This window comes from Microvirga sp. Mcv34 (assembly GCF_024519725.1).
GTDB lineage: Bacteria > Pseudomonadota > Alphaproteobacteria > Rhizobiales > Beijerinckiaceae > Microvirga.
Map to the genome: position 1 here is coordinate 1 of NZ_JALJRK010000028.1, position 55,914 is coordinate 55,914.

At 64.7% G+C, this 55,914-nt stretch carries 53 protein-coding genes and 1 tRNA gene (1 of these 54 only partly in view); 24 read left to right on the forward strand and 30 right to left on the reverse strand.

The annotated features are described in order from the left end of the window. Window positions 1-177: 177 nt before the first annotated feature. From OC446_RS15780 to OC446_RS15790, 3 genes are read right to left on the reverse strand one after another with little or no spacing between them, the layout of a single operon-like run. Window positions 178-1,173 carry an Hsp33 family molecular chaperone gene (locus tag OC446_RS15780; RefSeq protein WP_262029971.1) on the reverse strand — a complete coding sequence of 332 codons (996 nt, stop codon included), beginning with the start codon at window positions 1,171-1,173 and terminating at the stop codon, window positions 178-180. Further along, entirely contained in the window at window positions 1,170-2,096 is a 927-nt protein-coding gene (gene argF / locus OC446_RS15785) for an ornithine carbamoyltransferase (protein WP_262029972.1), read from the reverse strand. The genes OC446_RS15780 and argF overlap by 4 nt, the downstream gene beginning before the upstream one ends. Beyond that, a complete protein-coding gene (locus OC446_RS15790; RefSeq protein ID WP_262029973.1) occupies window positions 2,093-3,301 on the reverse strand; it encodes an aspartate aminotransferase family protein in 1,209 nt (402 codons plus the stop codon). The genes argF and OC446_RS15790 overlap by 4 nt, the downstream gene beginning before the upstream one ends. A 371-nt stretch (window positions 3,302-3,672) precedes the next feature. Here OC446_RS15790 and OC446_RS15795 point away from each other — a divergent pair, with 371 nt between their 5' ends. Continuing rightward, window positions 3,673-4,209, forward strand: coding sequence for a GcrA family cell cycle regulator (locus tag OC446_RS15795; protein WP_262029974.1), 537 nt, complete (start codon window positions 3,673-3,675; stop codon window positions 4,207-4,209). A gap of 242 nt (window positions 4,210-4,451) precedes the next feature. Here the strand turns inward: OC446_RS15795 and phoB are convergent, their stop codons facing one another. From phoB to OC446_RS15835, 8 genes are all read right to left on the reverse strand, one after another. Continuing rightward, window positions 4,452-5,168, reverse strand: a complete 717-nt coding sequence (gene phoB / locus OC446_RS15800; protein ID WP_262029975.1) for a phosphate regulon transcriptional regulator PhoB — start codon at window positions 5,166-5,168, stop codon at window positions 4,452-4,454. Between the two features lie 3 nt (window positions 5,169-5,171). Next, window positions 5,172-5,885 (reverse strand): phosphate signaling complex protein PhoU, encoded by a 714-nt coding sequence (gene phoU / locus OC446_RS15805; RefSeq protein ID WP_262029976.1) that lies wholly within the window; start codon window positions 5,883-5,885, stop codon window positions 5,172-5,174. A 28-nt stretch (window positions 5,886-5,913) separates the two neighbouring features. Further along, entirely contained in the window at window positions 5,914-6,732 is an 819-nt protein-coding gene (gene pstB, locus OC446_RS15810; RefSeq protein WP_262029977.1) for a phosphate ABC transporter ATP-binding protein PstB, read from the reverse strand. Further along, window positions 6,729-7,625 (reverse strand): phosphate ABC transporter permease PstA, encoded by an 897-nt coding sequence (gene pstA / locus OC446_RS15815; protein WP_262029978.1) that lies wholly within the window; start codon window positions 7,623-7,625, stop codon window positions 6,729-6,731. The genes pstB and pstA overlap by 4 nt, the downstream gene beginning before the upstream one ends. Before the next feature lie 8 nt (window positions 7,626-7,633). Then, the gene (pstC, locus tag OC446_RS15820; protein ID WP_262030031.1) at window positions 7,634-8,569 is read right to left on the reverse strand and encodes a phosphate ABC transporter permease subunit PstC; all 936 of its coding nucleotides are present in this window, start codon (window positions 8,567-8,569) and stop codon (window positions 7,634-7,636) included. Between the two features lie 72 nt (window positions 8,570-8,641). Next, window positions 8,642-9,685, reverse strand: a complete 1,044-nt coding sequence (pstS, locus tag OC446_RS15825) for a phosphate ABC transporter substrate-binding protein PstS (protein ID WP_262029979.1) — start codon at window positions 9,683-9,685, stop codon at window positions 8,642-8,644. A gap of 269 nt (window positions 9,686-9,954) precedes the next feature. Next, a complete protein-coding gene (locus OC446_RS15830; protein ID WP_262029980.1) occupies window positions 9,955-11,253 on the reverse strand; it encodes an ATP-binding protein in 1,299 nt (432 codons plus the stop codon). Window positions 11,254-11,306: 53 nt separating this feature from the next. After that, window positions 11,307-12,332 (reverse strand): lysylphosphatidylglycerol synthase domain-containing protein, encoded by a 1,026-nt coding sequence (locus OC446_RS15835; protein ID WP_262029981.1) that lies wholly within the window; start codon window positions 12,330-12,332, stop codon window positions 11,307-11,309. A gap of 289 nt (window positions 12,333-12,621) precedes the next feature. Here OC446_RS15835 and OC446_RS15840 point away from each other — a divergent pair, with 289 nt between their 5' ends. Further along, window positions 12,622-14,013, forward strand: coding sequence for a sensor histidine kinase (locus OC446_RS15840; protein ID WP_262029982.1), 1,392 nt, complete (start codon window positions 12,622-12,624; stop codon window positions 14,011-14,013). A 6-nt stretch (window positions 14,014-14,019) separates the two neighbouring features. Then, on the forward strand, window positions 14,020-14,565 hold the full coding sequence (gene cobU / locus OC446_RS15845; protein WP_262029983.1) for a bifunctional adenosylcobinamide kinase/adenosylcobinamide-phosphate guanylyltransferase: 546 nt from the start codon (window positions 14,020-14,022) through the stop codon (window positions 14,563-14,565). Between the two features lie 9 nt (window positions 14,566-14,574). Here the strand turns inward: cobU and OC446_RS15850 are convergent, their stop codons facing one another. After that, window positions 14,575-15,384, reverse strand: a complete 810-nt coding sequence (locus OC446_RS15850) for an ABC transporter substrate-binding protein (protein ID WP_262029984.1) — start codon at window positions 15,382-15,384, stop codon at window positions 14,575-14,577. Window positions 15,385-15,919: 535 nt separating this feature from the next. On the opposite strand from OC446_RS15850, the gene OC446_RS15855 reads away from it, so the two are divergent. Then, complete coding sequence (locus tag OC446_RS15855; RefSeq protein ID WP_262029985.1) at window positions 15,920-17,080, forward strand: lytic transglycosylase domain-containing protein; 1,161 nt, start codon at window positions 15,920-15,922, stop codon at window positions 17,078-17,080. Here OC446_RS15855 and OC446_RS15860 read toward each other — a convergent pair. Both OC446_RS15860 and OC446_RS15865 read right to left on the reverse strand, forming a co-directional pair. After that, on the reverse strand, window positions 17,032-18,342 hold the full coding sequence (locus OC446_RS15860; RefSeq protein ID WP_262029986.1) for an MFS transporter: 1,311 nt from the start codon (window positions 18,340-18,342) through the stop codon (window positions 17,032-17,034). The genes OC446_RS15855 and OC446_RS15860 overlap by 49 nt on opposite strands. Before the next feature lie 156 nt (window positions 18,343-18,498). Continuing rightward, window positions 18,499-18,729, reverse strand: coding sequence for a hypothetical protein (locus OC446_RS15865; RefSeq protein WP_262029987.1), 231 nt, complete (start codon window positions 18,727-18,729; stop codon window positions 18,499-18,501). Window positions 18,730-18,918: 189 nt separating this feature from the next. Here OC446_RS15865 and ggt point away from each other — a divergent pair, with 189 nt between their 5' ends. The 3 genes from ggt to OC446_RS15880 all read left to right on the forward strand — a co-directional run bounded on the left by ggt (window position 18,919) and on the right by OC446_RS15880 (window position 22,919). Then, entirely contained in the window at window positions 18,919-20,676 is a 1,758-nt protein-coding gene (gene ggt / locus OC446_RS15870; protein ID WP_262029988.1) for a gamma-glutamyltransferase, read from the forward strand. A 64-nt stretch (window positions 20,677-20,740) separates the two neighbouring features. Further along, the gene (rfbD, locus tag OC446_RS15875; RefSeq protein ID WP_262029989.1) at window positions 20,741-21,646 is read left to right on the forward strand and encodes a dTDP-4-dehydrorhamnose reductase; all 906 of its coding nucleotides are present in this window, start codon (window positions 20,741-20,743) and stop codon (window positions 21,644-21,646) included. 82 nt (window positions 21,647-21,728) lie between these two features. Then, complete coding sequence (locus tag OC446_RS15880) at window positions 21,729-22,919, forward strand: O-succinylhomoserine sulfhydrylase (protein ID WP_262029990.1); 1,191 nt, start codon at window positions 21,729-21,731, stop codon at window positions 22,917-22,919. On the opposite strand, the gene OC446_RS15885 is transcribed toward OC446_RS15880, so the two are convergent. Together OC446_RS15885 and OC446_RS15890 are read right to left on the reverse strand one after the other, a co-directional pair. Continuing rightward, window positions 22,894-23,424 (reverse strand): DUF2243 domain-containing protein, encoded by a 531-nt coding sequence (locus tag OC446_RS15885; protein ID WP_262029991.1) that lies wholly within the window; start codon window positions 23,422-23,424, stop codon window positions 22,894-22,896. The genes OC446_RS15880 and OC446_RS15885 overlap by 26 nt on opposite strands. Window positions 23,425-23,448: 24 nt before the next feature. Continuing rightward, entirely contained in the window at window positions 23,449-23,823 is a 375-nt protein-coding gene (locus OC446_RS15890) for a hypothetical protein (RefSeq protein WP_262029992.1), read from the reverse strand. Window positions 23,824-24,327: 504 nt separating this feature from the next. On the opposite strand from OC446_RS15890, the gene OC446_RS15895 reads away from it, so the two are divergent. Both OC446_RS15895 and OC446_RS15900 read left to right on the forward strand, forming a co-directional pair. Continuing rightward, window positions 24,328-24,519, forward strand: coding sequence for a hypothetical protein (locus tag OC446_RS15895; protein WP_262029993.1), 192 nt, complete (start codon window positions 24,328-24,330; stop codon window positions 24,517-24,519). A 356-nt stretch (window positions 24,520-24,875) separates the two neighbouring features. Continuing rightward, window positions 24,876-25,286: a hypothetical protein gene (locus tag OC446_RS15900; protein WP_262029994.1), complete on the forward strand. Its 411-nt coding sequence runs from the start codon at window positions 24,876-24,878 to the stop codon at window positions 25,284-25,286. A 78-nt stretch (window positions 25,287-25,364) separates the two neighbouring features. On the opposite strand, the gene OC446_RS15905 is transcribed toward OC446_RS15900, so the two are convergent. From OC446_RS15905 to argH, 4 genes are all read right to left on the reverse strand, one after another. Next, window positions 25,365-26,411: an AraC family transcriptional regulator gene (locus tag OC446_RS15905; protein WP_262029995.1), complete on the reverse strand. Its 1,047-nt coding sequence runs from the start codon at window positions 26,409-26,411 to the stop codon at window positions 25,365-25,367. Window positions 26,412-26,894: 483 nt separating this feature from the next. Further along, a complete protein-coding gene (locus tag OC446_RS15910) occupies window positions 26,895-27,161 on the reverse strand; it encodes a DUF1150 domain-containing protein (protein WP_262029996.1) in 267 nt (88 codons plus the stop codon). A 25-nt stretch (window positions 27,162-27,186) separates the two neighbouring features. Continuing rightward, a complete protein-coding gene (locus tag OC446_RS15915) occupies window positions 27,187-27,621 on the reverse strand; it encodes an Hsp20 family protein (RefSeq protein ID WP_262029997.1) in 435 nt (144 codons plus the stop codon). A 169-nt stretch (window positions 27,622-27,790) separates the two neighbouring features. Beyond that, window positions 27,791-29,155, reverse strand: coding sequence for an argininosuccinate lyase (gene argH / locus OC446_RS15920; protein WP_262030032.1), 1,365 nt, complete (start codon window positions 29,153-29,155; stop codon window positions 27,791-27,793). A 230-nt stretch (window positions 29,156-29,385) separates the two neighbouring features. Between argH and OC446_RS15925 the strand changes: the two genes are divergently transcribed. The 6 genes from OC446_RS15925 to OC446_RS15950 are packed head-to-tail and all read left to right on the forward strand — an operon-like array spanning window position 29,386 to window position 35,735. Further along, window positions 29,386-30,981, forward strand: a complete 1,596-nt coding sequence (locus OC446_RS15925) for an ABC transporter substrate-binding protein (RefSeq protein WP_262029998.1) — start codon at window positions 29,386-29,388, stop codon at window positions 30,979-30,981. 7 nt (window positions 30,982-30,988) lie between these two features. Then, on the forward strand, window positions 30,989-32,047 hold the full coding sequence (locus tag OC446_RS15930; protein WP_410055082.1) for an ABC transporter permease: 1,059 nt from the start codon (window positions 30,989-30,991) through the stop codon (window positions 32,045-32,047). After that, window positions 32,047-32,982 (forward strand): ABC transporter permease, encoded by a 936-nt coding sequence (locus OC446_RS15935; RefSeq protein ID WP_262029999.1) that lies wholly within the window; start codon window positions 32,047-32,049, stop codon window positions 32,980-32,982. The genes OC446_RS15930 and OC446_RS15935 overlap by 1 nt, the downstream gene beginning before the upstream one ends. After that, the gene (locus OC446_RS15940; RefSeq protein ID WP_262030000.1) at window positions 32,979-33,815 is read left to right on the forward strand and encodes an ABC transporter ATP-binding protein; all 837 of its coding nucleotides are present in this window, start codon (window positions 32,979-32,981) and stop codon (window positions 33,813-33,815) included. Before OC446_RS15935 ends, OC446_RS15940 begins: the two co-directional genes overlap by 4 nt. 29 nt (window positions 33,816-33,844) lie before the next feature. Next, window positions 33,845-34,624 (forward strand): ABC transporter ATP-binding protein, encoded by a 780-nt coding sequence (locus tag OC446_RS15945; protein ID WP_262030001.1) that lies wholly within the window; start codon window positions 33,845-33,847, stop codon window positions 34,622-34,624. Between the two features lie 37 nt (window positions 34,625-34,661). Continuing rightward, entirely contained in the window at window positions 34,662-35,735 is a 1,074-nt protein-coding gene (locus OC446_RS15950; protein ID WP_262030002.1) for a dipeptidase, read from the forward strand. A 365-nt stretch (window positions 35,736-36,100) separates the two neighbouring features. On the opposite strand, the gene OC446_RS15955 is transcribed toward OC446_RS15950, so the two are convergent. The 4 genes from OC446_RS15955 to OC446_RS15970 all read right to left on the reverse strand — a co-directional run bounded on the left by OC446_RS15955 (window position 36,101) and on the right by OC446_RS15970 (window position 40,233). Beyond that, window positions 36,101-36,940, reverse strand: coding sequence for an ABC transporter permease (locus OC446_RS15955; protein ID WP_262030003.1), 840 nt, complete (start codon window positions 36,938-36,940; stop codon window positions 36,101-36,103). A 5-nt stretch (window positions 36,941-36,945) separates the two neighbouring features. Beyond that, window positions 36,946-37,815, reverse strand: coding sequence for an ABC transporter permease (locus OC446_RS15960; RefSeq protein ID WP_262030004.1), 870 nt, complete (start codon window positions 37,813-37,815; stop codon window positions 36,946-36,948). Further along, window positions 37,812-38,897, reverse strand: a complete 1,086-nt coding sequence (locus tag OC446_RS15965) for an ABC transporter ATP-binding protein (RefSeq protein WP_262030005.1) — start codon at window positions 38,895-38,897, stop codon at window positions 37,812-37,814. The genes OC446_RS15960 and OC446_RS15965 overlap by 4 nt, the downstream gene beginning before the upstream one ends. Window positions 38,898-39,159: 262 nt before the next feature. After that, complete coding sequence (locus OC446_RS15970; protein WP_262030006.1) at window positions 39,160-40,233, reverse strand: extracellular solute-binding protein; 1,074 nt, start codon at window positions 40,231-40,233, stop codon at window positions 39,160-39,162. 171 nt (window positions 40,234-40,404) lie between these two features. Here OC446_RS15970 and pip point away from each other — a divergent pair, with 171 nt between their 5' ends. Further along, window positions 40,405-41,346, forward strand: a complete 942-nt coding sequence (gene pip, locus OC446_RS15975) for a prolyl aminopeptidase (RefSeq protein WP_262030007.1) — start codon at window positions 40,405-40,407, stop codon at window positions 41,344-41,346. A gap of 170 nt (window positions 41,347-41,516) precedes the next feature. On the opposite strand, the gene OC446_RS15980 is transcribed toward pip, so the two are convergent. After that, window positions 41,517-42,302, reverse strand: a complete 786-nt coding sequence (locus tag OC446_RS15980; protein WP_262030008.1) for a 3-hydroxybutyrate dehydrogenase — start codon at window positions 42,300-42,302, stop codon at window positions 41,517-41,519. 179 nt (window positions 42,303-42,481) lie between these two features. Here OC446_RS15980 and pxpB point away from each other — a divergent pair, with 179 nt between their 5' ends. After that, the gene (gene pxpB, locus OC446_RS15985) at window positions 42,482-43,249 is read left to right on the forward strand and encodes a 5-oxoprolinase subunit PxpB (RefSeq protein ID WP_262030009.1); all 768 of its coding nucleotides are present in this window, start codon (window positions 42,482-42,484) and stop codon (window positions 43,247-43,249) included. Beyond that, window positions 43,246-44,280 carry a biotin-dependent carboxyltransferase family protein gene (locus OC446_RS15990; RefSeq protein ID WP_262030010.1) on the forward strand — a complete coding sequence of 345 codons (1,035 nt, stop codon included), beginning with the start codon at window positions 43,246-43,248 and terminating at the stop codon, window positions 44,278-44,280. Before pxpB ends, OC446_RS15990 begins: the two co-directional genes overlap by 4 nt. Before the next feature lie 38 nt (window positions 44,281-44,318). Here OC446_RS15990 and OC446_RS15995 read toward each other — a convergent pair whose 3' ends face one another. From OC446_RS15995 to OC446_RS16005, 3 genes are all read right to left on the reverse strand, one after another. Further along, on the reverse strand, window positions 44,319-46,535 hold the full coding sequence (locus OC446_RS15995; protein WP_262030011.1) for a malate synthase G: 2,217 nt from the start codon (window positions 46,533-46,535) through the stop codon (window positions 44,319-44,321). Window positions 46,536-46,728: 193 nt separating this feature from the next. After that, window positions 46,729-46,804: transfer RNA gene (locus OC446_RS16000), tRNA-Ala, on the reverse strand. An 80-nt stretch (window positions 46,805-46,884) separates the two neighbouring features. Next, a complete protein-coding gene (locus tag OC446_RS16005) occupies window positions 46,885-47,271 on the reverse strand; it encodes a TIGR02300 family protein (protein ID WP_262030012.1) in 387 nt (128 codons plus the stop codon). Between the two features lie 174 nt (window positions 47,272-47,445). On the opposite strand from OC446_RS16005, the gene aroA reads away from it, so the two are divergent. From aroA to OC446_RS16030, 5 genes are all read left to right on the forward strand, one after another. Further along, window positions 47,446-48,795 (forward strand): 3-phosphoshikimate 1-carboxyvinyltransferase, encoded by a 1,350-nt coding sequence (aroA, locus tag OC446_RS16010; protein ID WP_262030013.1) that lies wholly within the window; start codon window positions 47,446-47,448, stop codon window positions 48,793-48,795. 7 nt (window positions 48,796-48,802) lie between these two features. Then, window positions 48,803-49,444 carry a (d)CMP kinase gene (cmk, locus tag OC446_RS16015; RefSeq protein WP_262030014.1) on the forward strand — a complete coding sequence of 214 codons (642 nt, stop codon included), beginning with the start codon at window positions 48,803-48,805 and terminating at the stop codon, window positions 49,442-49,444. A gap of 160 nt (window positions 49,445-49,604) precedes the next feature. Further along, entirely contained in the window at window positions 49,605-50,408 is an 804-nt protein-coding gene (locus OC446_RS16020; RefSeq protein WP_262030015.1) for a DUF1194 domain-containing protein, read from the forward strand. Between the two features lie 12 nt (window positions 50,409-50,420). Further along, complete coding sequence (locus OC446_RS16025) at window positions 50,421-50,798, forward strand: methylglyoxal synthase (protein ID WP_262030016.1); 378 nt, start codon at window positions 50,421-50,423, stop codon at window positions 50,796-50,798. Window positions 50,799-51,211: 413 nt separating this feature from the next. Beyond that, on the forward strand, window positions 51,212-51,457 hold the full coding sequence (locus tag OC446_RS16030; RefSeq protein ID WP_262030017.1) for a hypothetical protein: 246 nt from the start codon (window positions 51,212-51,214) through the stop codon (window positions 51,455-51,457). A gap of 45 nt (window positions 51,458-51,502) precedes the next feature. Here OC446_RS16030 and hrpB read toward each other — a convergent pair whose 3' ends face one another. Next, the gene (hrpB, locus tag OC446_RS16035) at window positions 51,503-53,968 is read right to left on the reverse strand and encodes an ATP-dependent helicase HrpB (RefSeq protein WP_262030018.1); all 2,466 of its coding nucleotides are present in this window, start codon (window positions 53,966-53,968) and stop codon (window positions 51,503-51,505) included. Between the two features lie 75 nt (window positions 53,969-54,043). Continuing rightward, on the reverse strand, window positions 54,044-54,655 hold the full coding sequence (locus OC446_RS16040; RefSeq protein WP_262030019.1) for an HAD family hydrolase: 612 nt from the start codon (window positions 54,653-54,655) through the stop codon (window positions 54,044-54,046). Window positions 54,656-54,851: 196 nt separating this feature from the next. Here OC446_RS16040 and OC446_RS16045 point away from each other — a divergent pair, with 196 nt between their 5' ends. After that, window positions 54,852-55,914, forward strand: the 5' portion of a protein-coding gene (locus tag OC446_RS16045; protein ID WP_262030020.1) for a DUF305 domain-containing protein. Its footprint extends 104 nt past the window's final position; only the first 1,063 of its 1,167 coding nucleotides appear in the window; its start codon is at window positions 54,852-54,854; its stop codon lies off the right edge, out of view.

Consider the following 55,914-nt stretch of genomic DNA (forward strand, 5'->3'; position numbering starts at 1 on the left):
CCTACGCGATCAGACCCCGTGGCAAAACGCTTGACGAAAAACACAGTCGCTGAGGAGCAGACGCAGTCTGCGTCTCGAAGGAGCGTCCAGTGCTCGCTGGAACCTCCTTCGAGACGGTCGCTACGCGACCTCCTCAGGATGAGGTGAGAGGGTGTTGGTGGGCCGATTTAAGCGTGGTTAGTCAGATGCTTCGGACTTTGCGATCTCGGCTTCCACATCGGCCGGATCGAGATCGTAGAAGCGCGAGCAGAACTCGCAGGTGATGCCGATGCGACCGTTGTCGCCGCCCATGTCGCGACGGTCTTCCGCCGAGAAGCGGCGCATCATGCCCATGATGCGCTCGTGCGAGCAGGTGCACTCCTCATGCACGTGCTGGCCCTCGAAGACGCGCACGCCGCGCTCGTGGAACAGGCGGTAGAGCAGCGTCTCGCTGGAAACGGTCGGATCGACCAGCTCGTGATCCTCGACCGTGCCGACCAGGGACTTGGCTTCGAGCCAAGCATCGTCCTCGGACGGCGTGGCGAGATCGTGGGAGGGATGTCCCTCCGGGATATCGCCGGGATCGAGATCCGCCTGCCGCAGGCGCTCCGGCGAGGAGGGCAGGAACTGGATCATGAGGCCGCCCGCGCGATAGGTATGGCGGCCGTTCTCGAACTGCTCGGCCACCGCGAGGCGTACCTGCGTGGGGATCTGCTCGGACTGGCGGAAATACTGATGCGCCGCTTCTTCGAACCCCTGGCCTTCGAGGGCGACGACGCCCTGGTAGCGGCTGCGCTCGGAGCCCTGGTCGATGGTCATGGCCAGATAGCCCGTGCCGAGGAGCTCACCCGTGCCGATCGAAGCAGATTCGAGGGCCTCGAGCTTGTCCTTGTCGAACCGGGCGGTGGCGCGCAGGCGGTCCGGCGCGTTGAAATCGACCACCACCATGTCGATGATGCCGTCGGTCTTCGTCTGCAGCTGGAAGCGCCCCTCGAGCTTGAGGGATGCGCCGAGCATGACCGTCAGAGCCGCGGCCTCGCCGATGACGCGGGCCACCTGGTCGGGATAGCCGTGGCGGGCCAGGATCGTGTCGATGGAGGCTCCGAGACGCACCACGCGCCCGCGCACGTCGAGAGGCTCGACCGCGAACGGCAGGACGACGTCGTCGTTTCCTTCAAGCGAAGCTGAACTCATGCGTTTGCCGCTCCCAGGCACCAGGCCAGGATGCCCTTCTGTGCGTGAAGCCGGTTCTCGGCCTCGTCGAAGACTACGGATTGCGGACCGTCCATGACCTCATCCGTCACCTCCTCGCCGCGATGGGCGGGAAGGCAATGCATGAAGATCGCGTCCTTGTCGGCCACGCCCATGAGCCTGCCGTTGACCTGATAGGGCTTGAGCAGGTTCTGGCGGCGGAACTCGTCGTCGTCGCCCATGGACACCCAGCAATCGGTGACGATCGCATGGGCGCCCTCGGCGGCCTCGAAGGCATCGGTGGTCACGCTGATCCTGGCCCCTTCCTGTTTCGCCCAGGACAAAAGCTCCGGGCGCGGGGCAAGTTCCGGCGGGGAAGCGATCTTCAGGGTGAAATCGAGGCGCGCCGCCGCATGGATCCAGGAGGCCAGCACGTTGTTGGCATCGCCCGTCCAGGCGATTGTCCGGCCTTGAATAGAGCCGCGATGCTCCTCGAAGGTCATGATGTCGGCCATGATCTGGCACGGATGCGTGGTCTTGGTCAGGCCGTTGATCACCGGGATCGAGGCATATTCGGCCAGTTCCGTCACCATGGCATGATCGAGGGTGCGGATCATGATGGCGTCCACGTAGCGCGAGAGGACGCGGGCCGTGTCGGCGATGCTCTCACCACGGCCGAGCTGCATTTCCTTGCCGGTGAGCATGAGGGTCTCGCCGCCGAGCTCGCGCATGCCCACGTCGAAAGACACGCGGGTGCGGGTGGACGGCTTGTCGAACACCATCGCCAGGACCTTGCCCTCGAGCGGCCGGTCCTTGGGCTTCTCGCCGCGGCGGCGCTTGGCCTTGAGCTCCAGGCCGATATTCAGGAGGTGCCGGATCTCCGCGCCGGAAAAATCGCTGAGATCGAGGAAATGGCGGGTCTTCATTGAACTGCTCCCGGCTGAGCGGTGGTCTTCTGCTCAGCCTCGATGGCCGCACAGGCGGCGTCCAGACGATTGATGGCTTCTCCGAGATCGGCTTCCGTGATGATCAGCGGCGGCAGAAGTCGGACGACGTTGTCGCCGGCCCCGATCACGATGAGCTTCTGCTCGCGGGCGGCGTTGACGAAATCCGTGTTGGGGACGACGGTGCGCAGGCCCATCATGAGCCCCTGCCCCCTCACCTCGGCGATGACGCTCGGATGGCGGTCTTTCAGCTCGGCGAGGCGCTGCTTGAGCAGCAGGCCCTTGCGCTCGACGCCCTCCAGGAAGCCGGGCTCCAGGATCACGTCGAGCACGGCATTCCCGACCGCCATGGCAAGCGGGTTGCCGCCGAAGGTCGTGCCGTGGGTGCCGAGGGTCAGCCCCTTGCCGGCCTCCGCCGTGGCGAGGCAGGCGCCCAGCGGGAAGCCGCCGCCGATGCCCTTGGCGACCGTCATGATGTCGGGGGTCACCCCGCTCCATTCATAGGCGAAGAGCTTGCCGGTGCGGCCGACGCCGGTCTGGATCTCGTCGAAGATCAGGAGCAGACCATTCTGGTCGCACAGGGCGCGCAGCTCGCGCAGGAAGGCGGGCGAGACGCTGCGGACGCCGCCCTCACCCTGGATCGGCTCGATCATCAGGGCCGCCGTCTGAGGGCCGATGACGGCCTTCAGGGCCTCCAGGTCCTCCACGGGAACCTGGTCGAAGCCCTGCACCTTGGGCCCGAAGCCTTCCAGATACTTGGCCTGGCCGCCGGCCGCGATGGTGCCCAGGGTCCGCCCGTGGAAGGCGCCCTCGAAGGTCACGATGTGGAAGCGCTCGGGGTTGCCGTTCACATGGTGATAGCGGCGCGCCATCTTGATCGCCGCCTCGTTCGCCTCGGCGCCCGAATTGGTGAAGAAGACGAAATCCGCGAAGGTGTTGTCGACCAGCCGCTGGGCGAGACGCTCGCCCTCGGGGATCTGGAACAGGTTGGAGCTGTGCCAGATCTTGGAGGCCTGCTCGGTCAGGGCCTTCACCAGATGCGGGTGGGCGTGGCCGAGGGCGTTCACCGCGATGCCGGCGCCGAAATCCAGGTATCGCTCGCCATCTCGGCCGTAGAGCCAGGGGCCCTCTCCCTTCTCGAAGGAAAGCTCGGCGCGGGCAAAAGTCGGCAGCAATGGCGATGTCACGGGTTGTCTCCGCCTAGAGAGGCCCAAGGTCGCACCCGGGGCCGAAAAAGAAAGCGCCGCCCCATCGAGGGCGGCACGGCGGGGATTCTAACGAGGTGCGAGACCCTGTCAATTCAAGAGAAATGAAGTCACTCATCACAAGGAATTTTTGCCTGGGGCGAGTTCCTTGGGGAAAACGACATGGCCTGTTCGGGGACTCTTGCGCCGGAGTCCACCCATCCTGTAACTTCAGGGCAGTCGAGTACAGCATTCGTGCGGCGGCATTCACCCTCAGGAGCGATCCTCGCAACGCGGTCGGACATCAAACCCTGTCCGCGAGGCATCTGGGATTCTGAGCTTGAAAGCCCGACACGATGGAGGCGAGTTTAAAAATGATGGATGCGGGTGGAACTTGGACGGACGAGCGGGTCGAGCTTCTCAAGAAGCTCTGGACCGATGGTTTGAGCGCGAGCCAGATCGCCGCCGAGCTTGGCAACGTCACCCGCAACGCGGTGATCGGCAAGGTTCACCGCCTCGGCCTGTCGGGCCGAGCCAAGGATGCGAAACCGGCCGCTTCCGTGGCCGCGCGCCCGCGCAAGGCGACCCGCGCCCCGAGCGCCCCGGCCCCGATCACGCCCCAGCCCCACGCCAACAACGTGGTGCTGGCTCCAATCCCGATGCAGCCTGTGGCCGAGGCGCCCGTGGCCTATGTCGAGGACGACGTCGCCATTCCCATGTCCGAGCGCGTGACCATCATGGACCTGCGCGAGTCCATGTGCCGCTGGCCGATGGGCGACCCGACGAAGCCGGAATTCCGCTTCTGCGGCGCCCGCTCGATCACGGGGCTGCCCTACTGCACCCACCACGCCCGCATCGCCTACCAGCCGGTGGCCGACCGCAAGCGTGAGCGGAAGCTGGCCCGCGCTTAGAATCGAAATTCCCCAAGCAAAAGGCCGCGCTGATGGATCTCAGCGCGGCCTTTTTGTTTTAATTTCTCGGGTCTGGCTCGTCTGTCTGCTTTTCCGAGCCCTCATCCTGAGGGGATTGCGCCAGCAATCCGTCTCGAAGGACGAGGGCGGTTCCAGTGTCCTCGGGATCCTCCTTCGAGACGCCGCTTTCAGCGGCTCCTCAGGATGAGGACAAAGATTGATGAGGCCGACTGCTGAATGCTTCAGGCGTCCAGCGCCTGCTCCTCGCGGGCGAAGGTTTCGTCGAAGGAATAGCCGGCGCCGCGCACGGTCCGGATGGGGTCGGGCCGGCGGGGCAGGTTGATGGCCTTGCGCAGGCGGCCCACATGCACGTCCACGGTGCGCTCGTCGATATAGACGTCGTGGCCCCAGACGGCGTTGAGCAGATGCTCGCGGGAAAAGACGCGGCCGGGGCTCTGCATCAGGAATTCGAGGAGACGGAACTCGGTCGGCCCCAGATGGAGCTCCTGTCCGGCGCGGCGCACGCGGTGGGTCTCACGGTCGAGCTCGATGTCCCCGGCCCTGAGAAGCGTCGCGATATGGGCGGGCTTCGCCCGGCGCAGAAGCGCGCGGACCCGCGCCAGCAGCTCCGGCACCGAGAAAGGCTTGACGATGTAGTCGTCGGCGCCGGTCGAGAGGCCGCGGATCCGGTCGCCCTCCTCACCCCGGGCCGTGAGCATGATCACCGGCAGGCGCTCGGTTTCCGTGCGGGCCCGGATGCGGCGGCAGAGCTCGATCCCGGACAGGCCCGGCAGCATCCAATCGAGCAGCACGATGTCGGGAACCTGCTCGCGCAGGCGGATCTCCGCCTCGTCGCCCCGTGAGACGCCGTCCACCTCGTAGCCTTCGGCCTCGAGGTTGTAGCGCAGGAGCAGCATCAGCGGTTCTTCGTCCTCGACGATCAGAACGCGAGGTCCCATGGTTCAGGCTCCGGGTGCGACCGTCGCGTCGATGGAGCGGTCGTTCTTAGGCCGGTCGATGGCCAATGTTTCGCCCGTGACGAGGTAGTGAACGGTCTCGGCAATGTTGGTGGTATGGTCGCCGATGCGCTCGATGTTCTTGGCGCAGAAGAGAAGATGCGTGCAGAACGAGATGTTGCGCGGATCCTCCATCATGTAGGTCAGGAGCTCGCGGAACAGGGAGGTGTAGAGCGCGTCGATGGCGCCGTCCCGCTTCCACACGTCGAGGGCCTTCGCGGTGTCCTTCTGCGCATAGGCGTCGAGCACGTCCTTGAGCTGCCCGAGCACCAGGTCGCCCATGTGCTGGAGCCCGACGACGATCTTCTGCGGCTGGAAGTCGTCGCCGATGGCAAGGGCCCGCTTGCCGATATTCTTCGCCATGTCGCCGATGCGCTCGACGTCGCCGGAGATGCGGATCGCCGAGATGGTCTCGCGCAGGTCGACCGCGAGCGGCTGGCGCCGCGCGATGGTGAGGATCGCATTCTCCTCCACCTCCCGCTGCAGCACGTCGAGGCGCTTGTCGGACGCCACGACCACCTGAGCGAGCGCCCTGTCGTGGCGCACGAGGGCCACGATGGAATCGACCAGCATCTTCTCGGCGATGCCGCCCATCTCGGAGATGCGCTGCCGGAGACCCTGCAGGTCGTTGTCGTAGGAGCTGACGATATGCTCCGCCATGGGATAGGCCTCCCTTGAAGCGCTTCGGTCAGCCGAAGCGGCCCGTGATGTAATCCTGAGTCTGTTTCTTGGTCGGGTTCATGAACATCTTGGTGGTCGGCCCGAACTCAATGAGCTCGCCGAGATACATGAACGCCGTGAACTGCGAGATGCGCGCCGCCTGCTGCATGTTGTGCGTCACGATCACGATGGTGAATTCCGAGCGGAGCTGCTCGATCAGCTCCTCGATCTTGCCCGTCGAGATCGGATCGAGCGCCGAGGTCGGCTCGTCGAGCAGGATCACCTCCGGCCGCTGCGCGATGGTGCGCGCGATGCACAGGCGCTGCTGCTGGCCGCCCGACAGGCCCATGCCCGACTGGCGCAGCTTGTCCTTCGCCTCGTCCCAGAGAGCCGCCTTGCGCAGCGCTTCCTCGACGCGCCCGTCCAGCTCGGATTTCGGCAGCCTCTCATAGAGTTTGATGCCGAAGGCGATGTTGTCGTAGATCGACATGGGGAACGGCGTCGGCTTCTGGAACACCATGCCGACGCGGGCGCGCAGCTCGTTCACGTCGACGTTGGGCGAAAGCACGTTCTGCCCGTCGAGCAGGATCTGTCCGTCGGCGCGCTGCTCGGGATAGAGGCTGTAGATGCGGTTGAAGGTGCGCAGCAGGGTCGACTTCCCGCAGCCGGACGGGCCGATGAGGGCCGTCACCTGGCGGTCGTAGAAATCGATCGAGACGTCCTTCAGGCTGCGGAAATCGCCGTAGTAGAAGTTCAGGTTCTTGACAGCGATGCGCACCGGCGCTCGGGTATCCGCAGCCGCCGCGTTTCCGATGGCGCTGCTCGTGTTGAGGGCAATCGTGCTCATCGGACTCTATCCTTCCTCAGGATCAGGCGTGCCACGACGGACAGCGCCAGGATCGACATGGTGATAATGAGGGCGCCGGCCCAGGCGAGCTCGCGCCAGTTCTCGTAAGGCGCCAGCGCGAACTGGTAGATCGTGACGGGCAGGTTCGAGACGCCGCCCATCAGGGTCGGGCTGAACCAGAAGGTGTTGTTGAGGGCGGTGAAGAGGAGCGGTGCGGTCTCGCCCGCGATACGCGCGGTGGCGAGGATCACGCCCGTCACCATGCCGGCGCGGGCCGCCTTCCAGCTGATCTTCACGATCACCTTGGACATGGGTGCGCCGAGCGCCGCGCCGGCTTCGCGCAGGGATCCCGGCACGAGGCGCAGCATGTCTTCCGTCGAACGGACGATCACTGGGATGGCGATGATCGCCAGGGCGACGCCGCCGGCCCAGCCCGAATAACCGCCCATCGGCTGCACCATGAGAATGTAGACGAAGAGACCGATCAGGATGCTCGGCGCGGCGAGCAGGATGTCGTTCACGAAGCGGATGACCGTGGCGAGAACCGAGCCCTTGCCGTATTCGGCCAGGTAGGTTCCGGCGAGCACGCCGATGGGCGTCGCCACCACGATGCCGAGTGTGGTGAGCACGAGGCTGCCCACGATGGCGTTGGCGATGCCGCCACCCTGCGTTCCGGGCCCCGGAGTCGTCTCCGTGAACACGGCGGGCGAAAGGCCGCCGATGCCCTCATAGAGAAGCATCAGCAGGATCCAGCCGAGAACGAAGGCGCCCAGCAGGGTGAACAGGGTGCAGGCGATCTTGAGCACGCGGTCGGCCAGATAGCGGCTGCGGCGCACACGGCCCCAGGGCGCGGGAGCAGCAGTCGGGGCGTGGTTGTCGATGACGGTATCCATCCTTCACCTCAGGGGGTCTTCACGCGGGCGATCAGAAGGCGCGCGAGAGCAAGAACGATGAAAGTGACCACGAACAGGATGCAGCCGAGGGCCAGCAGGGCGCTCATATGCAAGCCGGACGCCTCGTTGAACTCGTTCGCGATGCGGGAGGCGATGGTCGAGCTCGGATCGAAGAGCGACAGGGACAGGCGGTTCGCGTTTCCGATCACGAAGGTGACCGCCATCGTCTCGCCGAGGGCGCGTCCGAGGCCGAGCATGACGGCGCCGATGATGCTGACGCCCGCCTGGGGGAGCAGGACGTGGCGCACCACTTCCCACGTGGTGCAGCCGATGCCGTAGGCGCTCTCGCGCAGGATGCTGGGGATCTGGTCCAGCATGTCGCGCGTGATCGACGCGATGAAAGGAATGATCATGATCGCCAGGATGATTCCCGCCGTCAGCATGCCGACACCGGACGGCACGCGCGCATAGAGGATCGTTCCGAGGATCGGCATGCCCTCCACGATGTTTGTGAGCGGGACCTGCACGTAGTTGGCGAAGAGCGGGGCGAAGACGAAGAGGCCCCACATGCCGTAGATGATGCTGGGCACCGCGGCCAGCAGCTCGATGACGGTCGAGACCGGGCGCCGGAGCCAGGACGGACAGAGCTGCGTGAGGAAGATCGCGATCCCGATCGAGATCGGCACGCCGATCACGAGGGCGATCAGGGCCGAGGTCAACGTGCCGGCGATGGCGACCCAGGCGCCGAACTGCTCGCCGCCCACGTTCCAGATGCTGGACGTGACGAAGCCGAAGCCGAACTCCTGGAAGGCGGGCCATCCGCCGTAAATCATCGTGCCGATGATTCCGGCCAGGACGGCGAGAACGATCAGGGCAGAGCCGTAGCTGGCCCAGCGGAAGCCCTGATCGAACACGGGTGACGTGCGGCGGCGGACGGGCTGCATGTTGTTCGACACGATGATCTCATCAGACAAAACAGCCATCCGCCTTACTCCATCAACAGGTCGGGGACCAGCTTACATCTTGTAGACGGGCTGGCCGGCGCTGGTCTTGATGTCCTTCGACCAGGTCGAGCGGATCTGCTCCACGACGTTGTCCGGCAGCGGGACATAGTCGAGGTCGGAGGCCAGCTTGTCGCCGTTCTTGAAGGACCATTCGAAGAACTTCAGCACCTCGGCGGTCTGCTCCGGCTTCTCCGCGGTCTTGTAGACCAGGATGAAGGTGGGGTTCGTGATCGGCCAGGCGTCGTCGCCGGCCTGATTGGTCAGCGAGATGCCGAAGCCGGGAGCCGACGACCAGTCGGCGCTGGCGGCGGCGGCCTGGAATGACTTGATCTCAGGCTGCGGGTACTTGCCGGCCTTGTTCTGGAGCAGGATGTAGGGAATGTTGTTCTGCTTGGCGTAGGCGTACTCGACATAGCCGATCGAGTTCGGAACCTGCTTCACCGTCGCGGCGACGCCCTCGTTGCCCTTGCCGCCCTGGCCGATCGGCCAGTTGACTGTGGTGCCGGCGCCGAGCTCGCCCTTCCAGGCATCGGAGACCTGCGACAGGTAGGTGGTGAACACGCTGGTCGTGCCCGAGGCATCGGAGCGGTAGACCGGGGTGATGTTGGCGTTCGGCAGGTTCACGCCGGCGTTCAGCTGGGCGATCTTGGGATCGTTCCACTTGGCGATCTTGCCCTGGAAGATGTCGGCGAGAACCTGGCCCGTCAGCTTGATCTGGCCGGGCTGGACGCCCTGGATGTTCACGACGGGGACGACGGCGCCCATCACGGTCGGGAACTGCAGAAGGCCGTTCTTCTCGAGGTCCGCACCCTTCATCGGGGCATCGGTGGCGCCGAAATCGACGGTCTTGGCCTGAATTTGCTTGATGCCGCCGCCGGAACCGATCGACTGGTAATTCATGCCGTTGCCCGTCTCCTTCTTGTAGGCCTCGGCCCACTTGGAATAGACCGGGAACGGGAAGGTCGCGCCTGCGCCGGTGATGTCAGCAGCAGAGGCCGTGGTCGTAAGGCTAGCGACGGCGAGGCCGGCCGCGAGGGCGTAGGACATAATCTTCACGATAAGTCTCCTGTTCATGCAAGCGCGACAGGCCGCCCAGAGCATCGGACCCAAAAGTGGATTGCACTTTTGGGATCCATCCGATGCTCCAGCTTTACTGGTGCATCGCTGATGCGGAAAACCGGTTTCCACTTTTCCGCACGATGCACCCGAAGCCTCGGCCGCGTCACGCGATGGGACAGCTAGGCCCGACGGATGTCTCCTCTACGACAGTTGGATGACAATTAAATGACACCCCCATTTGATCCCTCGGGAGGTGCGCCACCGCCCTACGGATGAGGCCTCGCCTCTGGCAGCCGGACCGTGAAGCGGGCGCCCTGCCCCGGCTCGCTCGCGATGTCGAGGTGGCCGCGGTGGCGGTTGACGATGTGCTTGACGATGGCGAGCCCGAGGCCCGTTCCGCCCTTGTCCCGGCTCTGCGCGACATCGACCCGGTAGAACCGCTCGGTCAGGCGCGGCAGGTGCTCGGGCGCGATGCCCGGGCCGTAATCCTGCACGGAAAAGGCGACCTGCGGCACCGGCTCACCGGTCCGGACGACCTCCACGTCCACCCGGCCGCCGCTCTCGCCGTATTTGACCGCGTTCTCGATCAGGTTCTCGGCAACGCGCAGGAGCTCGTCCCGGTCGCCGAGAACGAGAACCGGCTTATCCGGCAGGGTCGCCTGGATGACCACCCCCCTCTCCCTGGCCAGGGGCGAGAGGGTTTCCACCATCTGGGACGCGATGGCCGCGAGGTCGACCGTCTGGGTGGGGGACAGGTGGGCACGCATCTCGATGCGCGAGAGGGACAGGAGATCGTCGATCAGGCGCTTCATGCGCTGCGCCTGGCCCTTCATGATATCGAGGAATTTCTCCCTGGCTTTGGCGTCGTCACGGGCAGGCCCCTGAAGGGTTTCGACGAAGCCCAGAAGAGAAGCCAGGGGCGTGCGCAGCTCGTGGCTCGCATTGGCAACGAAATCGGCCCGCATGGCCTCCAGCCGTCGGGCCGAGGTGAGATCGCGGAAGAACAGGACCACGCCCGCACCCACGTCCGCGTCAGCGACATCCGCTTGCAGGGGGCCGATATGGACCTCGAAAGTCCGCTCCGTCGGGATGCGCTCCGAATACTCGACCTTGAGGGCTTGGCCGCTGTCCATCACCTCCTGGATGCCGTCGAGCACGTCCGGGGTGCGCAGGGCGAAGGACAGGGGGTGGCCAGTCTTCAGTCCCGCCAGAAGATCGTAGGCGGCCCGGTTTGCCTGGATCACCACCGCCCGCTGACCCACCAGGATGACCGGATCCGGAATCTGGGCCAGAACCGCCTCGGCCACGCTGGAGCGGGAATTCGCCTTTGGCTGCGACGTGATCTTGGTCCCGAGCCCTAGACCGCGCTTGGGGCCGGCAACGAGGAAGCCCGCCAGGATGGCGATCGCGGCCCAGACCAGGAGCCATAAGTCCCCGTGGCCGCGCGCTAACGAAACGGACACCAGCACGAAGCAGGTCACGACTGTTCCGCGCAAGGCGGCATCACGGATCGGAGAGGCGCTCTGTCGGAGGGGATCCGGCGCGAGGCCGTCGGGTTCGCTCATGGGGAATGTCTCGGAGGCGCGGCCCGCCTTTTTAGGGGAGGCCGGCTCCGGTGTCATCTCCCGCCGAGCTCGACCTCGCCCGTCAACTCGTCCTCGTCGGGCTTGAAGGACAGTCGCGCGGCCCGGATGCGGTTGCGGATCTCGTAGGCCCCGAGGATTGCCAGGGCGATCACGAAGGGAACGAGGTAATAGCAGAGGCGGTAGAGGAGCAGCGCCCCCAGGACCTGCTCCCGGGGATAGTTCGACAGCGCCAGGAGGATGGTGGCCTCGAAGACTCCGAGCCCACCCGGCGCATGGCTCGCCACACCGAGCATGACGGCGAAGATATAGACCGCCAGGAAGGTCTCGAAGCTGAGATGATGACCGCCGGGCAGGAGGACAAAGAGCACGCCGGCCCCGGCGCAGACGTCGCCTGCGCCGATCAGGATCTGAGCCAGGGACAGGCGAAAGCCCGGCAGTTCCAGCTTCCAGCCCTGGATCTTCACGGCGCGGCGCTTGATCGAGACCCAGACCATGTAGCCGATGACGAACACAGCGGCGCCCAAACCCACGAGCTGATTCATCCAGATATGGGTATAGACGAGGCTCGCCAGCTCGTCGGCCTTGCTGATCAGGCTCCAGGCGAGGACCAGCGCCATCCCGAGCCAGAAGGTCACCCCAGCGATCACGGTCAGGCTCGCCACCCGTCCAGGGCTGACCCCCTTGGGGGAGTAGATCCAGTAGCGGACCGTGCCGGCCGTCAGCAGCGGAAAGCCAAGCGTGAAGCTCACCGCGTAGCTTGTGAAGGAGGCGAGCGCGGTCGTTCGGTAGGGAACCTGCAGCTTGAGCTGCCGCAGGGCGATGGCGTCGTAGCAGGTCAGCAGGCTGTAGCTGATGGCGGTGAGAAGGACCGCAAGACCAATCTGGCGCACGCTGGCGGCCGTGAAAGCAGCTTTCAGTTCGTTGACGTCAATTTCCGATACGATGTGCCAGAGAACCACCAACGACGCGCCGAACAGGAGAACGCTCGCCGCCATCCCAATCCAGGCGAACCGGCGGGATCGGCGCTCCTTCGGATGAAGGGCTTCGGCAGAGGACATCTCCGGCTCGGGCACCGGGCGGGGGCTCAAATCATTCATGAAAACGGTCTATCAGCCTCAACGTGGAAACGATCGCATCGGGTATGAGGGCTGTCCTGCATCTATGCTCTGGCCGGAGAAACCGCCAGACGTCGGGGGCCTTTTAATGGTTTCGGCAGGCTGACGCTACTCTTTCGCCGGAGAAATCGCCGCGAACGACCGATGTGGGTTGCCAGCCTGGAAAAAGGCCTACAACAATGATTCTGTTGCATCGGAGACTTGGCTGCAGGGTCGGGCCTGGGAGTTTTGAGTGGATTTCAAGGAAACGGAAACGCAATTTGCTGTTCTGGCGGAATCTCTGCCGCAACTCGTCTGGTCTTCCCGCCCCGATGGATCCGTCGATTACGTGAACCGCCGGTGGCGTGAGTTCACGGGTCTCTCCAGCGAGCAGCTTCTCGGAAACGGCTGGGAAGCGGCCATTCATCCTGACGATCTGCCCGAAGTCCTGGAGCATTGGCGCCGGTCCCTGGATGCCGGACAGGATTATGAATGGGAATACCGGGTCAGAACGGCGGCGGGCGATTACGAATGGTTCCTCAGCCGGGCCATCCCGATCCAGGACCTGACGGGAAAAATCACCCGCTGGTTCGGCACGAGCACCAACATCAATGCCCAGAAGAAGGCCGACGAGACCATCCGCCTGCTCGAGTGCCAGTACCGGCTCGCTCTTGAGGCCGCCGATCTCGGAACCTGGCAGATCGACCTGAACAAGAACCTGATCACCTGGGACGAGGGCTCATGCGCCCTCTACCACATTCCCCATAACGGTTTGTACAGCCTGACCCTGGAAGACGCCTGGGCGATGATCCACCCGGAGGATGTGGAAGGGGTCAAGGAGCGGATCGCAGCGGCCGCTGCTCCCGGATCGGACGGCAAGTACGACAGCGAGTATCGCGCCATCCTGCCGGATGGAAGGCTTCGCTGGTTCCGGTCGCACGGGCAGGCTGTCTATGCGAACGAAGACAATACCCGGCGCGCCATCAGCCTCTACGGCGTCGTCAGCGACATCACCGAGCATCATGCCCTGGAAGAGGCGCAGAAGCTTCTAACCCGGGAACTCAACCATCGCGTGAAGAACCTGTTCGCTATCGCCAACGGCATGGTTTCGATGACCGCCCGCACGGCGAAGGACACGAAGGACATGGCCAATGCCCTGCGCGGGCGCCTGAGCGCCCTGTCGCGGGCTCATGAGCTGGTGCAGCCCGTCTCGGCGGGCGAGCCGGGCAAGGGCACGGACGTGGAACTCGCGCGGCTGATCGAGGCGGTTCTCGAGCCCTATCGGCAGGCCGACCAGAACAGGATCGCCATCGAAGGACCGATTGTCCTCGTCGGATCCAACACGACCACGAGCTTGGCCCTGGTTCTGCACGAACTCGCAACGAATGCGGCCAAATACGGCTGCCTGTCGTGCCCGGAGGGCCAATTGTCCATCCGGTGGAGCGTGCAGGACGAGAATGTCGATCTTCACTGGACCGAGACCTGCGGCCCCCATATCGAGACGCCGCCGACCTTTGAGGGGTTCGGCACCCAGCTGTCGCAGCGGAGCATCACCGGGCAGCTCGGCGGCACGCTCGACCGTGACTGGCGTCCGGAAGGCCTGTGCGTTCACATGATCCTGCCGCTCAACCGCCTGACAGCCTGATCGACGATGCTCTCCTCTCGCCGCGTCCTGGTCCTGGGCGGAGCCCGCTCCGGTAAAAGCCGCACCGCGCTGGAGCTCGCCGAGGGCGCATCGCCAGAGCGGACCTACATCGCCACGGCCCAGGCCTATGATGGGGAAATGCGCGAGCGGATTGCCCAGCATCGTGCCGAGCGCGACGAATCGTGGCGAACGCTGGACGCTCCCCTCGATCTCGTGGAGGCCGTCCGGGCGCAGGCCGGTCCCGGGCAGGCCGTGCTGGTCGATTGCCTGACCCTCTGGCTTTCCAACATCGTCCTCGCGGAGCGTGACCCTGTCCATGAGGCGGATCGGCTGGTTCAGGCCGTTCGGGATGCCGGGGGCCCGCTGATCCTGGTCTCCAACGAGGTCGGCCAGGGCATCGTGCCCGCGACACCCTTGGGACGACGCTTCCGCGACGAGCAGGGTCGCCTCAACCAGCGGATCGCGGAGGCTTGCGACGCCGTTGTGTTCGTGGCGGCAGGCTGCCCGATTCTTCTCAAGCCGGCCCCTCCCCTGCAGCTGAGGCTGGAATAGCCCCGTCTATCACCGGACCTTGGCCCGCACCTCGGCGCTCAAAGCATCAATGGCCGCGGGGGTCGAAGGACCGCCGCAGATCGTCAGGCGGCCGGGAAGCGCCAGGCGCCGCTCCTGCGGCACCGCCTCGGCAAGGGCACGATGCGCGAAAAGCGCCGTGCCGTTGTCGACCGCCCGGCTCGACGCCTCGTCGACGAGCATGAAATCCGGTGGCGCCATCACGATGGCCTCCAGCCTCGCCACGCCGCCCTGTGTCAGCCCCAAAGTCTCCTGATGCGGTCTGAAACCCATCTGGACCAGGATTTCGCCGAGCAGCGACCGGGGCCCAATGACCCAGCCACCTCGCTCGTAAACGAGGATGCTGCGTCGCCCCGGAACGCTTCCCCTCGCCTGCTCAAGGCTCTTGTCGATATGGGCAATCAGGTCCTCTCCGCGTTCCGGGTGCCCGAGCCTGCGGGCCAGGGCGCGGATCTGCTCGCGTCCGTCCTCCAGGCTCGTCCAGGGCCCGAAGGTCAGCACCTCCAGTCCCTGCCGCCTCAGAAGGGCGACCTGCTCCTGCCGGCCATAGGTGCCCGTCAGCACGAGGTCCGGCTTGGCGGAGAGGAGGGCCTCGGCGCCGCCGTCGTTCCGGGATAGTCCGGCGGCCTCGTGGGCTAGAAACGAGAGGGAAGCGTCCGCGGCCAGACGGCTCAGGGACGAGATCTGGCTCCGGTCCGCTAAGGCCAGGAGAAGCTGGTCGGTGCAGAGGTTGAGCGACGCGACCCGCGCGGGCCTCGTCTGGACCTGCGCACCGGCGGCGAAGCTTGCCAGGCACGACATCAGAACCAACGCTGCACGGCAGCTGACAGAGCGGTGGAGCATTGTGAGCGCGCTCGTCCTCCTTGACGCACAGACGGTATCATATGGGGAAGACTAGGGAAAAATGCCCTCCGGTCCGCCAGATCTGCCGCCTGTGCAAAATCCAGTTTCGACCGAGGGCCGGGCTGGGAAGGAACGCCGCCGCCGTACCCCCCTGAGCGCAGGAGATCTCCAGAAGCCAGTATTACCTCCCGCAAGGTTAACTTTATTAGGCTATTATCATCTCAACACATCGTATTATTAACCCTGCGTCATCTCGTCCCCAGTCCTTTGCGGCACAGCTAAAGCTTTTCCGTGAAAAACAAGACTTCAATGAAGATGAACGCTTATTAATAAACTCGTACGAATAGTCGCACCTTGGAACCTAACCGAATTTTTAACGCCAAGCTGACCTATTCTGGACATATCAGGCCATCACATACTTGCCCCGTCAAACGAAGAACGACCGTGCACCCGCCGTGGCGGAGAAACGGTGCATTTGTGGGGACTTATCCATATGCAAATCGCTCTGACAGCGTCTCAGGACGCGTGCCAGCAGACGGCTATTTGCCTTGAAAACGAGAAGAAGACGGGCTTCCAGTCGCTCGTTGATGCCTGCCGTCTCCCCTCGCAGGGAGGCAAAACCCTGCTGGACCTCACCAAATGCTTTGGTCTCAGCGCATGCCTGACGATTGCCATTGGGACGGCGGTCCACACACCACCTGCTTCGGCCGCTGAAGCATGGACGGCTCTGCCGCCGACCCTCGACGCCGGGCCGGACGCCATTCGGTTGCCGCCCGCCCGCAGGAACGCGCCGTTCTCCATGTTCGGAAAGGAAGCGGCGCATGCCGATCCGCTCGAAGCCATCGTTCCGGTCGCGGCCGCAGACACGACAACGGCGGAGCTTCAAAAGCAGATCATCCTGTCCATTCCCCTGACCGATGCACCGGTCTCGGACAGCGTCAGTGACCAGGAGCCGGTTTCCCGCGAGCTCACGGAATTCATGGAATTCGAGGAGATGCGCGTCCCCGTCTGGATCGTCGATACGATCCTGCGAGCGTCCAAGCTCACCGGGGCCGATCCTGTCTACATGATGGCCCTGGCGGACAAGGAATCGAGCTTCCTGCCCGGCAACAAGGCTTCCACGTCTTCCGCCGTCGGCCTGTTCCAGTTCATCACCAGCACCTGGCTCGACGCGGTCCGCTCGTTCGGTCCCCTGCATGGGCTCACGGCCGAAGCGGAGGCGATCTCAGGCACGGGGGCCAAGATCGACGTGGCGGACGCCACGATGCGCCAGCACATTCTTGGCCTGCGCCGGAACCCGTATATCTCGGCCCTCATGGCGGCCGAGATGATGAAGCGCGACAAGTCCAAGATCGAAGCCAAGCTTGGGCGGCAGCTGAGCCGATCGGAGTTTTACCTGTCACACTTCTTCGGCGTCGACAGCGCGAGTCGGTTCATCGCCCTGGTGGACGATACTCCGAAGAAGAGCGCTCCGGACGCCTTCCCGGCGGCCGCCAAGTCCAACAAGTCGCTGTTCTTCACCAAGAGCGGCAAGAAGACCCGCCAGCTCAGCGTGGCCGAGGTCTACGACAAGATCGATGGCATGATCGACAAGCGCCTCAACCGCTACGAGGCCGTATCGGCCCGTGCCACGGCGGATGCTTCGCCGTTCTGATCAGGCTCGTCCGCCACTGAGGGCAGCTCTTCGGCGGGCTGCACATCCGCACGAGTCGTCAGGCTTGCGGCGGCCGAACTGGTGGTCGCGACGACGGCGAAGCCTCCCTTGGCCGGTGAGCGGTCCACCTGGAGAATCCGCACTACGATGAAGGCGACGAGGCCGAGCGAGGCCACGCCCGAGTAGATGAACAGGCCCTGCGGCCCCATCATCTCCATGGCGGCAGCGCCGAACAGGGGGCCGACGGTGACGCCGGCGGCCCAGGAAAACAGCAGTGTCCCGACGGTGGACACGATCTGCCCCGGCTCGACGATGTCGCAGGCATGGGCCACGCAGACCGAGTAGATGCAGAGGGCCAAGCCGCCCCAGGCGGCGAAGGACCAAAGGACCAGCAGATTGGCGCCCTGGGTGCTGGCCCAGAGGATCAGAAGCGACACCAGGCTCGTCCCGGCGGCCAACCCGGCAATCACATAGCGCCTGTCGGCCCGGTCGGAGAGCCATCCGAGCGGCCATTGCATGGCGAGGCTGCCGGCCTGCAGGGCGAAGAGAAGCGCGGCGGCCTGATCCTGGCTCAATCCGATGCTGACGCCGAAGACGGGCGTGATGGCGATGACCGGGCCGTTGACCAAACCGACGACGAAAGCGCCGACCACGGCGGATGGTGCGGTGGCGAACAGCTTTCGGACCTCGATCCGCACACCCTGCGGGGCGGCCGGCTCCGTCGTGGTCGTTGCTGCGATCGGCAGGAGCGAGAGCGTGATCAGGGCGCTCACGGTCATGAACAGGCCGTCCATGCGGATATCGCCGAGTCCAATCCCAAGGGGTGACAGCATCAGGGCGACCTTGGTGCAGATCATGTAGATCGACAGGATTCGCCCGCGATGGCTCGACGTGGCGCGGGCGCTGATCCAGCCGTCCGTCACGGTGAAGATGCAAGCGAGCGTGACCCCGGTCAGGCCGCGCAGAACGATCCAAGCCCAGGTGGAATGCGCCTGGGTCATCGCAAGGATCAGGACGGCCACCACTGCTGCGAGGCTGGCGAAGGCCCGGATGTAGCCCACATGCCGGATGAAGCTCGGAGCCAGGAAGCAGCCCGTCGAGAAGCCGAGCCCGTAGGCGGCCGCCACCACGCCGATGGATGCGACCGAGATCCCCTCGGCCTGCATGCGCAGGGGCATAAGCGCTTGGAGCAGACCATTGCCGGCCTGAAGCAGGGTGGTTGCAGCCGTAATAGTCCAGATGAGGGCGAGGGAGGAGTTCACAATCGAATCGGGGATGAAAGGCGGCGGGCGCGAATGTCAGTCAGATAGAAGACAGGTGCCGCTTAAGATCAAGTTTCGATCGGAATGGACGGGGTGTTCTTTAGTCGGTTCGGCATGCCCGGCGGTCAGCCGGACATGCGAGGGAACGGCCGGACCCTAATGGCCCGGGCGGTCCTTCTGAAAGCTCGCAAAAAGATAGAAACCGTTGAAGCGCACGCCTTCCATGGCGGCCTTCCGGTCAAACCCGAGAGGCGCGTCCTGGCTTTCCATCCGCCCGCCGAATTGCCAATGCGGCTCGACGACGAATGCAGGGACGGAGCGCTCTTCCGGGACGGCGCATACCAGCCCGTCCGGTTTCGTGCTTCGGAACAGATTATATGAGTACATGTCCTGCTCCCTTATTCGCATCACGAATCGCACCCTGCCGGAAAAGAGTGACAGGAGTGTGTTATTGCATCGCAGCAAAGGCGGATTTTCTTCTTTTCATGGGTTCGATGGAAGTGGCGCAAAGGGATGATCGTTTGTTAGGCTGACCTTTCCCATGGGAACCGAAGAACCAGAGAGGAAGCCCGCCGCATGATCACTCACAACGCTCTTCGACGAAATCTTCTGAGCCTCGGCCTTCTCGCGGGCATCGCCCTGCCCGGCCCGGTCTTCGCGCAGGCTCTCGCCCCCTCGCCCGAGGCTCCCACGGGGCGCACGGCCAAATCGGTCGGAACGGCAACGAAGGACATGGTCGCGGCCGCCAATCCCCTGGCCGCGCAGGCGGGCAGGGAAATCCTGGCGGCCGGCGGAAGCGCCGTCGATGCGGCGGTTGCCGTGCAACTCGTGCTCAATCTCGTGGAGCCGCAGAGCTCCGGCATCGGCGGCGGCGCCTTCATGGTCTTCTGGGACGGGAAGACCATGACGACACTCGACGGCCGCGAGATCGCTCCGGCCGCCGCCAAGCCCGAACGCTTTCTCGGTCCCGATGGCAAGCCGATGAAGTTCTACGATGCCGTGGTCGGCGGCCGTTCGGTCGGCGTGCCGGGCACGTTGCGCCTGCTTGAGGCGGCTCACCGGAACTGGGGCAAGCTCTCCTGGCAGCAGGTGATCGAGCCGGCGGCCCGCCTTGCCGAGGAAGGCTTTGCGATCTCGCCACGCCTCAACGGGCTTCTGACCCAGGAGAAATATCTCCAGAACGATCCCGTGGCGCGAGCCTATTTCTACGAGGCGGACGGCACGCCGAAGACGGTGGGGACGATTCTCAAGAATCCGGCCTTCGCCAAGACTCTCAGGACCATCGCCGACAAAGGCGCCGATGCCTTCTACACGGGCGAGATCGCCCAGGACATCGTGACAACCGTGACGGGCCACGCCACGAATCCCGGCGACATGACCCTGGACGATCTCAAGGGCTACAAGGTCCAGGAGCGAGAGGCCCTTTGCGGGAACTACCGGACCTACCGGATCTGCGGCATGGGTCCGCCGAGCTCCGGGCAAATCGCCGTGCAGCAGATCATGGGTATCCTCGAAACGCAGGATATGGCTTCCATGAAGCCTGGGCCGGATGCGGTGCACTGGATCGCCGAGGCGGGCCGCCTGGCCTATGCCGACCGGGCGCTCTTCGTGGCCGATCCCGCCTTCGTGAACGTACCGGTCAAGGGATTGACCGATCCCGGCTATCTCAAGAGCCGCGCCTCACTGATCGATCCCGCCAAGTCCATGGGCAAGGCGAAGCCCGGCGACCCGCCCTTCCAGAAGACCTTCCTGTGGGGCCCGTCCGAGGGCATCGAGTTCGGCACGAGCCACATGTCCATCGTGGACCGCAATGGCAATGCCGTCTCTATGACGACGACCATCGAGGACGGTTTCGGATCGCGGCTGATGACGAAGAGCGGCTTTCTGCTCAACAACGAGCTGACCGACTTCTCCTTCGCCACGATGGAGGACGACAAACCGATCGCCAATCGCGTCGAGCCCGGCAAGCGCCCCCGCTCCTCCATGGCCCCGACCATCGTGCTCGACGGCAGCGGCAAGCTCTACGCGGTCGTGGGATCGCCGGGCGGAAGCCTGATCATCAACTACGTGGCCAAGACGCTGGTGGGCCTTCTCGACTGGAAGCTCGATCCTCAGGTGGCGGCCGATCTTCCCAATATGGGCAGCCGCAATGGCCCGACGGAGCTCGAGGCCGGAACGGAGGCCGAAGGCTGGAAGGCCGCTCTCGAGACGAAAGGCCACGAGGTCAAGCTGATCGACCAGAATTCGGGCATTCATGCTATCGTGGTGACGCCCGAGGGACTGGTCGGCGGCGCCGACAGCCGCCGCGAAGGCGTTGCCATCGGCAATGACTGATCTTGCCTAGGCGGCCCTGTTCGGATAGGGCCGCTTCCATCATCGAAGAGGATTGCGGGTGTCCATGCGTATCATCGTCGTCGGCAAGGAGGGTCAGGTCGCGCGCGCCCTGGCGGAGCGTGCGCGGGCCCATGGCGCGCAGGCCGTGCTCGTCGGCCGCCCCAAGCTCGATCTTGCCGATCCGTCAGGCATCGAAGACGCCCTGATCGAAACCCGTGGCGACGTGATCGTGAACGCCGCCGCCTACACGGCCGTGGACCAGGCTGAATCGGACCGGGAGCTGGCCGAGGCCATCAACGGCATCGGCGCCGGCGTCGCGGCCGGTGCAGCGACGGCCATGAACGTGCCCATCATTCACCTGTCCACGGATTACGTCTTCGACGGCACGGCCGACCGCCCCTACCGCGAGGACGATCCGGTTTCGCCGCTGGGCGTCTACGGGGCCTCGAAGCTCCTGGGCGAGGAAGCCGTGGCGGCCGAGGCGGAGAACCACGTGATCCTCCGCACCGCCTGGGTCTACAGCCCCTTCGGCAAGAATTTCGTGAAGACCATGCTGCGCCTCGCAGCCGACCGTGACGAACTCGGGGTGGTGGGAGACCAGTACGGATCGCCCACGAGCGCCCACGACATTGCCGACGGCATCTTCGCGGTCAGCCGCAATCTCCTCGAAAGGCCGGAAGACCGAAACCTGCGCGGACTGTTTCACATGACGGGAACGGGCTTCGCGAGCTGGGCGGAATTCGCCACGGAGATCTTCGCCCTGTCCGCACGGTTCGGCGGTCCATCGGCCAAGGTCAGGCCGATCGCAACGGCCGATTATCCGACGCCGGCCCAGCGCCCGGCCAATTCCAGGCTCGATTGCGGCAAGCTGAAGGAGGTCCACGGGGTCGCGCTTCCGCCCTGGCGCTCCTCGCTCGAGCCCTGCGTGAAGCGGCTGATCGAAGAGGCGCGCAAGGAAGTCTTGCGCTGACGGCCGAGAGAGAAGGATATTATGAAACTTTCCGCAGAATAAGACGATTGTTCTTTTAAAAGAACAATCGTAGGATCGTTTCATGACCGAGCCGCAGCCACCCGAGTATCGCCTGGAAACCCGCCTCGTCCACGAGGGCCATCAACGCACGCCCTTCGGCGAGACGTCGGAAGCGCTCTTCCTGACCCAGGGCTTCGTCTACGAGAGCGCGGAAAGCGCCGAGCGACGCTTTTTGAACGAGGAGCCCGGCTACAGCTACAGCCGCTATTCCAACCCCACGGTCGATGCCTTCGAGCAGCGCATCGCCTCTCTCGAAGGCGCCGAGACGGCCCGGGCGACCGCGAGCGGCATGGCCGCCGTTACGGCAGCCATGGTTGGGCAGGTCCAAGCCGGTGACCACGTGGTGGCGGCGCGTGCGCTTTTCGGCTCCTGCCGGTGGGTGGTGGAGGATCTCCTGCCCCGCTTCGGCGTCGGCTGCACCCTCGTCGATGGCGGCGATCTCGACCAATGGCGTGCGGCGGTGCGGCCGGAGACGAAGGCTTTTCTGCTGGAAACGCCGACCAATCCGGGCCTGGATATCATCGACATCGCGGCTGTCGCGGCCATTGCGCACGAGGCCGGCGCGACCCTGACCGTCGACAACGTCTTTGCCACACCCCTCTTCCAGAAGCCCCTCGCTCTCGGGGCCGATTGCGTGGTCTATTCCGCGACCAAGCACATCGACGGACAGGGTCGATGTCTGGGCGGTGTAATCCTGGGCTCGACCGAGTTCATCGAGACCAAGGTGCAGCAGTTCCTGCGTATGACAGGACCTTCCATATCGCCTTTCAATGCCTGGGTGCTCCTGAAAGGCTTGGAGACGCTTCCCCTGCGGGTCGAGAAGCAGACGGCGACCGCCGGCTACCTCGCGGATGCGCTCCATGACCACCCCAAGCTCCAGCGGCTGACCTATCCGGGACGCCCGGATCACCCCCAGGCCGAGCTGATCCGACGGCAGATGAGCGGCGCCTCGACGATGATCGCCTTAGACGTAAAGGGCGGAAAAGCCGGGGCCTTCCGCTTTCTGAACGCCCTCAGGCTCATCCGGATTTCGAACAACCTGGGCGACGCGAAGAGCCTCGTCACCCATCCGGCCACAACCACCCACCAGCGGTTCACCCCGGAGCAGCGGGCGCAGATGAGCATTCCGGACGGCCTGGTGCGCCTGTCCGTCGGGCTGGAGCATCGTGATGACCTGTTGGAAGATCTTACCACTGCCCTTGAGAGCGTCTGACTTCCAACCGGGAGCCGGTCTCGCGCCGGCCTGAACGGAGAAGCAGCCAGCCGCCGACCAGCATGGCCGCACCCCAGACCAGGAAGCCGACGTCCCAGATGATCCATTGCTCCCGGGGCACGGTTTCGTTGACGTGGTGGATGCCGAGGAGCTGATGATTGACGAGACCCTCGACCACGTTGAACAGCCCGAAGCCGATCAGCAGGGTGCCGAAGAGAAGCTTGGTCGACCAGCGGATATGGGTACGCCGCGCCGCCCGCCAGAGAAGCCACAGGCCGACGGCAACGAACATGTAGGTGAGCACGTGGAAGAGACCGTCCCAGAACGTGTTGATCTTCAGGTTCTCGAGGCTGTCGGGCGGGTAGCCCGCATTCGTGACCATGTGGTGCCATTGCAGCAGCTGGTGCAGGACGATGCCGTCGAAGAAGCCACCGAGGCCGAGACCGAAGAAGATACCGGCCGAAACCGGAAAGCCTGCGCTTTCACGTGAAGTCTCACTCTCCATGGCGCATCGAGCCCTCGAGCAGGATCACTGAGGCGGCTGAGCGGGCGCCGAGGGGTTTCTCGTTGCCGCTCCTGGCTGGGACTGCATTCGGTCGAACAATCGCAGGGCCGCGTCGACGCAGACTTGCGTGGATTCGCGATTGCCGCAAACGACCCGAAGTTGGGTATCGCCGTTGCGCAGGAAGAAGTGGGAGCCGTGCGCGTCGCGGCTGTTCCGATCCTCCTCGTCGTCGTCGCGCATGATCGCGCCGCGACGGCGATCCCTGTCGCGGTCCCATCCATCGTGTCTGTCACGCCAGACGCCGCGGCCGGAATCGTCCCGATCCCGCGATATTTCCTGACTCATGGCGCCTGTCGTTGCAAAAACGAGACCGACCGCCAGAAGGAAAGCATGGTTCATCGCAACCTCCACGAATGGATGTGAACAGGTCACGGGTCTCTTGGTTCCTGACGCTCTCCCATAAAGGACGCGTCGCACATCCGTCCCTATTCACTGGACCTGCGGCTAACGCCGTTCCATCCGCACGGTTGTCGAAAGTCAATTCCGCTCTTCCCACATATGGCGATGTTCTACTCCTTTCCCGAAGATCGGCCTCTTGCTGCCGCGCCATCTCTAAGGCTGAGTTCGACCGAACGGACGTGCAGGAAGCGTCGCCATGAAGCCGCCTTTCGAGTCGCGGAACCCTGGCATCGCCTTCACGTTGGCCTCCTGTTCATGCTGCAATGGAGGCGATCATGAGATGCCAGTTCTGTCATCAGGACGTCGAGAACCCCTGCCATAACGTTCAAGAGATGCAGCAGCGCGCGCAAAGCCACGTGGAGCGTTGCGAACATGCTCTCCAGGATCAGAAGGGCATGAAAGCCGGCTCGCAGCGCAGCGATGTTCAAAGAAGCGGATGAGCTCATGTCCGACAAGACCGAGGACCGTGATCGGGGCTTGGCAGAGCGGAGCGTAAACACCAGCATCGTGCCGCCGACCGAGGATAATCCCGGCCATAGGATCCGGAACGACCGCTCCGCACCCGATCGACGCCTGGAGGAGAACGGTCAGCGCGAAGGCCTGGAGAGGACTGAGCGCGATCACGAAGTCCGATAACGACACGAAGCCTGGGAGCATCGCAATGGCACGAAAGGCCCGGATGAGACCATCCTGGAAGAAGGCGAAGAGCCAGAAGAAGGCGTCGGGTTCCCGCAAAGAACGGGTGACCCAGCGCAGCTAACCTCCATGAGGTTCGTCCTGACGGCCCGCCTTGGCGGGCCGTTTCTGCATGTCCCGTCTTTCCGGCTTGCGAGGGCTGGCACGCGACGATGTTTACGCGAATGTACGAAATAACGTATATAGGCGACATTCGTGCCGAATCATTGTTGTGATTTTTCACACATCGGACATTCTGCTCTCCGGTGTAGTGGAAACATAAGCAAACCAGCCGGGAATACTTTCAGGAGGACCTCATGACTGCATCGTCGCTCAGCTTCAAACTTGCCGTTCTCTTCGTCATCGCAGGAATGGCGATGGGAATCGGCATGGCCGCATCCCAGGACCACTCGATCATGCCCGCCCACGCACATCTCAATCTGCTCGGGTGGGTGTCGCTGTTCCTCTTCGGCATTTACTATGAGCGCCGTCCCGCCCTCGACAAGAGCCGGCTGGCCATGATCCAGGTTATTATCTGGTCGCTTGGGACCGTCGTGCTGACCGTCGCCGTCGCCGCTCTCCACCTCGGATACGCGGCTTTCGATCCGGTTGCCGCCATCGCATCGCTGATCGTGCTCGTCGCCATGGTCCTGTTCGCGTATTTCGTCTTCAAGCCGGCGCGCGACATCGCTTCGTCGCCGACGCCTCACCTGACGCCGGCCGAGTGATCGGCAGAGTGCCGGGGGGTACCCGCCGCCTCGGCACTCTGACGGCTCAAGCCGTCTGCCTAACATATGCAGTGATGCTCAACGCTTCTTGTTGAGCGTCTGGCTTGGCGTGACGCCGAAGACGCGGCGATAGGCCATACCGAACTCGCCCACATGCCTGAAACCGCAGGCCAACGCGATCTCCGTCACCGTCACCAGGGCCGGATCGGCCACTCGCAGCGCCTCGTGCGCCCGATGCAGCCGCACGGAGCGCAGGAACATCATCGGCGTGATGTGGCGAAAGTTCTGAAACCCCGTCTGCAGGCTGCGCGCGCTCACCCCCGCCTGCGCGGCGATGTCGGCAAGGGACAGGGCCTCGGCAAAGTGGGCCTCGATATAGGCCTCAGCCCGCCTGACATAGAATGGTACGGCCGCTGCCTGCGGGGCCAGAAGAGCCTCGCTGTATTCATGCCGCTGGGAGAGCAGGAAGCCGGTGAGCAGCTGCTGCTCGAACTGGCGCCAGGCCACCGGCGAGTGCCTGACGAAGGAGTACGGATCGGACAGCTCGGCCTCGGCATAGCTGAGCAGCCGCAGCCAGCTGCGGCCCGCGGCCGTGTCGAGATCGGCCGAGATCTCGAAGTCGACAAAGCCGGGAATGTCGTGACCCAGGAGCTTGGCACAGCATTCGGCAACCTTCAGGCGCTCTGTCATGAAGACTTTGACTTCCGTCGACTGGTCGAATCGTACGATCCGCTGCGGGCCGGACGGGAAAATGACGGCTTGGTCCATCGAGTGAGAGAATGTCCTGTCATTCAAGAGGACCTCTCCCGTTCCCGACGCCGCCATGACGAAGGCCATTCTGTCGTCTGCTTCTTCGGGCTCCAGGATGACGTCAAGCTCACGCCCGATACGCAATTGAAATATTCCGGAGACGCCATGCCCCCGGTATGCGAGCATTCCGTTGGCTCGATCGCCGGCCGCCGCGTTCGCAAACTTCTGCGGAGACACTTGCGCGTTGAGCACATTCTCCAGCTCATCGAGCCGCTTCGTGTGGAAGGTCTGGTCGATGATCAGGCTGGTGGTAGACGCCTGGAGCTGCACAGCCAAGCTCTCGCCTGACGGGTCGGCTGGAACGACAGCAGGCATCTCTGTGCTCATGGGCGAACCCGGCAGAGCGAGCCGTCGGAAGCTTGGTTGAGCCTGTGGCGGATCATCATGAAGGGTATGCCGCGCTGAATACTGTCTATCGGGAAAACCTGCTCATGAAGGCGAATACAAGTCGCGAAACGTTGTTTCTCGGAATCAATGAAAATATTCGCGCGTTCAGCTGCGCGAAGTACTGCACAACAACCTATAGTGGTGCCCCTCAAGTCCATTCGAGCTTGCTGCCGAACACGCCAGATCTCGCAATCTTAGAAGATCACCGGATTGTCCACAAGCAACACCTACGGCCAGAACCTTTGTACCGGTCATGCTCAGGATGGGAGGAAAGCCGGACCCGTGCTTTACTGGCGTGCCACTCCGGGGTTCGCACGGTGCGCTTCGGAAACCGGGCAAGGGGCCTGCCCCTTGCCCGGTTTCGGGACATCGAAGGTGCCTCTGGGGTGAGCCTATGCGATCCGGAGCACCTTAGTGAAGGCTGACCGTCGTCAGGTCGTGCGCCCACGCATTGGCGACAGCCGCGTCGTGGTTGTCGGTGAGCAGGATGGGCTCGCCGCTAGCGGACAGCAAAGCGAAAAGGCGCATGCCGGGCTGGAGCTTCGGCGCCTGCGGGAAGAGCCGCGCGACCTCGTCGGACTCGATCGGCTTCACGTAAGCCATCTGCCCCACGCCCAGGGTCGCCAGCTCGGCCACATCGAGGACCGGCTCGGAATGGTTCTTGATATCGAAGTTCATGGACATCTCCTTGATGCGGATGCCGTCACACCTTGTCCGACGCGATGATGTCGATCTTGCGGACGATCCGTTCCGGCTCGGGCCGGACGAGATCGATCGACAACAGACCGTTGGACAAGTCCGCGCCCATGACCTCCATGCCATCGACAAGGAGGAAGGTACGCTGGAACTGACGGGCGGCGATGCCGCGATGAAGGAAGTGCCTTGTCTTGTCGTCCGACTGGCGCCCACGGATGACGAGCTGGTTCTCCTCCAGGGTCACTTCCAGCTGGTCCCGGGTAAATCCGGCGACGGCCAGGGTGATGCGGAGGCGCTCGGGAGCGTGTTCGGTGCGAGCCAGCCGCTCGATATTGTAGGGCGGATAGCCGTCTCCTGCCGCCTTTGCGACACGGTCGAGCGCCTGCTCGATCTCATCGAAGCCTAACAGGAACGGATGCCCAAAGGGCGACTGACGCGACATGTTCGAAGCCCAAGGTTGGAGGCACTTCGGTGGTTTTGAGCCCGCTCATGCGGCACTCAAGTGGCCCCAGAAGGAGCCGCTGTCGGCAATATGGCGATGGCAGCCGGCCCTATCAAGGCCCTGGCTGCAAGGGCTGCCGGGGGCCGCAAGCGAGGGTTAACGGGACGGGTCAGACCCGCTCGCGCCACCAGGCGACCTGCTCGGCCACGCGCACGGGCGAGGTTCCGCCGAAGCTCGTGCGGGAGCGGACGGAGTTCTCTACGCCCAGAACGTCGTAGATGCCCTGGTGGATCTTGGGTTCGACGGCCTGCATCGCCTCCAGGGGAAGCTCCTCCAGGGTGCAGCCGCGCTTCTCCGCCTCCGAGACGATGCGGCCGGTGATATGGTGTGCATCGCGGAACGGGATGTTGAGGCTGCGCACGAGCCAGTCGGCGAGGTCCGTCGCGGTGGAGAAGCCGGCGCCGGCGACCGCCGCCATGCGCTCCGGAACGGGTTCCAGGTCCTGGATCATGCCAGTCATGGCCGCGAGCACGATCTCGATGGTGTCGGCCGCGTCGAAGAGCGGCTCCTTGTCCTCCTGCGTGTCCTTCGCATAGGCGAGTGGCAGACCCTTCATGACGGTGAGCAGCGACACCAGCGAGCCGACGACGCGGCCGCTCTTACCGCGCACCAGCTCGGCGGCATCCGGATTGCGCTTCTGCGGCATCATGCTGGAGCCTGTGGTCCAGCGGTCCGGGAGCTTCACAAAGCCGAAGGGGGCCGACATCCAGATGATGATCTCTTCCGCGAGCCGCGACAGGTGCATGGCGCAGATCGAGGCCGCCGCCATGAACTCGAGGAGGCTGTCCCGGTCGGACACGGTGTCGAGCGAATTGCGGGTCGGCCCATCGAAGCCGAGCGCCCGGGCGGTCATGTGCCGGTCGATGGGGAAGGATGTTCCGGCGAGCGCACCGGCACCCAGGGGGCACTCGTTCAGGCGCTTGCGGGAATCGCGGAAGCGACTGCGGTCGCGGCCGAACATTTCCACATAGGCCATGAGGTGATGGCCGAAGGTCACCGGCTGGGCGCTCTGGAGATGGGTGAAGCCCGGCATCACGGTGGCTGCATGGGCCTCGGCCTTGTCGAGGAGCGCCCGGATCAGGATGGTGAGCTGCTCGTCCGTCCGGTCATGCGCCTCGCGTACCCAAAGGCGGGTGTCGGTGGCGACTTGGTCGTTGCGGCTGCGGGCTGTATGCAGGCGGGCCGCCGGATCGCCGACGATCTCGCGAAGCCTGCTTTCCACGTTCATGTGGATGTCTTCGAGCGCCGTCGAGAAGGTGAAGGAGCCGGATTCGATCTCGCCCAGGACCCGCTGCAGCCCCTGATGGATCGCGTCCCGATCGCTCTCGGCGATGATCCCCTGTTTCGCCAGCATGGCACTGTGGGCGATGGAGCCCTGGATGTCCTGGGAAGCCAGTCGCTTGTCGAAGCCGATGGAGGCGTTGATCGCTTCCATGAGAGCGCTCGGCGAGGACGAGAACCGCCCGCCCCACATGGTATTGGCACCTGACTTTTTGGCTTCTTCAGACACGGTCGTTCATCCGATCAAGAGGGTCCGGGTGCCTTTGCCACAATTTGCCGTCTCAGGCCACCCTGCCCGGCCATTAAGCATCGTGCGCAATGTTTGCCAGTTTAAAACCAGTTGCTAGACTCGACAGCGCTTGTGTGATTTGCATTCATACTGGCGCAACAACAGGCGCTCTGAGCGCCGTAAGGGAATGGCCAATGAAGCGACTTCCGAAATTCCTCCTATCCGCAGCCATGGTTGCCGCGATGGCGACCTCCTTCTCCGCCGTGCAGGCGGCGACTCCGCCGGACACGCTGGTCCAGGCCTGGCAGAGCGACGACATCATCTCCCTCGACCCCGCCGAGGTGTTCGAGTTCAGCTCGTCCGAGATCATCGGCAACACCTATGAGCGCCTGATCGCCTATGACATCAAGGACGTGTCCAAGATCTACGGGCAGGTCGCCGAGTCCTGGACGATCTCCCCGGACGGCAAGACCTTCACGTTCAAGATCAAGCCGAACCGCAAGTTCGCTTCCGGCAACCCGATCACCGCCGAGGATGTGGTCTACTCCCTCCAGCGCGCCGTGGCGCTCGACAAGTCCCCCGCCTTCATCCTGGGCCAGTTCGGCCTGACGAAGGACGACATGAAGGACAAGATCAAGCAGACCGGCCCGCTTGAGATGACCTTCGAGGTCGACAAGCCTTACGCTCCGACCCTCGTGCTCTACTGCCTCGGCAACTCGGTGGCCTCCATCGTCGACAAGAAGCTGCTGACGCAGAACGAGAAGGACGGCGACTGGGGCTACAACTGGCTGAAGACCAAGTATGCCGGCTCGGGCCCCTACATCATGCGCGACTGGAAGGCCAACGAGGTTCTCGTTCTCGAGCGCAACCCGAACTACGAGCAGAAGACCCCGCTTGCCCGCGTGATCTTCCGCCACATCAAGGAGACCGCAAGCCAGCGCCTGCTCCTCGAGAAGGGCGACGTGGACGTGGCCCGTAACCTGAACCCCGAAGAGATCGCCGCGGTTGCCAAGAACCCGGATATCCAGATCCAGAGCGGTCCGAAGGGCACGGTCTATTATCTCGGCCTGAACCAGAAGAACCCGAACCTGGCCAAGCCGGAAGTCCGCCAGGCTCTGAAGTGGCTCGTCGACTATCAGGCGATCGCCGACACGATCATGAAGAGCAAGGGCGACGTTCATCAGAACTTCCTGCCCAAGGGCTTCCTCGGCGCCGAGACCAACAATCCCTACAAGCTCGACGTCGCCAAGGCGAAGGAGCTTCTCGCCAAGGCCGGCCTGAAGGACGGCTTCACCGTCACCATGGACACCCGCTCCACGGCGGATATCACCGGCATCGCCCAGGCCATGCAGGCGACCTTCGCGCAGGCCGGCATCAAGCTGGAAATCCTGCCGATGGATTCCAAGCAGGCCCTGACCAAGTACCGCGCCCGCCAGCACGACATCTATATCGGCAACTGGGGCTCGGATTATCAGGACCCGAACTCCAACGCCGACACCTTCGCGTCCAACGAGGACAACTCGGACAATGCGAAGGCGAAGCCGCTCGCATGGCGCAATGCCTGGGATCCGGGCCCGCTGACCGCCAAGACCCGCGCCGCCGTGATGGAGCGTGATGCCGAGAAGCGCGCGCAGATGTACAAGGAGCTGCAGAAGGCGGTTCTCGACGACGGCCCGTTCGTGATCTTCCTGCAGCAGACGGAAGTCGCGGCCGTGCGCAAGAACGTGCAGAACTTCATCCTCGGCCCGTCGTTCAGCGACAACGACGTGTCACAGACGAAGAAGAACTGACGCTTCGATGGTTTCAGCAGTCATGAGCCGGGGCGGAGGGCACGTCGGTGCCCTCCGCTCCTTCCTTAAGAAAGTCGCCCAGTTCGTCATCGTCCTGGCGACGACTCTCCTCGGCCTCGTCGCCGTCACCTTCTTCATCGGCCGGGTCGTTCCCATCGACCCCGTCATCGCCATCGTGGGCGACCGGGCACCGGCTCACGTCTACGAACGCGTCCGCCAGGAACTCGGCCTCGACCGGCCCCTGATCGAGCAGTTCGTCATCTATGTGAAGAAGGCCGCCACTGGCGATTTCGGCAATTCCGTTCTCACCACGAACCCGGTGATGACCGATATCATCAACGTGTTCCCGGCGACGCTGGAACTCGCGACGCTCGGCACGATCATCGGCGTCATCGTGGGGATCCCGCTCGGCGTTCTGGCGGCGGTCAAACGGGGCAGCCTCCTCGACCAGTTCGTGCGCGTCCTCGGCCTCGTCGGCTATTCGGTGCCGATCTTCTGGCTCGGCCTGATGGGACTGCTGCTGTTCTACGCGAAACTCGGCTGGGTCGCGGGCCCGGGCCGCATCGACGTGACCTATTCCTATCTTTATACCCCCGTCACCGGAATCGTGCTTCTCGACACGGCCATGCAGGGCCAGTGGGATGCGTTCTGGGACGCCGTCTCGCACGTGCTTCTGCCGGCCTGCCTGCTCGGCTATTTCTCGCTCGCCTATATCAGCCGCATGACGCGTTCCTTCATGCTCAACGAGCTGGCGCAGGAGTACGTGATCGCCGCGCGCGTGAAGGGCCTGTCCGAGCTACGCGTGATCTGGCGCCATGCGCTGCGCAACGCGGCCGTTCCCCTCATCACGGTGATCGCCCTGTCCTATGCCAACCTGCTCGAAGGGTCCGTGCTCACCGAGACGGTCTTCGCGTGGCCGGGGCTCGGCCAGTACATCACCAATTCCCTGCAGAACGCGGACATGAACGCGGTGCTCGGCGGAACCCTCGTGATCGGGACCGTTTTCGTGCTGCTCAACCTCGTGTCCGATCTGCTCTACCGCCTGCTCGATCCGAGGACCCGCTGATGGCCGGCTCTCCCGCTCTCTCCCCCTCGTCGACCGGCTGGCGGGCCTGGCTGCTCTCCCCGGAGCCGCATTCCCGCTGGCAGGCCCGCCTCGGCCGCTTCTATCTCGGCTGGCGCGCCTTCTCCCGCAACCCGCTCGCTGTGATCGGCCTCGGCATCGTCCTGCTGTTGATCCTGGTCGCGCTCTTCGCCGACGTCATCGCCCCCTATTCGCCGGTGGCCGGCGGGGACCTCCGCACGCAGCGCCTGCTGCCGCCGAGCGAGACCTTCTGGCTCGGTACGGACGACCAGGCGCGCGACATCTTCTCGCGCATCGTCTACGGCTCCCGCATCACGCTTTTCGTCGTGGTGCTGGTGGCCCTGATCGCCACGCCCATCGGTCTCCTGGTCGGTACCGTCGCGGGCTATCTCGGAGGCTGGGTCGACACGGTGCTGATGCGCATCACCGACATCTTCCTCGCCTTCCCGCGCCTCGTCCTGGCACTCGCCTTCGTGGCGGCGCTCGGCCCCGGCATCGAGAACGCCATCATCGCCATCGCCATCACCTCGTGGCCGCCTTACGCCCGCATCGCCCGAGCCGAGACCCTGATGGTCCGCAACAGCGATTTCATCGCCTCCGTGAAGCTGCAGGGCGCCTCCACGCCGCGCATCATTCTCGGCCATGTGGTGCCGCTCTGCGTCTCCTCGCTCATCGTGCGCGTGACGCTCGACATGGCAGGCATCATCCTGACCGCCGCGGGCCTCGGCTTCCTCGGCCTCGGCGCGCAGCCGCCGATGCCGGAATGGGGCGCGATGGTCGCCACGGGCCGCAACTATCTCATCGACCAATGGTGGGTCGCCGCCATGCCGGGCATCGCCATCTTCGTGGTGAGTCTCGGCTTCAACCTCTTGGGTGACGGCCTGCGTGACGTTCTCGATCCGAAGGCAGCCAAATGACCAAGCCGCTTCTCGACGTCGAAGACCTGCGCGTCCGCTTTCATCTGCGCACCGGCACCGTGGAAGCGGTGCGCGGCGTCACTTTACAGCTCGGCCGCGAGCGCCTCGGGATCGTGGGCGAGTCCGGCTCCGGCAAGTCGCAGACGGGGCGCGCCATCCTTGGGCTCACCCCGCCCCCGGGCGAGGTCACGGCCAAGCGCCTCGCCTTCGACGGCATCGACCTGCTCACCGCCTCGAAGCGGACGCTGCGCACCCTGCGTGGCGGACGCATCAGCATGGTGATGCAGGACCCGAAATACTCGCTGAACCCGGTCATGACCATCGGCGAGCAGATCATCGAAGCCTATCAGGCCCACGCCAAGGCCGGCCGCGGGGAAGCCCGCGACAAGGCGCTCGCCATGCTGGAAGCGGTGAAGATGCGCGATCCGGCCCGGGTGTTCTCGCTCTACCCGCACGAGGTATCGGGCGGCATGGGGCAGCGCGCCATGATCGCCATGATGCTCGTGACCGATCCCGACCTGCTCATCGCCGACGAGCCGACCTCGGCCCTCGACGTGACCGTGTCGATGGAGGTCCTGCGCATCCTCGACGAACTCGTCACCGAACGCGGCATGGGGCTCATCTTCATCTCGCACGACCTCAAGCTCGTCTCCTCCTTCTGCGACCGGGTGCTGGTGATGTATGCCGGCCGGGTGGTCGAGGAGCTGGAGGCGAAGAACCTGCGCGAGGCGAAGCATCCCTATACGCAGGGGCTCATGCGCTGCCTGCCGACCCTCGCGGACGACGTCCGCCCGCTTCCCACCCTGAACCGCGACCCCGCTTGGGCACTGTGACTTGGGCGCTGTGACAGGTGAAAGATCCGATGCTCGATATTCAGAAACTACAAGTCGTCTTCGGCACCGGCCGCCTCAGGGTCGATGCGGTCAAGGACGTGAGCTTCCATGTGGAGCCCGGCGAGGCCTACGGGCTCGTCGGTGAATCCGGCTCCGGCAAGTCGACGGTGCTGAGAGCCATCTGCGGCCTGGCGCCGATCACGAGCGGGCGCGTCCTCGTCGACGGAGCGGAGGTCACCACGCCGCGCTCAAAGGCGTTCTACCGGACGGTGCAGATGGTCTTCCAGGACCCCTACGCCTCGCTCCATCCGCGCCACACGGTCGACCGCACACTCTCTGAGCCGCTCGCCATTCATGGCGAGAAGGACACGGAGACACGCATCCTCCAGGCTCTGCGCGAGGTGGGCCTCGGCCCCTCCTTCCGCTTCCGCTACCCGCACCAGCTCTCGGGCGGCCAGCGCCAGCGTATCGCCATCGCCCGCGCGCTGATCCTGCGCCCGAAGGTCCTGCTCCTCGACGAGCCGACCTCGGCGCTCGACGCGTCCGTCCAGGCTGAAATCCTCAACCTGCTCGACGACCTGCGCCGTAAGATGGGGCTGACCTATATCCTGGTGAGCCATGACCTCGCCGTCGTGGCGCATCTGTGCGAGCGTCTCCTGGTCATGCGCCACGGCGAGGCCGTCGAGGAAACCACCTCCGCGGCTCTGCGCTCGGGCGCGGCCTCGAACGAGTATACCCAGTCCCTGATCCAGGCGAGCCAGGGCTTTACCCGAAACGCGAAACCGCCGCTCCAGTCTCTGGCTGGGTGAAACCGTTTCTTTCAATCCAACTGTTTGGCACGACACCATGTCCAGCTCCTCCCCGATGCCCGTCTTCGATGGCCATAACGACGTCCTCCTCCGCCTGATGCGCGGCAAGCTCCAGCCGGAGAAGGCTTTTCTGGAGGGCGACAATATCGGGCATCTCGATTGGCCCCGCATGAAGCAGGGCGGCCTCCTGGGCGGGTTCTTCGCCGTCTACGTGCCGTCGGAGAGCGACAGCACCGGCGTCGATGTGGACGCGCTCATGACGCAGTCGCGCTACGACGTGCCCCTGCCGTCGCAACTGGCGCTCGCGCCGAGCCAGCAGGTCACCGTGCACATGGCCTCGATCCTCATCCGCATCGAGCGCGCCTCGAAGGGCGAGGTGAAGATCTGCCGCACGGCCGCCGACATCCGCGAGTGCCTCGACAATGGCCGGCTCGCGGCCATCCTCCACATCGAGGGCGCGGAGGGCATCGACCCCGACCTGCACATGCTGGACGTGCTCTATGAGAGCGGGTTGCGCTCCATCGGCCCGGTCTGGAGCCGCCCCAACATCTTCGGTCACGGCGTGCCGTTCCGCTACCCCTCGACGCCGGATACCGGCCCCGGCCTGACGGATCGCGGCCTCGAGCTGGTGCGCGCCTGCAACCGCCTGAAGATCATGATCGACCTCTCGCACCTCAACGAGAAGGGGTTCTGGGACGTGGCGCGCCTTTCAGATGCGCCGCTCGTCGCCACCCACTCCAATGCGTGGGAGATCTGCCAGCACTCGCGCAACCTGACCGACAAGCAGCTCGCCGCCATCCGCGAGAGCCGCGGCATGGTCGGCGTGAACTTCGCCACCTCGTTCATCCGCCCCGACGGCCAGCGCAACGATGACACGCCGCTGGAGGAGATGATCCGCCACATGGATCACCTGATCGAGCATGTGGGCGTCGACGGCGTCGGCCTCGGGTCCGATTTCGACGGCGCCACCATTCCGGCCGCAATCGGCGACGCGCGCGGCCTGCCCCGCCTCGTCGACGCCATGCGCCGCCACGGCTACGACGAAGCGACCCTGCGCAAGCTCTGCCACGAGAACTGGGTGAACGTCCTGGAGCGCACCTGGGGGCGGTGAGGCTGTTGTCGCATGAGTAACGTTACTCCTCTCCTGAGCCACCACTCCCTGGTCGGGCGGTGGCGCTCGGAAGAAGATGATGGACGCTCAGAATACATTATCTCCGCAGCCCCTGGCGGGATCAGCGTAAGAGGCTGCGACTTCGTTGACGGCGAAGAATATATTATCTCCGACGTCCGTTGGACGGAGAACAGCGTCGAGTTCAAAACTCATATGCCCTCGACAGGACGGAAAGGGCACATCGTTCTGATATTCGTCCAATCGCTTCAAACCGTCACGATGACTTACACGTTCACGGATACGTGCGTCGCACACAAGGTTGATGAACGCTGACCACCTGCCTCTAGGGGCGTCTACGTTCTCACTTACCGTTCCGCTTTCGACGTGAGCGCAAACACGCTCGCGATCCCGCCAACGCCCAGCATCAGCAGCAGACTCACCGCATTGATCGCTGGTGTCGCGCCCTCGCGCATCTGGCCGTACATGGTGATCGGCAGCGGTGCGTCGGAGCCGACCAGCATCAGGGTCGTGTTGAAGTTCTCGAACGACATGAGCAGAGCCACGAGCCCAGCGCCGATGAGCGCGGGGCTCAAGAACGGCAGCGTGACGGTGCGCAGCACGCGAGTGCGGCTGGCGCCGAGGTCGAAGGCCGCCTCTTCCAGCGAACGGTCGAACTTGCGCAGGCGTGCCGCGATGATGAGGGTCGAGATCGTCAGGATGAACGACAGCTGCCCCAGGATCACGAGGGTCAGGCCGGGCCGCAGGAAATCGAGATCCGTCTGAAGCCATTCCTCGAGCCCGTTCGCCAGCCGGGAGAAGAAGGCGAGGATCGAGATGCCGAGCACCACGCCGGGAATGACGAGCGGCCAGAGCATCATCATGGCCAGGAAAGTCTTGCCGCGAAACTCGGCCCGCTCCAGCACCCAGGCGTTGACCGTGCCGAGGAGAACCGCCAGCACGGCCACGGGTACCGCGACCTTGAAGCTGTTGCCGATGCTGTCAAGCCAGATCGGATCCGCCAGCACGCCGGGCTTGCCGAACACGGCGCCCGTGCCGAAGAACCATTCGAGGGTGAAGCCCCGCCAGGGCGGCGACGGGAACGGGCTCGCGTTGAACGCGAAGATCGCCACGATGAGCAGCGGCGCGAACAGGAAGACGTAGAACGCCGCGATGTAGAGTTTCCAGGCGATGGTCGGGCGGTTCATGGTCGTCAGGCCTGTTTCAGGGTGGTGCCGAGGCTCTGGCCGGTGAGGCGCAGGCCCAGCCACACGATGGCCGAGGAGAGCAGCAGGAGCAGCATGCCGAAGGCCGCGCCCTGGGGCCAGTTGAAGCGCGTGATGAACTGCGCGTAGATCTGCTCGGTGAACCACAGGCCGTTCTTGCCGCCGAGCAGCACCGGCGTGGCGAAGTTGCCGACGGTGAGCATGAATACGATGATCGAGCCCGCCACGATGCCGGGCATCGCATGGGGAATGACGATCCGGCGCAGAACCGTCCAGCGGCTGCCGCCGAGATCGAAGCCCGCCTCGACCACGGATTGATCCAGGCTTTCCAGCGCGTTGGCCAGGGGCACGATCATGAACAGCAGGCCGCCATAGACGAGGCCCAGGATCACGGCGCCGTCGTTATAGAGAAGCTCCACGGGCTGGTCTGCGAGGCCGACCGCACGAAGGACATAGGAAATCACGCCCGTCTCGCGCAGAAGCATCATCCAGCCGAGGGTGCGCACGAGTTCCGACACCCAGAACGGCAGGAGACAGAGCAGCAGCAGCATCGCCTTGACGCGCCCCTGCGCCACGCGGGCGATGTAGAGCGCGATGGGAAAGGCGAGCACGAGGGTCAGGGCCGTCACCAGGATCGACATGAAGGCCGTGCGCGCGAAGGTGCGCCAGTAGAGCGGCTCGGTGAAGAACTCGAGGTAATTGCCGAAGCCGAAGGCGTAGACCCGCGGCGCGACGCGCTCGCTGAAGGAGAGGACGAGGATCTCTACGTGCGGCAGCACGATGAGAAGCCCGAGCCACAGGATCGCGGGAGCGACCAGCAGGAAGAACGTGAGGCGCGATGCCTGTTTCGTCATCATGCGGCGAAGACCTTCATGGCATCCGCCGTCCAGCCCACATGGATCGGCGCACCGACCTCGATGCCGGCAAGGGGACCTGCCTGGGGCAGCACGGCACGGACCGGCTGGTCGAAGCCGAGCGTGTCGATGAGTAGGCTCGAATTGGCCCCGTCGAAGAGCACGGCCGAGACCCGTCCCTCGAAGCGGTTCGGGAGGTCGCGCAAAGCCGGCTGGCTCGGCGCCAGGGCGATCGCTTCCGGTCGCACGAAGGCGATAGCCGCCTTCTGCGAGACACGGCCTGACCCTTGAGTCACCATGCCCGATGGCAATTGCAGGGCGACAGTGCCATCGGACGACGACACGATCTCTCCCGGCCAGCGGTTCGTCTCGCCGACGAAGCTCGCCACGAAGGGCGTGGCCGGGTTGTGATAGAGCTCGCGCGGGCTTCCCACCTGCTCGAACTTGCCTTGGTTCATCACGGCGATGCGGTCGGACATGACGAGCGCTTCGGACTGGTCGTGCGTGATGTACACGAAGGTGGTGTTGAAGGTGCCCTGCAGCTGCTTCAGCTCGATCTTCATGTGCTCGCGCAGCTTCAGGTCGAGGGCGCCGAGAGGCTCGTCGAGGAGCACGAGGGTCGGCTCCAGCACGAGGCAGCGGGCAATGGCCACGCGCTGCCGCTGGCCGCCGGACAAAGCCATCACGCGACGCTCGCCGAAACCTTTCAGGCCGACGCGCTCCAGCATGCGCTCCGCGCGCTCCTGCGCATCCTCACGGGGCACGCCGCGGCAGGAGAGCCCATAGGCCACGTTCTCGCCCACACTCATCATGGGAAAGAGCGCGAGGCTCTGAAACACCATGTTGACCGGGCGTTTGTTGGCCGGAACGCCGATCATCGAGCGCCCACGAATGCGGATGTCGCCGGAGGTCGGATGCTCGAACCCCGCGATCATGCGCATCAGGGTGGTCTTGCCGCAGCCGGAGGGACCAAGGATCGAAAAGAACTCACCGGGAGCGACGCTGAACGTCACGTCGTCGACGGCCGCATGGCTACCGAAACGCTTCGTGACGTTGACGATATCGAGATCAGTTGAAGGGGCCATAACGCTGCTACGTGAGAAAGATCATTCCCGCGGCACGCGCACCGTGCGGATTCGAACGGCGCTGCTTGAAACGGGCACCGGATCCCAAATGGACAATCCACTTCGGATCCGATGCCTGCCGGGGATGGTGATAGACAAGCGCATCATGCGGAATGTGAACCCGGATTTCACGAACGCTGCCTTCTGGGGCAGCCGAACGATATGCGCTTAAGGAATTGAGCATCGGACCCGAAAGCGGGTCCGATGCTCTCGGACGGGCTTTTTACGAACCGGCCTTCAGACGATCGAGAACCTTGCCCTCGATCTCCTCGATGCCGGCCGGCACGGCCGGATACCACTTGATGTTGTCGATGGCGGCCTTCGGGAAGCTTTCGGCGAATTGATCCTTCAGCTTGCCCTGCATGAGCTTGTCGGCGCCGTTCGAAGCCGTGAAGTTGCCCGCGGAGGCCGCGACTTTCGCGGCGATCTCGGGCTTCATGTTGAAGTTGATCCACTTATAGGCGGCATCGTCATTGCGGCCCTTGGCGGGGATCGCGAAGGTGTCGACCCAGCCCAGCGCGCCCGATTTCGGAGCGATGAACTTGATGTCGGGGTTCTCGGAATTGAGCTTCCAGCCGCCCGTGTCCCAGGCCATGGCCGCCACCACTTCGCCGGAGCGCAGGGCGTTGAGGAGCTGGTCCTTGCCGTCCCAGAAGAACTTCACGTTCTTCTTGCACTCGGCGAGCTTGGCCCCGACCTTGTCCATCATGGCCGCATAAGCCTTGGCGTCGCCATAGGATGCGAAGGGATCCATGCCGTTGGCGAAGGCGAAGGCGATGAGCGCGGGACGCTTGGCGCGGAAGCTGGTCTTGCCGGCAAGGGCGGCATCGCAGAGATCGTTGTAATCGGCGACCTTCGGGGCCGCCTTGGTGTTCACGATCAGGCCGTCGGTACCCCAGATATGGGGAACGCCGTAGACCTTGCCGCCGACCGTGGTGTTCTTCTTGGTCGCTTCCAGCATCGAGGCGATGAACTGATCGGACTTGAGCTTCGAGAGGTCGAGCGGCTTGTAGATGCCGAACTCCGCCTGCGGGCCGGCGATGCGGTCCTGGCTCGGCTGGACGAGGTCGAAGCCTGTGCCCTGTGTGGCGCGCAGCTTGGAGATCATTTCCTCGTTGTTCGAGAGGGTCACCTCGACCTCGATCCCGGTCTCTTTCGTGAACTGGTCGATCACATCCTTCGGTGCGTAATCGGCCCAGGTCAGAAGCCGCAGCTTCTCGGCGGCCTGCGCCGTACCGACGACCATGAGAGCGGCGAGAGCCGTAGCCAGCTTCAGGCTGGCGCGTTTGGTCAACATCTTCATCCTCCAGTGTGGCTGGGCTTTTTACCCATGTTCCCCAGTTGCAAAACTATATGACAGTTGAACGACGCGCTAGGGGGTCCGAAGCCGGCTTACTAACCTTCCTGAATGGCTGACAGCCCTCCCCTGCCCCGCTATGGATAGGCTTCCCCTGATGGAGCTCTCGCAATGCGCACCTTCTACCCCGAAATAGAACCCTACGATCACGGCATGCTCGACGTCGGCGACGGTCACCGGGTCTATTGGGAAATGTGCGGCAACCCGCAGGGAAAACCCGTTGTTTTCCTTCATGGCGGCCCGGGCGGCGGCTGCACGCCGACCCAGCGCCGGCTGTTCGATCCGGACAAGTACCACATCCTGCTCTTCGACCAGCGCGGCTGCGGGCGCTCGACGCCCTATGCGAGCCTCGAGGCCAACACCACTTGGCATCTCGTGGCCGATATCGAGCGCCTGCGCGCGTTAATGGGTGTGGACAAGTGGATGGTGTTCGGCGGCTCCTGGGGTTCGACACTCGCCCTTGCCTATGCGGAAACGCATCCGGAGCGCGTGACCGAACTGGTGCTGCGCGGGATCTTCACCCTCCGCCGCCCGGAGCTGCTCTGGTACTATCAGGAGGGCGCCTCCTGGATCTTCCCGGACAAGTGGGAGGGCTTTCTCGCGCCGATCCCCGAGGAGGAGCGCGGCGACCTGATGGCGGCTTACCGCAGGCGCCTGATCGATTCCGACCCGGCCGTCAGGGCGAAGGCAGCCCGGGCCTGGAGCCTCTGGGAGGGCGAGACGATCACGCTCCTGCACAACCAGGACTACAGCGACCAGTTCGGCGACGAGCATTACGCCATCGCCTTCGCCCGGATCGAGAACCACTATTTTGTCAATGAGGGCTGGTTCGAGGACGGGCAGCTCATCCGCGACGCCCATCGCCTGAAAAACATCCCGGGCGTGATCATCCAGGGCCGCTACGACATCGCCACCCCGGCCAAGACCGCCTGGGAGCTGCACAAGGCCTGGCCCGAGGCGAAGTTCATCATGGTGCCGGATGCGGGCCACGCGGTAAGCGAGCCGGGAATCACCCATCACCTCATCGAGGCGACGGATGCCTTTGCGGGATAAGGATGTCTGATCAAGCTGTCATCCCGGATCCAAGCATGAGCTTGGATCCGGGATCGCATTACGAGAATGGCGCAGAAATACCTCTCCCTCAATGAGAGAGAGCCACCGGTATCTCCTGTGCACGATCCCGGATCTGCGCTGCGCTTCGTCCGGGATGACGATCGTAAGAGTTACTTCGCGGTCCAGCCGCCATCCATCGAGATATTCGCGCCGGAGATCTGGCTTGCCGCGTCCGAGCACAGGAACACGGCGAGCGCCGCCACCTGGTCGACGGTCACGAATTGCTTTGTGGGCTGCGCCTCCAGGAGCACGTCGTTGATCACCTGCTCCTTGGTCAGCCCGCGCGCCTTCATGGTATCGGGGATCTGCTTTTCCACGAGCGGTGTCCAGACATAGCCGGGGCTGATGCAATTGACCGTGATGCCGTCGGTCGCCACCTCAAGCGCCACCGTCTTGGTGAGGCCCGCGATGCCGTGCTTGGCCGCCACATAGGCCGATTTGAACGGCGAGGCGACCAGCGAATGGGCCGAGGCGGTGTTGATGATGCGGCCCCATTTGCGCGCCTTCATGCCCGGCACCGCCGCGCGGATCGCGTGGAAGGCGGACGACAGGTTGATGGCGATGATCTGGTCCCATTTCTCGACCGGGAAATTCTCCACCGGCGAGACAAACTGGATGCCCGCATTGTTGACCAGGACGTCGACGCTGCCGAAGGTGCGCTCGGCGAGGCGGATCATCTCCTCGATCTCGTGCGGCTTCGACATGTCGGCCGGTGAATAGATCGCCTTGACGCCGAACTCGCTCTCGATGCCCGCGCGCGTCTTCTCGATCTCGCCCGCGTCGCCGAAGCCGTTGATGACCACATTGGCCCCTTCCTTAGCGAGAGCTCGCGCGATGGCGAGGCCGATGCCGCTGGTCGAGCCTGTCACGACAGCTGTCTTGGATGTCAAAGTCATGATCTACTCCGCTTAAGCCTGGGCTCCAGGCATGAGATGGGATGGCATAACACGAAGAACGGGACGAGGTTGAGTCTAGCAAAAAGGCGCATGGAAGGCTGACCCTCGGGCAAGCCCCCTCACCTGCTCCGGATGCATGGCCCGCTGGCTCCGGGACCCGTTGCCGGATCGGCGGCAATATGAGATGCGGGCATGAGGCCCTTCCGGTTCGTCAACAGGGGTGCATCGTGCCGACACCGAAAATCCTTCCCTGCGGCGACAGCGCCGTCACCGTCGAGTTCGGTGCCACGATCGACCCGGACATCAACGGGATGGTCCTCGCGCTGGACGACATCGTCCGCAGCCGCGCCCCGACGGGCCTGATCGAGACGGTGCCGACTTATCGCTCGCTCACGATCCAGTTCGATCCGGTGGCCACCGATTACGACGCGCTGGTCGCCCTCCTGGAAGCGGAAACGCAGAACCTGCCGCCCCGCAACGCCGTCGGTCGGCGCTGGCGCGTGCCGGTCGTCTATGGCGGCGAATACGGCATCGACCTCGAAGAGGTGGCAAGCCTGCACGGCCTGACACCGAACCAGGTGATCGACATCCATTCCTCGGCCGTCTACCGCATCTACATGATCGGCTTCCTGCCGGGCTTCACCTATCTCGGTGGGCTCGACAAGCGGATCGCCACGTCCCGACGGCTTCACCCCCGGGCGAAGATCCCGGCCGGCACGATCATGATCGGCGGCGAGCAGGCGGGCATCGCCCCCATGGACATGCCGAGCGGCTGGCACAATCTCGGGCTGACGCCGGTTCGGCCCTATGCGCCGGGGCGCGACCCGGTCTTCCTGTTCGCGGCCGGCGACGAAATCGTCTTCGAGCCGGTCGAAGCCTCGCGGTGGGAGGCGCTGGAAAAGGCCGCGCTTGCCGGCGAGCCCGTGGCCGAGGAGGTACGCCCATGACCGATCTCGTGGTGAAATCCTGCGGCCCGATGACCTCCCTGCAGGATCGCGGACGCATCGGCTACCAGGGCTTCGGCGTCTCGCCCTCGGGCGCCATGGACCGCCGCGCCCTGGCGATGGCCAATGCGCTCGTCGGCAACCCGCCCGAGACGGCCGCCATCGAGTTCGTGAATCTCGGCGGTGCCTTCACGTGCGAGGGCGGCGACCTTCATGTGGCGCTCGTCGGCGCCGGATGCTCCGCCAGCATCGACGGAACGCCGGTGGCGCCGCAGACCTCCGCAATCCTCAAGGAAGGCCAGGTCCTGGAGGTGGGACATCTGCGGACCGGCACTTTTGCCTATCTTGCCGTTGCGGGAGGTTTTGCGGTCGCGCCGGAACTGGGAAGCCTGTCGTTCCACCTGCGCTCCCGGCTGGGGGGCCTGAAAGGCGCTCCGCTGAAGGCGGGAGACCGCCTTCCTGGCCGGCCGGAGGCGCAGGACCGGGAGCCGATGCAACTGACCGCCGATATCCTGGAGGAGAGCGGCCCGATCCGCGTGATGCTGGGCCCGCAGGACGATTACTTCACGCCGGAAACGATCCGCGCGTTCCTGGAGAGCGCGTTCACCATCAGCCAGCAGGCCGACCGCATGGGCTTCCAGCTCACCGGCCCGCGCCTGGAACACGCCAAGGGCTTCAACATCGTGTCGGACGGGATCGTGGACGGCCATATCCAGGTGCCGGGCAGCGGCCAGCCCATCGTGCTGATGCGCGACCGGCAGACGGCGGGTGGCTATCCCAAGATCGCCACCGTGATCAGCGCCGATCTCGCCCGCTTGGCTCAGATGCGTCCGGGCACGGAGGTGCGTTTCCGGGCCGTGGAACGGGACGAGGCCCTGGCCGCCGCGCACCGACTGAAGGACTGGATGGCCTCCCTACCCTCGAGCCTCGCGCCCGTCCGCTTCGCGCTCACGACGGAGCATCTTCTGAGCCGCAACCTGATCGGCGGCACGGTCGACGCGCTCGCTCCCGCGCCGGCTGAGCATCACGATTAAACGAAAAGGGCGCCGAACCAGCGGCGCCCCTTTCCTGCTTATTTCGCCTGCGACTTCGTCTTGACGCCGCTCTCCTGGCTGCGGTCCGGCGCCCCTGCGGCCTTGGCCTCGCGGCGACGCGCATGCAGGATCCATTCGGTGTAGCCGTTGGGCTGCTCGGCGCCCTTGAAGACCAGGTCGCAGGCGGCATTCCAGGCCGGGCCTTCGAATTTGGGCGCCATGGGACGATAGACGGGATCGCCCGCGTTCTGCCGGTCCACCACGGCCGCCATGCGGCGCAGGGTTTCCATGACCTGGTCCTTCGACACGATGCCATGGCGCAGCCAGTTGGCGAGGTGCTGACTCGAGATTCGCAGAGTCGCGCGATCCTCCATCAGCCCCACATCGTGGATATCCGGCACCTTGGAGCAGCCGACGCCCTGGTCGATCCAGCGCACCACATAGCCCAGGATACCCTGGCAGTTGTTGTCGAGCTCCTGCTGCACCGCGTCCGGCGCCCAGTTGGACTGGGAGACCGGAATGGTCAGGATGTCGGAGAGCTTGGCGCGCGGACGCGCTTTCAGCTCCTCCTGGCGGACGGGAACGTCGATCTGGTGGTAATGCAGCGCATGGAGCGTGGCGGCCGTGGGCGACGGCACCCAGGCGGTGCTGGCGCCGGCCTGCGGATGGCCGATCTTCTGCGCCAGCATGTCGGCCATCTTGTCCGGCGCCGCCCACATGCCCTTGCCGATCTGCGCCTTGCCGGGCAGGCCGCAGAGAAGCCCCACATCCACGTTGTTGTCCTCGTAGGCCTTGATCCATGCAGTCGACTTCATGTCGTTCTTGCGGATCATGGGGCCGGCTTCCATCGAGGTATGGATCTCGTCGCCGGTGCGGTCGAGGAAGCCCGTGTTGATGAACACGATGCGCTCCGCCGCCGCCCTGATGCAGGCCTTGAGGTTGACGGTGGTGCGCCGCTCCTCGTCCATGATGCCCATCTTCAGCGTATTGCGGGCAAGACCCAGCATGTCCTCGACGGCCGCGAAGAGATCGTTGGCGAAGGCCACCTCGTCGGGCCCGTGCATCTTGGGCTTCACGATATAGACCGAGCCCGCGCGGCTGTTGCGCAGCGGACCGGTGCCCTTGAGGTCGTGGATGGCGATCAGCGAGGTGACGGCGGCATCGAGGATGGTCTCGGGGATCTCCTCGCCCGCCTCGTCCAGCACCGCATCGGTGAACATGTGGTGGCCGACATTGCGCACCAGCATGAGGCTGCGCCCATGCAGGCGCAGTTCCCCGCTGCTCGGCATGGTGTACACGCGATCAGGGTTGAGACGGCGCTCGACGGTCTTGCCGCCCTTCTCGAAGCTCTCGACGAGGTCGCCCTTCATGAGCCCAAGCCAGGTGCGGTAGACTTGGACCTTGTCCTCGGCGTCCACGGCCGCGACGGAATCCTCCAGGTCCATGATGGTGGAGACGGCCGATTCCATCACCACGTCCGCGATCCCGGCCGGATCCTCGGCGCCGATCGGGTGCGAGCGGTCGATGCGGATATCGAGATGCAGGTTGTTGTGGCGCAGGAGCACGGAGGACGGGCTGGCCGCATCGCCCTGGTAGCCGACGAACTGGGTCGGGTCGATCAGGCCGGTTTCGGTGCCGTCCTGCAGGGTGACGATGAGAGCTCCGTCCCTGTCCGCATAGCTGGCCGCGTCCCGATGGCTGCCGCCGGCGAGCGGTGCTGCCCGATCCAGCACCTCGCGGGCGCGCTCGACGACCTTGGCGCCGCGTTCCTTGTTGTAGCCGCCCGACCGGGTGGCGCCGTCGTCCTCGGGGATCGCATCGGTGCCGTAGAGGGCATCGTAGAGGCTGCCCCAGCGGGCATTGGCGGCATTGAGCGCATAGCGGGCATTGGAGACCGGGACCACGAGCTGGGGACCGGCGATGCGGGCGATCTCGTCGTCCATGTGATGCGTCTGAACCGAGAAATCCTCCGGCTCGGGCAGCACATAGCCGATATCGCGCAGGAAGCGCTCATAATCCGCCTGATCGAAGGCCTTCCCGGCCCGGCTGCGGTGATACTCGTCGATCTGCCCCTGGATCTTGTCGCGGACGGCGAGCAGCTCGCGGTCTCGGGGCGCGAAATCCCGGACGAGCCCGGCCAGGCCGGCCCAGAAGGCGGAACTCGATACTCCCGTGCCCGCGAGCGCTTCCCGTTCGATGAAATCGTGAAGAACCGGTGCAACCTGGAGGCCGTTCGTCTGGACGCGCGTCGTCATCGTTCCCGCTTTCGGTGCTAAAGGGCTTTGCCTTAGCTTAAGGCACTGCGACTAAAAATGAAGATCGACGTCGTTTCCATCAGAAAAAGGACGAACGATCAGCCTAAAGACAATGCTTTGGGAGTATATTCAGCTCTCCGGCCAGGATCAGGCAACAAAAAAGCCGCCAGAAGGCGGCTCTTTTTGAGGGATTTGGTGGAGCCAGGCGGGATCGAACCGCCGACCTCTTGCATGCCATGCAAGCGCTCTCCCAGCTGAGCTATGGCCCCATTTTCGGCCGCGGCGCTTGGGGTCCGCAGCGGTCTCTGGCGAAGCAGAGGCGTCTCTATAGTCGCCTCCGATCCGAGGTTCAAGCCTCTTCGTCGTCTTCCAGATCGCTGTCGATCAGGTCGGACACGTCGTCGTCGCCCTCTTCCTCGTCCTCGAGGAAGGTATCGTCGTCGGCCACGTCGTCAGCCACGTCGATATCGTCGTCGACCGGGATATCCTTCTCGTTCTCGCCGGCCTCGACCTCGTCGAGGGAGACCATCTCGGGCCCGGTCGATTCGAGCTCGGTCTCGTCGTCGTCAGGGGCGGCGGCGGCGCGGGCGGCCACGGGGGCGGCGACGCGGCTCATGGCGACGGCCTGGAAGACGGTGCCGCATTTCGGGCAGACCGCCGGGTCCTTGTTGAGATCGTAGAATTTCGCGCCGCAGCTCATGCACTGGCGCTTCAAGCCGAGTTCCGGTTTGGCCACGGTGATTGCCTTGATTACGTGTGAAAGGTTGGGAACGCTCCGTTAGTCATGAGGGAATGGCTTGTCAAATAGGAAATTGCAAGAGCAGGCGAAGGCTCGTGTCAGCTTGCGCGTGACGGCGGGAACCCTCCGTGTTAGGAGCCCGGCCGGACAAGGAGCTCGAGGAACCCGAAAATGTCGCATGCGCACGGAACGCCGTCCCCTGTAGCCAGCAGGTCCGGAACACCCCTGAAGGGGCGCATCCGCGTGCCCGGCGACAAGTCGATTTCCCATCGTTCCATGATCTTCGGGCTTCTCTCCATCGGCGAAACACGGGTCGAAGGTCTTCTCGAGGGCGACGACGTGCTGCGCACCGCCGAGGCCTGCCGGGCGCTCGGCGCCACCATCACCCGCGAGGCGCCCGGCCGGTGGCGGATCGTCGGCGCGGGTATCGGGGGCTTAGTGGAACCCAAGGACGTGCTCGATTTCGGCAATGCCGGCACCGGGTCGCGCCTCATGATGGGCGTGGCCGGAAGCCACCCGATCACCAGCACCTTCGACGGCGACGCCTCCCTGCGCAAGCGCCCCATGCGTCGGATCCTCGATCCACTGACGAAAATGGGCGTGACCGTGGTCAGCGAGGCCGAGGGCGGGCGTGTGCCTCTCACCCTGCGCGGCCCGAAGGAGACGATCCCGATCACTTATGAGACCCCGGCAGCCTCGGCCCAGATCAAGTCGGCGATCCTGCTCGCCGGCCTCAACTCCCCCGGCAGAACCACGGTGATCGAGCGCGAAGCCACCCGCGATCACACGGAGCGGATGCTGCGCCATTTCGGGGCGAGCGTCGAGGTCGTGCCGCACGGGGCGGACGGCCGCGCCATCACGCTCCAGGGGCAGCCTGAGCTGCGCGGCACCGATATCGTCGTGCCGACGGACCCCTCCTCGGCGGCCTTCCCCCTGGTGGCGGCGCTGATCACCCCCGGGTCGGACGTGGTCATCGAGGGCGTGATGATGAACCCCCTGCGCACCGGCCTCATCACCACGCTGATCGAGATGGGCGCCTCCATCGAGCGCCTGAACGAGCGGGACGAGGGCGGCGAGACGGTCGCCGACCTGCGCGTCCGTCACAGTCGCCTGACCGGCGTCACGGTGCCCCATGCCCGGGCGCCGTCGATGATTGACGAGTACCCGATTCTGGCCGTTGCGGCCTCCTTCGCCGAGGGCACGACCCGGATGCAGGGGCTCCATGAGCTGCGCGTGAAGGAATCCGACCGCCTCGCGGCCGTCGCCGCGGGTCTCGCGGAGGCCGGCGTCGCGCACGAGATCGAAGGCGACGACCTGCTCGTCCATGGCTCGAACGGCAAGGTTCGCGGCGGCGGCAACCCGGTCGCCACCCATCTCGACCATCGCATCGCCATGGCGTTCCTGGTCATGGGCCTGGCGACCGACCAGCCGATGACGGTCGATGACGGCGCCATGATCGCCACGAGCTTCCCGTCCTTCATCCCGCTCATGCGCGAGCTCGGCGCCACGATCCAGGATTGAGCCGCCCATGATCATCGCCATCGACGGACCTGCCGCCTCGGGCAAGGGAACCCTGGGCAAGCGCCTGGCCGAGCATTTCGGCTTCGCTCACCTCGACACGGGACTGCTCTATCGGGCCGTCGCCCGCGTGCTGATGGACCGGGACATTCCTCTCACGGACCGGGATGCCGCCGCGCAAGCGGCGCTGGACCTGGACGTCAGCCACCTCGAAGACGATTCCCGCCTGCGCGGCGCCGCCATGGGCGAGGCCGCATCCGTAGTCTCGGCCTATCAGCCGGTCCGGGATGCGCTCCTCGCCTTCCAGCGCCAGTTCGGCGCCCAGGAACCCGGCGCGGTGCTCGACGGGCGGGACATCGGAACGGTGGTCTGCCCCGATGCCGAGGTGAAGCTCTTCATCACGGCAGCCCCCGAGGAACGGGCCCGGCGGCGCTATCGGGAACTGCTGAGCCGGGGCGAGCAGGCGGAGTACGAGACCATCCTGGTGGATATCCGCCGCCGCGACGAGCGCGACATGAGCCGCAGCACCGCGCCGCTGAAGGCCGCCGCCGACGCCATGACCCTCGACACGACACACCTGGATGCCGACGGCGCCTTCCAGGCGGCGCTCGACCTCGTGGAACGCAGGCGGTTCGCGAAGGCCGATCGATAAATCGCAGCTTACTCCCACGTCAGAGACGATCCTTGCGCCCAGGAGCCGAAGCCCCGCGCTGCCATGCCTGTGGCCGCCCCTGGTCCCGGTGTGTCCTTGCCTTAGTTTCAGAAGCTGGCACACTCGCCTGACCAATCCGGCTCCCGACAAGGAGACACCGATGGTTCGTTCCGGCTTCATCCGCTTGGCCGCGGGCCTTGCCTGCCTCATGGGGCTCTTCGCAACCCACGCCCAGGCCCAGCCCGAGACGGAGGTCGACCTCGCCCTCGTGCTGGCCGTCGACATCTCCTTCTCCATGGATACGGACGAGCAGGCCCTGCAGCGGGAGGGCTTCGCCCAGGCCTTTCGCTCCAAGCTCGTTCACGACGCGATCCGCGGCGGGATGCTGGGCCGGATCGCCGTGACCTACATGGAATGGGCGGGCTCGCCCGACCAGAAGGTCATCGTCCCTTGGACCATCCTCGACAATTCCGAGAGCCTGATGGCCTTCGCGGACAAGATCTCCTCGACGCCCTTGCGCCGTGCACAGCGGACCTCGATCTCCAGCGCCATTGACTTTAGCGTGAAGCTTCTCGATGACAGCGGCCTCAACGCGGCCCGGCGCGTCATCGACGTTTCGGGCGACGGGCCCAACAACCAAGGACGGCTCGTGGTCGAAGCGCGCGATGCGGCCGTGGCCAAGGGCATCATCATCAACGGCCTGCCGATCATGCTGCGCCAGCCCGGCTACCTCGACATCCCGGATCTCGACATCTATTACAGGGACTGCGTCATCGGCGGCCAGGGCGCGTTCACGGTACCAGCCCGCGAACGCGATCAGTTCATCGAGGCGATCAAGACCAAGATCCTGCTGGAAGTTGCCAATCTGATGCCCGGGCAGTTCTTGATCAACCGCATTCAGTCCCCTCCGCGCACCAACTGCATGGCCGGCGAGATGCAGTGGCGTGACCGCTGGAGCAATTGAGCTGTTCCTCCCATGAAGCAATTGACGTTGGCGCTCGTGGCTCACGATGCCAAGAAGGCCGACATGGCCGAATTCGTGGCCAAGTACGAGAACGACCTCCGGCCCTTCGCCCTCTTCGCCACCGGCACGACCGGAGGGCGCGTGATGGAGCGCTGCCCGTCCTTGTCCGTCACACGCCTGAAGAGCGGACCGCTCGGCGGCGACCAGCAGATCGGCGCGATGATCGCGGACGGAAAGATCGACGCGCTCTTCTTCTTCGTCGATCCGCTCTCGCCCCATCCGCACGACGTGGACGTGAAGGCGCTGATGCGCCTCGCCCTCGTCTACAACATCCCCATGGCGCTCAATCCCGCCACGGCGGAGCGGTTGATCGAGTCGTTCAGAAAGTAAGTCCCAGACGACTTCACAATGCAGCGACATCATCAGCGATAGATCATCCGCTCTGCGCTTTTCCCGTTCATCGTGAGACGCACGCGGGATCGGACGCTGAACAAGCCCATCCATCAAAAATTGAGAAACCCTGCCGTTGCGGGAGGCAACAAAGCTTGGCGCAAAGCCACTAAATGCAAGATCGATACGGTCTTACCGCCGAAACGATATAAGAATTTATAGATTTCTATATATTCAGATATTATGGAAAGATTTTTCATCAAAGGCATACATCCTTCAATACTGTAATTTTTCCATCAATACATCAAATATTAAGTGCTATACGCATAGAATTGATCTACGTTAAGCTTGCAGAGAATGAAATGGGGCTTAGACTCGACGTGCTGTATCCAAACAGCAAGAGGAGACGAGCTATGAAGAAAGCTCTAGCTACAGCTGCGGCCTTGTCCCTAATCATCGTCACTGCGAGCGGCGCTTGGGCACAAGGCAATAAAACGGGATTTTCTTCAGACACGGGGCAGGGAAACCTGAACAACGAGAACTACAAAGATAATCCGGGCTCGGTTGAAGTATCAGGCCCCAAAGGTCAGATCGACAAAGGCAACACGGATTGCAACAACTGCACAAGCAGTGGTCCAGGCAACGGCAACAATCGTTGAGCAACAGAGAGCCGGAGTAACCTCCGGCTCTTCCTCCAGCAGGGGCTATTTTCTTCGATGTAATGTATGCCGCGTCGGCGGTGCCGTGAGCGGGTCCTCCGGCCAGGGGTGCTTGGGGTATTGCCCGCGCATGTCGGCCCGCACCGCCGCCCAGGAGCCGCGCCAGAAGCCCGGCAGGTCGCGGGTGATCTGGATCGGGCGATGAGCCGGCGAAAGGAGGTGCAGGATGAGCGGCACGCGTCCCGCCGCGATGGTAGGATGCTTGTCGAGCCCGAACAATTCCTGCACGCGCACAGCGAGAACGGGCCCCTCCTCCGCACCGTAATCGACAGGGATCTGCGATCCGGTCGGCACCTCGATATGGGTAGGCGCCTCCGCATCGAGGCGCCGCTGCAGGTTCCAGGGCAGAAGACCGCGCAGGGCCTCGCTCAGCAGGTCGGAGCCGATATCGTTGAGACCGGCCTTTCCAACAAGATGCGGCGCCAGCCAGTCCTCGGCGCTGCGGCTCAAGGCGTCGTCGGATAGGTCCGGCCATTCCTCGCCTTCGGCCTGGCGCAGGAACATCACGCGCTCGCGCCACTGGGCTAGTGCCTTCGACCAAGGCAAGGGGTCGATCCCCAGGGAGACCAAACCTTCGGCAAGCGCCCGCGCCGCCTCTTCCGTCGCCGGAACCTTCAACGGGCGCTCGTTCAGGAGCAGGGCCCCGAGACGCCTGATGCCCCGCGCCCGCAGGGCCTTGGCCTGCCGGTCGAAAGCGACCTCGTCACGCTGCTCGATCGCCTCTGCGAACAGGCTCTCGACCTCGTCTCGCCCGATTGCGGCCGCTGCCAGAACGCGCGCCGAGGCGGCGGCGCCGGCGATCTCGGCGATGGCGAGATAAGGCTCCCTGGCCAGCCGCTCATGCGCTTCGAGCACGGCGCCGCGCCCATTGGCCATGAGGTATTCGCCCGTCCTGCCGCGCGCCTTCGCGATCCGGTCCGGATACGCCAGCGTCAACAGCGCGCCGATGGAGTGCGGCTCGCCTGCCCTGGAGCCGTTGCTGCCCCTGGCCCAGCCCTCCGCCATGAGCCGCATGTCCTGCGCCCGGCCCGAGCGGTCCCGGCGGAAGCGATCAACGCGGTCGGCGAGGTCCACCGCATCGCCTCCCAGCCCGCGCTCGACGAGAACGGCCGCGACATCCGCGGCATCGCGTGCCTGCCCGATCGCGCCCGCAGCCAGAACCATCCGAGCGAGACGCGGCGGCAGAGGCAGGTCGCGCAGGCGGCGGCCCATCTCCGTGATGCGCCCCTCCGCATCGAGAGCGCCGAGCTGCTGCAGCAGCGCTCTCGCCTCCTTTAAGCCGGGCGCAGGCGGCGGGTCGAGGAAGGCGAGCGACGTGGGATCCGTGACGCCCCAGGTGGCGCAATCGAGCAACAACGGCGCGAGATCCGCCGACAGAATTTCCGGCCGTCCGAACGGCTCGAGCGCACCTGTTGCAGCCTCCTCCCAGAGCCGGTAGCACACACCGGGCTCCGTGCGGCCGGCGCGTCCCCGGCGCTGGTCGGCGGCCGCACGGGAAACGCGAACGGTTTCGAGGCGCGTGAGACCGATATTCGGCTCGTAGACGGGCACCCGGGCGAGGCCTGAATCGATGACGACGCGAACACCCTCAATGGTGAGTGACGTCTCGGCGATGGAGGTGGCGAGCACCACCTTGCGACGGCCGGGTTTCGCGGGACTGACCGCGAGGTCCTGCTCGCCCCGCTCCAGCGCGCCATAGAGCGGCGCGATGTCGACCGCGGGATCCGTGACGCGCTCGCGCAAAAAAGTCTCGACCCGCCGAATCTCCCCCTGCCCCGGCAGGAAGACCAGGATGGAGCCGCTCTCGGCCCGCAGAGCCCGTGTCACCGCATCCGCCACCTGTTCGTCGATGCGCCGGTTGGAATCGCGCCCGAGATAGCGAGTTTCGACCGGATAGGCGCGGCCCTCCGATTCAATGACGGGCGCATCGCTCAACAGCCTCGCCACCCGGGCGCCATCGAGCGTCGCCGACATGACGAGGAGGCGCAAGTCCTCCCTCAGGCCTCCTTGGGCATCGAGCGCCAGGGCGAGACCCAGATCCGCGTCAAGGGAGCGCTCGTGGAACTCGTCGAAGAGAACGGCAGCAACGCCGTCGAGGGACGGATCGTCCAGGATCATGCGGGCGAAGACGCCCTCGGTCACGACCTCGATCCTGGTCTTGCGGCTGATCTTCGAACCCAGGCGGACGCGCAGGCCCACCGTCTCCCCCACGGCCTCGCCGAGCGTCTGCGCCATGCGCGCCGCCGCCGCCCGGGCGGCCAGCCGCCGGGGCTCCAGGACGATGATCTTGCCGCCGTTGACCCAGGGCTCGTCGAGCAGCGCCAGCGGCACCCGCGTGGTCTTGCCCGCCCCCGGCGGTGCGACCAGCACCGCATTGGAGCGTGCGCGCAGGGCGTCCGTCAGTTCGCCAAGAACGGCATCGATGGGAAGAGAGGTGTCGAAAGCACGCATGCCGCCTGATGGCTCAAGCGGGCCGGGAGGGCAAGAGCCGCCTGTCATTCGCGGCCATGGCGACCCGCCGCGTCATCACACCGAAAAGCCGTACCGCCTCAGTTCCGCCGCCAGGTCGATGGACTCGACGCAATGGATCGCGTGCATGCCCACATCGCGGGCGGCCTCCACGTTCGGCTTGGAATCGTCGATGAACACGCAATCCTCCGCCATCAGCCCATAGCGGTCGAGGAGGAGATAGTAGATCGCCGGATCGGGCTTCAGGAGGCGCTCGTCGCCGGACACGATGGTGCCGTCGAAGCCCGACAGGAACGGGAAACGCTGCTGCGCCAGCACGAATTTGGGACCGGAGAAATTCGTGATGCAATAATTTGGCACACCCGCCTCCCGCAGGCGCAGCAGCAAGGCCACATGGACGTCGAAGACGCCCGAGACGGTCTCGTCCCAGCGCTCGTGGAACGCGCGGATATGCGTCTCCTGCGTCGGATGATCCTTCACGAGGAGCGCCACGGCCTCGTCCCAGTCGCGGCCCCGATCCTGCTGCACGTTCCAGTCAGGGGTGCAGACATGGGCAAGGAACCATTCCATCTGCTCCTCGTCGTCGAAGATTCGACGGTAGAGATTACGCGGGTCCCAGCGCAGAAGGACGTTACCGATATCGAACACGACGGTTTGAGGCTGCCCCATGGTCAAATTGCTTCCTTCGATCTTGCTCGCCCCTGTTTAGCCCTCCGGCGGCATCTGCACCACTCCCAAGATCATCCGGCAGGCCTCGAAAACCGACGGGCTGGACAGGCCCCGATGCAAACCTCCCGAAGCTTGGCCGGATCAACGGAGCCGCTCGAGCGTTTCCATCCCGCTTCAATCGACATGCGGAGGCGGGATGGCCGGTTTTCTGAGGTCGCAAAAGAGTGTGAACTGGCGCGCCGCCGCTCTCCTGGGCCTGATCTCCAGCACCTTCTCGACCCTCGTCAGCCAATTCCTTGCAGCCCGTGTCGGGCGCGATGCGGTCGTGGACTGGATGGTGGTGGCGACGATTCCGCTGCGCGACGGGATGCTCCAGAGCGAGCCGTCCTGGTCGACCATCGCGGCCGGCATCCTGTTCCATCAATGGGCGGATTTCTCATGGGCTATCGTGTTCTTCGGGCTGTTCGGGCTCTGGACGGCCGACCTGAAGCCCCGGACCCTTCTCCTGATCGCACTGCCCTGGGCCCTGTTCACCTCGGCGCTGGAATGGTTCTTCCTGGTGCCGCTCATTCCCTTCTGGCAGCCGATCTTCATCCTGAACCAGCCCTATTGGATCGGCTTCCTGGTCCATGCTCTCTCGGCCCTGATGTACCCGCTCTTTCCCTGGTTGCGCGACTGGCTCCGGGGCCGGCTCCCCTCGCCGTACGGGCGCTTCACGGCCGCGTGGGGCACGCTATCCGCCGCGACTCTTCTCGTGCTCGGCCTCGTCGCCTTTCTCGGCTGGCAGAACAGGGAGCTGCCGTGGATGGGAGAGAATCCCGCCTTCGATCAGAGCTATATGCGCCGCATGGCCGCTCACCATGCGCAGGGCGTCGAGCTCGCGCGGCTGGCCGCCGAGAAGGCGCAGGATCCCTATCTGAGGAATCTCGCCCAACTCATGGCGGCCGATCAGAAGGGCGAGATCGCGGTCTTCCGGCAATGGTGGCGCAGCTGGTTCGACGACGATCTGCCGGAGGCCTCTCCCGATGAGCACACGTCCATGCCGGGCATGCTGTCGCCGGAGCAGTTGGACAGCCTGCGTCATGCGGACAAAAATGCCTTCGATGCGCTCTTCGTCGGCCTCATGACCGCGCATCACCAGGGGGCGATCCGCATGGCCGACGAGGCCATGCGTCAAGCCGGCGACCTCCGTCTCCGGCTTATGGCCCATGCGACCCGCCACGCCCAGCGCGGTGAGATCGAACTGATGCACGGCAGCC

What these genes read in the sequence shown, in the direction of transcription:
- cmk (WP_262030014.1), top strand. Translation starts at nt 48,803, where the DNA reads ATGATCATCGCCATCGACGGACCTGCCGCCTCGGGCAAGGGAACCCTG.
- OC446_RS15955 (WP_262030003.1), bottom strand. Translation starts at nt 36,940, where the DNA reads ATGAACCGCCCGACCATCGCCTGGAAACTCTACATCGCGGCGTTCTAC.
- OC446_RS16025 (WP_262030016.1), top strand. Translation starts at nt 50,421, where the DNA reads ATGAAGCAATTGACGTTGGCGCTCGTGGCTCACGATGCCAAGAAGGCC.
- OC446_RS15945 (WP_262030001.1), top strand. Translation starts at nt 33,845, where the DNA reads ATGCTCGATATTCAGAAACTACAAGTCGTCTTCGGCACCGGCCGCCTC.
- OC446_RS15950 (WP_262030002.1), top strand. Translation starts at nt 34,662, where the DNA reads ATGTCCAGCTCCTCCCCGATGCCCGTCTTCGATGGCCATAACGACGTC.
- OC446_RS15780 (WP_262029971.1), bottom strand. Translation starts at nt 1,173, where the DNA reads ATGAGTTCAGCTTCGCTTGAAGGAAACGACGACGTCGTCCTGCCGTTC.
- OC446_RS15795 (WP_262029974.1), top strand. Translation starts at nt 3,673, where the DNA reads ATGATGGATGCGGGTGGAACTTGGACGGACGAGCGGGTCGAGCTTCTC.
- phoB (WP_262029975.1), bottom strand. Translation starts at nt 5,168, where the DNA reads ATGGGACCTCGCGTTCTGATCGTCGAGGACGAAGAACCGCTGATGCTG.
- OC446_RS15890 (WP_262029992.1), bottom strand. Translation starts at nt 23,823, where the DNA reads ATGAACCATGCTTTCCTTCTGGCGGTCGGTCTCGTTTTTGCAACGACA.
- OC446_RS16030 (WP_262030017.1), top strand. Translation starts at nt 51,212, where the DNA reads ATGAAGAAAGCTCTAGCTACAGCTGCGGCCTTGTCCCTAATCATCGTC.
- OC446_RS15855 (WP_262029985.1), top strand. Translation starts at nt 15,920, where the DNA reads ATGCAAATCGCTCTGACAGCGTCTCAGGACGCGTGCCAGCAGACGGCT.
- pip (WP_262030007.1), top strand. Translation starts at nt 40,405, where the DNA reads ATGCGCACCTTCTACCCCGAAATAGAACCCTACGATCACGGCATGCTC.
- OC446_RS15900 (WP_262029994.1), top strand. Translation starts at nt 24,876, where the DNA reads ATGACTGCATCGTCGCTCAGCTTCAAACTTGCCGTTCTCTTCGTCATC.
- OC446_RS15960 (WP_262030004.1), bottom strand. Translation starts at nt 37,815, where the DNA reads ATGATGACGAAACAGGCATCGCGCCTCACGTTCTTCCTGCTGGTCGCT.
- OC446_RS15830 (WP_262029980.1), bottom strand. Translation starts at nt 11,253, where the DNA reads ATGAGCGAACCCGACGGCCTCGCGCCGGATCCCCTCCGACAGAGCGCC.
- cobU (WP_262029983.1), top strand. Translation starts at nt 14,020, where the DNA reads ATGCTCTCCTCTCGCCGCGTCCTGGTCCTGGGCGGAGCCCGCTCCGGT.
- argH (WP_262030032.1), bottom strand. Translation starts at nt 29,155, where the DNA reads ATGTGGGGCGGGCGGTTCTCGTCCTCGCCGAGCGCTCTCATGGAAGCG.
- pxpB (WP_262030009.1), top strand. Translation starts at nt 42,482, where the DNA reads ATGAGATGCGGGCATGAGGCCCTTCCGGTTCGTCAACAGGGGTGCATC.
- OC446_RS15895 (WP_262029993.1), top strand. Translation starts at nt 24,328, where the DNA reads ATGTCCGACAAGACCGAGGACCGTGATCGGGGCTTGGCAGAGCGGAGC.
- OC446_RS15995 (WP_262030011.1), bottom strand. Translation starts at nt 46,535, where the DNA reads ATGACGACGCGCGTCCAGACGAACGGCCTCCAGGTTGCACCGGTTCTT.
- OC446_RS15980 (WP_262030008.1), bottom strand. Translation starts at nt 42,302, where the DNA reads ATGACTTTGACATCCAAGACAGCTGTCGTGACAGGCTCGACCAGCGGC.
- OC446_RS16020 (WP_262030015.1), top strand. Translation starts at nt 49,605, where the DNA reads ATGGTTCGTTCCGGCTTCATCCGCTTGGCCGCGGGCCTTGCCTGCCTC.
- OC446_RS15940 (WP_262030000.1), top strand. Translation starts at nt 32,979, where the DNA reads ATGACCAAGCCGCTTCTCGACGTCGAAGACCTGCGCGTCCGCTTTCAT.
- OC446_RS15850 (WP_262029984.1), bottom strand. Translation starts at nt 15,384, where the DNA reads ATGTCGTGCCTGGCAAGCTTCGCCGCCGGTGCGCAGGTCCAGACGAGG.
- ggt (WP_262029988.1), top strand. Translation starts at nt 18,919, where the DNA reads ATGATCACTCACAACGCTCTTCGACGAAATCTTCTGAGCCTCGGCCTT.
- OC446_RS15880 (WP_262029990.1), top strand. Translation starts at nt 21,729, where the DNA reads ATGACCGAGCCGCAGCCACCCGAGTATCGCCTGGAAACCCGCCTCGTC.
- OC446_RS15965 (WP_262030005.1), bottom strand. Translation starts at nt 38,897, where the DNA reads ATGGCCCCTTCAACTGATCTCGATATCGTCAACGTCACGAAGCGTTTC.
- hrpB (WP_262030018.1), bottom strand. Translation starts at nt 53,968, where the DNA reads ATGCGTGCTTTCGACACCTCTCTTCCCATCGATGCCGTTCTTGGCGAA.
- OC446_RS15925 (WP_262029998.1), top strand. Translation starts at nt 29,386, where the DNA reads ATGAAGCGACTTCCGAAATTCCTCCTATCCGCAGCCATGGTTGCCGCG.
- rfbD (WP_262029989.1), top strand. Translation starts at nt 20,741, where the DNA reads ATGCGTATCATCGTCGTCGGCAAGGAGGGTCAGGTCGCGCGCGCCCTG.
- OC446_RS15905 (WP_262029995.1), bottom strand. Translation starts at nt 26,411, where the DNA reads ATGCCTGCTGTCGTTCCAGCCGACCCGTCAGGCGAGAGCTTGGCTGTG.
- OC446_RS15915 (WP_262029997.1), bottom strand. Translation starts at nt 27,621, where the DNA reads ATGTCGCGTCAGTCGCCCTTTGGGCATCCGTTCCTGTTAGGCTTCGAT.
- OC446_RS15865 (WP_262029987.1), bottom strand. Translation starts at nt 18,729, where the DNA reads ATGTACTCATATAATCTGTTCCGAAGCACGAAACCGGACGGGCTGGTA.
- pstB (WP_262029977.1), bottom strand. Translation starts at nt 6,732, where the DNA reads ATGAGCACGATTGCCCTCAACACGAGCAGCGCCATCGGAAACGCGGCG.
- OC446_RS15990 (WP_262030010.1), top strand. Translation starts at nt 43,246, where the DNA reads ATGACCGATCTCGTGGTGAAATCCTGCGGCCCGATGACCTCCCTGCAG.
- OC446_RS15930 (WP_410055082.1), top strand. Translation starts at nt 30,989, where the DNA reads ATGGTTTCAGCAGTCATGAGCCGGGGCGGAGGGCACGTCGGTGCCCTC.
- aroA (WP_262030013.1), top strand. Translation starts at nt 47,446, where the DNA reads ATGTCGCATGCGCACGGAACGCCGTCCCCTGTAGCCAGCAGGTCCGGA.
- pstC (WP_262030031.1), bottom strand. Translation starts at nt 8,569, where the DNA reads ATGCAGCCCGTCCGCCGCCGCACGTCACCCGTGTTCGATCAGGGCTTC.
- OC446_RS15970 (WP_262030006.1), bottom strand. Translation starts at nt 40,233, where the DNA reads ATGTTGACCAAACGCGCCAGCCTGAAGCTGGCTACGGCTCTCGCCGCT.
- OC446_RS15910 (WP_262029996.1), bottom strand. Translation starts at nt 27,161, where the DNA reads ATGAACTTCGATATCAAGAACCATTCCGAGCCGGTCCTCGATGTGGCC.
- OC446_RS15935 (WP_262029999.1), top strand. Translation starts at nt 32,047, where the DNA reads ATGGCCGGCTCTCCCGCTCTCTCCCCCTCGTCGACCGGCTGGCGGGCC.
- OC446_RS15835 (WP_262029981.1), bottom strand. Translation starts at nt 12,332, where the DNA reads ATGTCCTCTGCCGAAGCCCTTCATCCGAAGGAGCGCCGATCCCGCCGG.
- phoU (WP_262029976.1), bottom strand. Translation starts at nt 5,885, where the DNA reads ATGGCGGAGCATATCGTCAGCTCCTACGACAACGACCTGCAGGGTCTC.
- argF (WP_262029972.1), bottom strand. Translation starts at nt 2,096, where the DNA reads ATGAAGACCCGCCATTTCCTCGATCTCAGCGATTTTTCCGGCGCGGAG.
- OC446_RS15885 (WP_262029991.1), bottom strand. Translation starts at nt 23,424, where the DNA reads ATGGAGAGTGAGACTTCACGTGAAAGCGCAGGCTTTCCGGTTTCGGCC.
- OC446_RS16040 (WP_262030019.1), bottom strand. Translation starts at nt 54,655, where the DNA reads ATGGGGCAGCCTCAAACCGTCGTGTTCGATATCGGTAACGTCCTTCTG.
- pstA (WP_262029978.1), bottom strand. Translation starts at nt 7,625, where the DNA reads ATGGATACCGTCATCGACAACCACGCCCCGACTGCTGCTCCCGCGCCC.